Origin of the sequence: Lysinibacillus mangiferihumi, from assembly GCF_003049665.1 — a bacterium.
Taxonomy (GTDB): domain Bacteria; phylum Bacillota; class Bacilli; order Bacillales_A; family Planococcaceae; genus Lysinibacillus; species Lysinibacillus mangiferihumi.
Genome location: NZ_PYWM01000029.1, coordinates 1 through 57671 on the forward strand (window position 1 = coordinate 1; position 57671 = coordinate 57671).

Here is a 57671-nt window from a genome sequence, read left to right on the forward strand (position 1 = left end):
ATAACAACGGTTGTGGACATGTATAGTTAATTGTTTAAGGCAGGCTATTTTAGTCTGCTTTTTTATTTGATGAGATGTGCCAGCATCTTTCTAAAAAAGTTTGCTTTGCTCTTTCTACTATCTCTAATGCTTCCAAAGCATTTGCTTCACTTTCTACTAAAGCACCAACAATTTTTGATGTAGTAGCTATTTTTTTCTGTTCCTCCACACTACTCACTCCTTTAATCTCCATTAACGTTGCTACCGTCACATAAGCTATAAGTTCCGACTATACCGTCATTGGCTCGGTATCACAGCGCTTTACTTAATTGGAAAATTTTAAGCTAAAACTTTCGCTAATTAGGTTGACAATAATTAAAACTAGTTTTAATATTAAAGCATAACTAATAAGACTTTTAAAAAGCCTTTAAACCAACATTTAAACCGTTCCCCAACGAAAAATGTTTATAAATAGGTCGTATTTTTTATTGTCTTTTTTAGTTAAATAATTAGCTTACCTAGAGTATATTAAAACTAGTTTTAAAAGTCAAACACTATTTTTAAAGGTAGTTTTAAAAAAAGGTATGCAAACGAAGGGAAATGTTGATATGACAGCGTTTGACATATTAAAAAAACTTTGTGATGAACAAGGTATATCTGTAAATACACTAGAAGAAAGAATAGGATTAAGCAAAAACACACTATATTCTTGGAAGAAAAATACACCAAAAGGCAGTAACCTTGTTAAAGTTGCAGACTTCTTTGATGTTAGTACAGATTATTTACTTGGACGTTCTGATAAGAAACGTTACTACGATCTAACAGAAAAAGATGAAAAAACTATACAAGAAGAACTACAAAAAATGGTAGAAGGTCTATCTAAAAGTGGACACGCATCCTTTGATGGTAGAACTCTTGATGAGTTAAGCGAGGAAGAAATAGAAGATAGAGAATTATTATTATCAAGTTTAGAAAATTCATTAAGACTAGCTAAGAGAGTAGCAAAACAGAAATTCACCCCTAAAAAATTTAGAGATTAAAGGGAGTGTTGGATGCCATGTCAATAAAGTCAATTGTTAATCAGTTAATTAAAAAATATGGAACCAATGACCCTTTCAAGCTCGCTGAGTACATGGGTGTGCTTATTGTGTTCGAACCTTTAGGGAATGCACTTGGGTACTATAATAAGCATTTTAGAGTTCCTATAATTCATATTAATGAAAATGCTGATAGGAAATTACAGATTTTTATTTGCGGTCATGAATTAGGTCACTACATTCAACATGAAGATATCAACACTTCGTTTTTAAAAAAACACACTCTTTTTTCTACCGATAAAATAGAAATAGAAGCTAATACTTTTGCTGTAGAACTATTATTACCTGACGATTTATTTTTAGAACAAAACGATTCAAGTTTTACCATCTATGATGCAATTGAAGAAAATGGTGTTCCAAAAGAGCTACTTTCTTTAAAAACTATAGATGGTAAAAAAATTTTACCCTAAAAACAACAAACATTCCCATTAAAGGTGGTGATAGTAAAACTAGTACGATAAGAATTTAGGCATTGAAAGGAGAAATTATAATGGCGAACATCGAAAAACGTGGTGAAAATTCATATCGTTTTACTGTCTATTTACCGAAAGATGCTCAAGGTAAATATCCTAAGAGGCGTAAATCAATAACTATTGAAGAAAAAATGTCACCAAAGCAACTAAAGGAATTTTTAGATCGTGAATATCTAAAATTTAAGGATGAGGTCTTATCAGGTAACTATGTGCAAACTGAAAGAATACTTTTTAAAGATTTTGCAGAACAATGGGAAAAAGATTTCGCATCAACTCTTGCCCTAACGACATTTGGAAATCACCAACGAAAACTGGAATTGCATATTAACCCTGTAATTGGTCACATGCGTATGGATCAAATAAATCAATTCCATCTTATGACAGTCATACGTGATATGAAACGTTATGACGGTAAAGATGATCCAGTAACTTATCACAGCAAACAAGACGTATATAGGACACTTAAAAGTATATTTAAGTACGCTGTAAAATGGGGTGTATTATCTAATAATCCAATGGACGGAATTGAAAAGCCACGCCCTAGCGATACTGATGATGTCGGGAAAGAAATGCAAATTTATGAGGAAGATGAAATAGAACAATTAATGCAGATGTTACAATCCGAACCTGCTTTATGGAGAATGATGTTCACTCTTGCATTAGCTGCTGGTCTTCGAAAAGGAGAATTACTGGGATTAGAATGGAAAGATGTAGATTTCGATAAACAACAAATTTATATTCATCAATCTATTGTTTTAACAAAACAAGGTCCACACATAAAATCCACTAAAACTAAAAAATCTAAAAGATATGTAACTTTACCTGAATCAGTTATGGATGAATTGAAAACATATCGAAAATATTGGGCTAAAGAGAAATTACTAAAAGGCGATAAGTGGGTTGAACAAGATAGAGAATGGCTATTTAATTCATTTGACGGCACTCATCTATACCCAACAAGCCCATCAAAACGGTGGCATCAATTTATTAATGGTCATAAGTTCAAATATATCCGACTACATGATTTGCGCCACACATCTGCGTCATTATTAATAGCTCAAGGTGTTCACGCTAAACTTATCAGCGAGCGTTTAGGACACTCTGATATATCTGTTACAATGAACACTTATGGACATGCATTCAAGTCTGCTGACCGTGCTGCGGCTGATAAGCTGGATGGATTCTTTAGAGTGAAAAAACAATCTTAACCCCTGGGGTCATATTGGGGTTAAAGTGGGGTTAAAATTGTTTATAAATAATTGTAATCAATGATAAAGCGCGATAATAATTAATACAAAACCTTTGAATAACAGCATTTATTGTAATTATTTATAAATAAATTACCTCTCACAACTCATTTGAGGAGTGGTGGTTTAAAACTTTCTATAATAACTACGGCATACGCGGCTTTTAACTTTACCATTAGAGCCTCAGGGCTTCAAAGCGACTCACCCTTCTTTATTGGAGGGTGAGTTTTTTATGTTATTTTCTAACGTGTGCAAAAAATCTCCTGTACCATTATTAAGTGGGATTTAAGACAGAAAACTTAGCGAACCTAAAAGACAGCAAAAAGAATGCATCGAAAAATGCGTAGAACTTCACTCTATTCTTTTCAATCATACTCATTTTAATAACTTACTTAACAAATCCTCATGCCATTCATTATTTTCCTTAACAAATACATCTTCTTCAATGAATTTATCCGTAGACAACTCTTTTAGTGTTAACAGCGGTACTAGTGGATAATATAATTCCTCAACCTCGTAAAGGACCTCAAATGCTAAATACTCCACATTTTGAGTCTTAACTTTTTTAATAAAAACATCCCAATTTATATCCTGTGACTTAATTAACCGATAGATATCCGTATATTTAAAAAGAGATACATCCTTGTTATATTTTTTATCCTTATAAACATCTACACATAAAGAGAGTAACGTATCTTCCCATAACAAAACGTTAAATTGAACCCCATCTATTGTTAATATTTGTACATTTTTTAGCAATTCTTCCGTTACATCTTCTTGAAGTTTACGCTCACTGAATGAGTGTGGAAAAAATTGCAATCTAATTTTAAATATATCCAAAAATTTCATCTCGGTTGATTTAACTAAATCAATCGGATTTAGGTTTTCAAGTATCATATCCCCAGTTTTCAAATTCACATCAGCGTTATTTGGCATGTAACCAATAGACTGTAGACATTGTATGACCTTACCTTTATCTTTATAATTCACTAACACCTTACTATCGTAGTACGGACTGTGAAGACTGTCCTTATAGATCGTTTGGCAATTTGGCAGCCCGTCTAATAAAGCATACGAAATTTCTGCTGTATTCAATATTTCTATCAACTGTAACTGATGTTGTAACTGTTCGTTGGCGATCTCTTTGTGCAATTTATATTCTAAATTAGATATTGTTTTTAATTTTACATACCCACATTCAAAGTTAGTTTCATCCACTATGTACTTTCTTATAATTACAGATACATTTGGGAAAATATGATGCATCTTTAATAGCCCTATTACTCGTACCCAATCTAAAGGCATTTTAAGTAATTGTTTTAAAGTATCAACCTCTACATACGATAAACTTTCTTTCGAGAGTAATAATATAAGATTATTTTCCCAATCAGTATATAACAATTACTCTTTCCCCTTCCATCTCCCAATAAAATTGAATCAAACCCTATGACAATATAAAAGGAAAAGGCACCTATAAATGTGCCTTTCTCCATAAACATTTCATCTATTCAATTTATTTAACGACTAATAGAAATAATCAATTACTAACTAAACTTTTCTTGGATGGGCGTTTCTTTAGCATTCACTCGATACGATTCTACTACTGATATACATGCTAGTATTCCAGCAATAGACATTAGAAGCCAAGCTACATTGGAACCTAAAGTTGTAAACACAAAACCAAAAATTAATGGTCCGACAGCTGCCCCTAGAGAAACACCCATCTGACTAATAGCAGTTGCTTGCCCTTCTCTACCAGGATAAGCAGCTCCTGTTACATAGTGTAGTAATCCAGCCCAGCCCCAGCCACCACCATAGGCTAAAATAGCCCCTACTACTTGTAGAGTGTGTGAAGGCATGGTTAATGCTGCTGTACCTAATGATCCAACGATAAACATTGATAGTAACAGTAGTTTTTCAAGCCCTCTAAAACGGTCAATTGCTAATCCAGCAAAAACCCTTACTAAAATATTTGTAATCGATGCAACTGCGGCTACCATACTAGCTTTAACTAATGTAATTCCTCCATGCGTTAGAGATGTAATCAAAAATCCACCTAAGCTATTTCCAATTGCAGCGCCTAGGCCTCCTGCTATCGCTAACAACATTAAATGTCTATTTAAGCGTAGTTTTGATGCATTTTTCTTTTTAGCATTGCTATGTTCATCATCATTTGACTTCATCAGTATGATCATGCCATATAATAAAGTTAGTACGGCAACAAGTCCGAATAGATTTCTCCATCCTATAGGCACCGCTAAAAAAGGAACAGAAAGGCTACAAAACAAAGTTGCTGCAGGTATGGCTGCTTGTTTCAACCCAAACGCAAATCCTTGAATCTTCTCCGGGCACCGTCTGATAATTAGCATATTAGTAAATGGTTGACTGTAGCCATAGACAGCTCCCCCAAAAGCAGCACCTACCCATAATCCAATTTCCGGATATACGAACGTTAAGAAAAGGCTGAATGCCGTAACTAGAACTGCTATGCCTATTTTCTTATCTATGGAATGATGGCTATTTATTTGCCTACTAATATAGGCTCCCATAAGAGATCCTAACCAATATAATGTTATTGTTACGCCTATAGCTCCAACACTAAACCCTGTATCCTTCCTTATTAAATCATTTACTGCACCTGGTAAAAATACAGGAGTTGAAGTCAAAATCGTAACAAAAACTACGGTTAGCGCTGTGAAAACACTTCTTGATGTTTTTCTTTCTGATTTATTATGCTCTAACAAGAATTTTTCTCATCTCTTTCTCTTTGTTTTCGTGTTCTGCATGTAATAGACTAATAATTTCTCGTGCAATTGCATCGGATTCACATAATGTAACTGAATTAACCCCAGGTCTAATTCCCGCTGCAGTGACCCAGTGAACGCCTTCAGTTGGAACACCAAAAGCAAACCTTCTTGAATGCTCTTTGCCCTCACCGTCCAAAACTTTGTTAAGAGGTCTGCTCACAGCTAGCCCCCCTGTATCATAAATCAAACCATTGCAACTAGGTATTTTATAAGTTTGACATTGTTTTGTTTTTAACAAATAAGACATTAATGGATCAGCATTTCGCATTAAATTTGTCTCAGGAAGACGTGCTTCAATGAGGGCCTTAGCCTTTATGCCACTATTGTTAACGAATGGTGACACAGCATAAAATATCGATTCTTCTTCTACTAATTCTACTTGAAGTTTTGGTCCGATAATGTTAACAATTCCTGCTTCCATCAAAGCAATCATTTGTTCAATTCGAATTGCTGGTGGACCAATCGAAAAGAATGCATTTAACGGAGTGTACCAATTCTTTAATTCGATTTTATACGAATCTCCATTAATACCCGCGTAATCTACGATAAGACGAATTTCATTACGCAAATCTCGTAACGCATCTAATGCCGATTTTAAAGGACTGGTCACATTACCTCTTTTGGCCTCCTTTAAGTCTAAAGACAGATAATGAATTAACCAATCATTAAATTCTTCGGGATTATCATAAAATTGATTTTTGACAGGATTAGCAAGCGTTTCCCAATCCCACATTAAACCATCTGGAATGCCAAAGTCCTTTAAAATGCTTCTCTCATGTTCACTTCCATAGGAATAGAGACTATATTTATCCTGAAACTCCTGTCCAGCATTCAAACCTGATTTCTCTTCAATGATTGCCTTGTAATAAATCGTTTCTACTTCTTTCGCAATAAGTGGCCATACATCATTTTTAAAGTCTACTGCTTTTCCTTCTATAGTTTTTTTGTGGAAATTATTAATCACCTCTGGAGTGATGTATATTGGTGTGTGTCTGCCTGATGCACCCTTTTCATTTTCACCACGAGCGTGATATGGAATGCCTCTTCGAGAACCTGCATAGATGATAGGTTCTTCCCCTGAAGCTTGGTATACTAATTTGTTTCCTGTTCGTATGAACTGTCCGCCTCTTCCCAGTGTAAACAGTGACATATAATCGAAGAAATTCAAACCGAGTCCCTTTAAAATAACAGGCTCTCCTGCTTTTATGCACTCTAATGAAACATCGGCTGGATTACTCGGGGTAATATAGATCATTCCCTTTTCAGCTGCGATTTCTCTTAATTTCTCTTCTTCTGGAGATAAACTTACCGGTGTATGACCTTGCGCTAACACGACAGCGTTCACTCTTAAATGAACATTATCCTTTTCAAGCTGTACAATCTGGCTTCCATCATATGCATCATCAATCGCAATAGCTCGTGTTTGATGAGTATATACCATGACGTTACTTGGCATAGTTAAGACAACTTCTTTAAATACCCATTCCAAGTAGTGACCATAAAAGGCACGTGTAGGATAGGAATCTGGTTTTAATTCTTCTGCCTCTCTCATCACTAATTCGCTATATTCCAAATTAGCATTCGCTATCTTTGTTAAAGACTTAGCCCATTCATACAAACAAGGACCTTGCATAATAGGACCTTCACATTCAACGCTAAAATCTGTAAACAAAGTAATTTGAGAAGCTACTGTGTTCATCAATAACGTTTTTGACTGATTTGTTCTCCACACTTCGCCAGAACCTGGAAGGAAAGGGTCTATCATATAAATTTCAATTTTACCTGCATAAGAGTCTTCTTTAAAATTTGTACGAAGTCTTTCTAATACAGAAAGTCCTCTTGGTCCGCAACCTACTAAAGCAATTCTAAAAATATCTTTTGTCATTTTAAAACTCCTTCTAATAAATTTATAATGACCAACCCTGTATATTAGCAAAAATCATACATTATTTGTTTACTTGCAGCATCAATGTTTTTATTAAATCTGCCGCTGGAAGAGATTGAGCAAGTTTATAGCCCTGTCCTGCCCATAAAGACATGTACTTTGGATTATTTGACTGGACTGCCTCTTTTCTTAATTTTTGTGTCATATAATGAACTTGTGGATACGCAGCTGGTGCTTCCTTGTCATAAGTGGATAGAAAATAATTTACTAACCCTCTAGCACGCCTGCCAGTAAATGCACGCGTAATATGGGTTGTGGTAAAGTCCGAATCAGTTAAAGCCTTTCTATATACTGTATTCGTCCCACTTTCTGGACAAAGGAGAAAAGCAGTACCTAATTGAGCAGCACTAGCACCTGCCTCTAAAACAGCAGTAATCGTACAACCATCCATAATCCCCCCTGCCGCTATAATAGGAATATCGATTTCTTTTTTCACGATACTTATAAAAACGAGTAAGCCATACTCTTCGTGAGGTTCCATATTATTTGAAAAGGAAGCTCTATGTCCTCCCGCCTCTATGCCTTGCAAACATAATGCATCGGCACCCGATTCATTTGCTATTTTTGCTTCTTCTAAATTTGTAACGGTAACAATTACGAAACTTCCATTTTGCTTTAATTCTTTTATAGTTTCAGTAGACGGACATCCAAAAGTAAAACTTACAACAGGTATTTTTTCTTCTTTGATTAAGTCAATTTTGTTATGCCAGTCATCATCATCCACGATTGGATCTCCAACTGTAGTTCCTAATAGTAATGCTTCTTTTTCTAACTTCGCTCGATAGTCGTCCACATTACAATTATCATTGATTTCATTTAGGTTAGGGACAAATAAATTTACACCAAAAATATTAGAAGACAAATTACGAAATTCTTGAATATCTTTTCTTAAATCTTCAGTTGTTTTGTATCCAGCAGCTAGAAAACCTAATCCTCCTGCATTGGATACCGCTGCGGCAAGAGCTGGCGTCGATACCCCTCCCGCCATAGGAGCTTGTATAATTGGGTATTTTAATTTATCTAACATACCGTTCTCCTTTTCATCGATGATTTAATATTTCGAAAATTAAATTTGTTTTTTTAGAAACGCAGGACTCTTCTCAAATCGAATACCAGTTAGAAGTAAGCCTGCGCCAACTAAAACTACACTGGCCGCACCCAGTAACACAGCGTCATAATTCTGAGTGGCAGTTGAGATAATTCCAGCAATTGATGGCCCAATCATTTGTCCACCTGCATAGATAGATGTAAGAATGCCAATAATCCGACTACTATTAAATGGACTCATTTGGCGTGCTAATGTTGTAGCAAGGGTTGTGATTCCCATAAAAGTGGCCCCAAATAATAGAGCACTTAAAACTACACCTATTTGAGATACCCATAAAGCTGGTAGCGCTATACCAAAAGCTTGCAGTGTCATTGCTAACACCAATGATTTAACAAATCCAATTTTTTTAGCTAACTCTGACCAGATAATACAAGATGGAATTGCAGCCAATCCTACCACCATCCACACTACGGTAGCATCACCATTAAAGCTCGGTATTTCTTTCGCGATTGATACAATAAATGTACCTGTCACAATATACCCTAACCCTTCTAATCCATAAGCTACAATTAGCCAAGGAATCCATTTTAAAGGAGGTACACATAGAGCACTTTCTTGTTTACTAGTTTTCTCAAAAGACAGTGGTTCGTCTTTCATGCTAATCCAAACTATCAAAACTAGCAGCATACTAACACCGGACAAACCTAACCATACGCCTTCCCACCTGTATAAACGATTTAATATGGGTATCAGTAAACTTGATAAAAAAATGCCCAGCCCTACTCCACCATAGAAAATGCCAGACCAATTCAATTTATTTCTGATAGCTAGTTTATCTAGCACAATGCCAGAGGCCATCACAAAAACAATGGCGCTGGAAATACCCGATATAAAACGCAACCCATACCAAATAAAATAAGATTGAAATAAACCCATACTAGCTGTTGTTAGAATACTAATAACCAGACTCAACCTTAATATAAACGTTCTATGTTGCTTTACAGGAATAATCCCTACTAAAAATGCTCCAAGCAAATAGCCTGCATAATTACTTGTAGCAAGATAACCCCCTACTGCATTTGAAAACGAAAGATCACTTTGCATCAGTGGAAGAATTGGCGTATAAGCAAACCTGCCAATTCCCATAGCAACGACTAAAGATAAAATACCACCTAATAAAAAAATAGAAGAATGTTTAAATAAAATCACACCCCTTGTAAAATCATTATATAAATATCATAACTTTTTTTTGAAATATAGTATAATTCAGGTAAGTGATAGTTGCCATCTTTTATTTATATAGCTAAATGGAGGGTTTACTTATGGACTTACATGCTTTGAATATTTTTAAATCTGTTGCCGAAAAAGGGAGTATTTCGCAAGCCGCTCGTGATCTTAATTACGCACAATCCAATATCACTACTAAAATTCAACAATTAGAAAACGATCTTCAAACCACACTATTTTACCGAAATAACCGTGGCACTACCTTAACTTCCAAAGGAAAAGTCTTATTAACGTACGCTGAAAATATCTTTAATTTAATAGAAGAAACAGTTAAGGTGATGCAAGATAATCAAATTCCACAAGGTCCATTATCTATAGGCTCTATGGAAACAACTGCTGCTGTTCGTTTACCATCTCTACTATCAAAATATCACCACGAATATCCAAATGTAGACTTGAATTTAAAAACAGGACCAACTCAACAAAATATTCAAGGGGTTCTTCATCATGAACTAGATGGTGCATTCGTCGCTGGCCCTATCAACCACCCTGAACTAACTCAAAAGACCGTTATCGAAGAGGACTTGGTACTAATTACAGATACTGTTCATCCTCCTTTGTCATCTATTAAAGATATCCAAACAAGGACGCTACTAGTGTTTCGAAGTGGCTGCACTTATCGGGCAAAACTCGAACAATGGTTGCACGATGAAGGAATTACACCAAATAAAATAATGGAATTTGGTACACTTGAAGCAATTCTTGGCTGTGTCTCTGCAGGGTTAGGTATAAGCATGCTCCCCTACTCTGTTATAGAAATGCATTTACAAGCTGGAACAATTAGGCATCATTCAATCCCAAATCCTTATGGAAAAGTTGAAACAATATTCATCTATAGGAAGGACACATTTATACCTACATCTTTAATAAAATTTATGGATATGTTTTGTGAGGAGAGAAATGCTTTTAAACGTCCTATCCCTGTACAATAATCAGAATAGTCAGTTTTAAATAACTAGAAAAATAAGCGCGTTAATTTACAGTGCGGTGCCTTATGTATATGGGTATCTCCAATGAAGCTAAGCATAAAAATAGCAACAGCTTATTCGGCTTTTATTCCCTCTTACATTTATAAAGCATCTTAACCAATTTGGCTAAGATGCTTTTTTAGTACATGTGTACAAGAAGAAGGCACTACTTTACATTGATATAGTAGATTAGATGATCAGTCCATTCATCGTCCTCATAGATGAAGCCTTTTCTCGTGCATTCATAAACCATACCAACACTTTCTGCCAACTTTATTGATGCATTATTATCAAGGTTTATATGCGCTTCGACTATATTTTTTCTACACGCTTTCCATTAACAAAACACGATAATACTAATCCACTAAGAGCAATAGCTGCTATAAAGAAGAAAGCATATTTTGTTCCTTCTGCAATTAACTCTAATAACGAGGCATTTTGGAATTGTTCCATATGCTGTTTTGTCCACTAACCATTAATGTAATGGTAAAAGCAGTTCCTGTTCCCCCTGCAATTTGTTGTAATGTGCTCATGACAGCGGCACCATCAGCATATAATTCACGTGGCAACTGATTTAATCCGTTTGTTTGCCGGCATAATAATCATTGATATTCCTATAAAGAAGATTGTATTTGCCAAAATAATTTGCCAAACAGGTGTATGTGCGGAAATCGTAAAAATAAATAGTAAACTTGCACTGAACGTTAACAGAAAGCCCAATGGCAAAAATTTTAAATATTTACGATGTTAATAAGGTTGAAAAACTAAAAAAATTAGATAGAAATGTATTAGAACCTTTACTGCCAGACCTCCTCGAATATACGCAAGATATGAACTGGCCTGTTGCTTCTGGCGTGGTGGATATACTATTAACTTTCCCTAAGGAAATTGTTTCCCATGTGCAAGCGATATTATCTTCAAATGATGATAACTGGAAGTGGTTTATTTTTCATTTTTTGGTTATTAAATTACCTATAGAGTCGCAAGTTAAGTTTAAACAGTATTTAATAAGAGTTGCCCAAACCCCTACACAAAAAGGGAGGTAATCTTCACACCCTTCCAAATCCAGCGCCTCCTTGTTTTTCCTTGGTTAACACTCTATAAAAAAAACTACGCTACATTAGTAGGACCTTGCTTACTAAGTAATCTTATAAATAACTGACCTAGAATATAGATACTTGAGACAAATATCATAGCACCATTTTTGCCAAAAGGTTTAAACCAACTGCCATCATCCAATATAAAAAAATGACCCAATATTAATGAAATAACGATCATCATAATATTTAAACTAAAAAACAAAGGTAAATTCATTTTTCTCGTTAATAGACCTATAACGACTATGCACACTATAAATGTAGGAAATAAGAAATCCGCGTCCTCACTATTAAGATAAAAATGATATTCATAAAAATAAAAGAAAAATGGAACTGGAAATAAAGACATTATACAAATAATAAATTTTTTCATTAATATAAACCTCACTATATTGAACAAATAAGGAAATCAATATTTAGTGTAATTTTACACCAAAAATTGGTTTTTTCATATATTTAATAATTCTTATTTAAGACTCTATTATGTGTATTCTCTACCCTCTTTTCTATTTACTTTAGGCAAAAATAAAATGCTGACAATCCACCCTAAATACAAAGGGTATTTTAATATTTCATTTGTTGAATACCCTAATAAATAAGGTAAATGATTATACCGGTTATATACAATCCCAATCCTATTTTGTTCAACATATGTCACCCCTTCTTTTCAAGAACAAAATATTTTGTTAATTATAACACCGCCTTTATTATACCATTTATTTACATATATTAATTTATGCAATATTGCTCACATAGCATTTTATTTAGATAACCGTTCGTTCAATAATTGCTTACAGTTGTCCGTTTTTTACGTTTGTGTTATAAAAAACTAAAAATAGAGTAGGAGGAGATTATCATCAAATTAAGAGAAGAATACACTTGTCCGTTAGAATTAGTACAAGATATGATCAAAGGAAAATGGAAATGTATTATTATTTGGCGATTACGGCTTGGACCCACATCTCCATCTAAACTAAGACGGGATATTAAAGGAATCACTGAAAAAATGCTGTTAGAGCAATTAAAAGAACTAATGGATTTTCAATTAGTCGATAAAGAGGAATACCTTTCCACATATCCACTACGAGTGGAATATAGCTTAAGTACAAAAGGAAAAGAAGTATTAAAATCATTAGAAATTATGCAGCGATTAGGCATTCAATATCTCGAGGAGAAACAAATAATAGGTAGTCGTTAAATAGAGTACCCTTACAAAAAAGTGGGTAATTTACGATAGTTTTTTCTCCATGTTATCATGACCTCAACAACAACATATGGAGGTAATAACCATGAAGAAAAAATTTATATTATTCCTATCCATCCTTTCACTTTTAGCTATAGGTATACTAGCTGGATGCAGTAACCAAAATAAAAATACTACTGAATCCGCAAAAGAAAAAACATTTGTCGTAACAAGTACTGGTATAGTAGATGGCGTTATTCAAGATCAATATGGACAACTAGGAGATTCCTTTAACGAGCATGGCATGCCGACTTATTCATTACCATTAAAGTTTGAAAATGCACCAAAAGAAACTGTGTCATATGCGTTAGTTTTAGAAGATAAAGACGCTTTCCCTATTAGCCAAGGGTTCTCTTGGATTCATTGGACAGCAGCTAATATTCAAAAAGATGAACTGAAAGAAAACGAAAGTCAAACAGCGACTGATTTTGTCCAAGGCGTAAATAGTTGGATAAGTCCTCAAGGAGGTAGCCAAAGCGCAGAACTCTCTAGCTTTTACGGGGGGATGGCTCCGCCCGATAAACCTCATACTTACGAGATTCATATCTATGCATTAGATACGACCGTCGATTTAGAAAATGGATTTTTACTGAATGAACTCTATCATGCTATCGAAGGGCATGTGTTAGCTGACTACACTTTAAAGGGTACTTACCCAAATAAGTAATTACTTATTATCCTAATTTATCTCAACATTATATCAATTTAACTTCAAATAAGTCCGGGACTGTTCGATTTTTTGAGTCTCTGGACTTTTTTCTTTGCTCCTAGTAACATTGTTTTAAGAACAAATTGATTTGGTTTTCTACGTTAAATCACTGAAACTTTAGCCAGCTATAGCAACAATTTAGACAAAAAGAGCTTGGCTAATAATTTTTTTGTTTTCATTACTGAAACAATATAGGATATACTTTTATAGTCCTGTTATTGGCACGTAAAATAGAAAGTTAATTTCAAGAAAGTTTTATTGGAGGTTTATTATGAATTACAGAATTATTAACAAACAAGTATTTGAACAAGCACAGCTTCGTTCGGTTTCAGATGTACCATTCACCGAAGAAGAACTTCAACATGGGATGAAAATTGCCGTCTCTAAAGCAGATGATACTTTAGCTTTATATTTACTAGATATCGAAGGTCATAGAAAATTTGAAGTTCGTTGGGACGATTCATCAGAAATTTTCAACGGTTGGTATTCAGCATGGGATAATTTCTCTTGGTGCCTAGATGTAGTAAGCAAATAAATAGCCTTGTGGAATAATATCAACTAGAAACGAACATTCTTTTGTTTTCAGTTGATATTATTTTATTTAACTAGTATTTCTACTTTAGAATAAAGGGTTTTTCAATCGTGGTTTTGATTACAAAGGAACGGACAAAAAAGCTTTTTACAAATGTTTGTATTTTGGCATAGCGATGTGTTTATTATTTATAGTTTTATTTATTGTCCAATTTATAAGAAATGGATAACAAACGTTACGCATGCCTCTCACTTTTAGGTTGTCAGCAATGCAGGGAAGATGATTTTCTTTCATTCGCTAGAAAAAATACTTTAACTCCCTGTCCCCTTGTATAATTCATACGCAATTTGAACATATATGGAGTAACAAGGGAGGAATGAACATGAAAAAACTACTTTACATGTTAGTACTATTCACGCTATTGTTATCAGCCTGTGGAAAGAATGCCGAACCGAAGGAAGCAGCAGTGAATCCAGAGACATCTGTTAAAGATATTGTGGGCGCAACCGTTAAAAATAAATTTACTGTAGAAGAAACGAAAGGTATTGTTACTATTTCGATTCAGGATACAGATGTAAGAGAAGGTTCAAAAAACCAGATGCTAAAAGATTCAGGGAAAATATTTGCAGAGATGTCGAAACTAAAAAGCGTGAAAACACCTTCAATTATTTGGTATGCCCCATTAACAGGTGCTAATAGCAATGAAGAAATGACCGAAGTATTAAGCATTTATTTTAATGAAAAAGATTTTAGAACTGTCAATTGGGCCGACTATTCTCGATTAAATATAGAATCCATTGCTACTGAATATAGGGAGAACCAAGCATTAGGAGATTAAACATTCAGAAGCGAATGCAACATCGAAAGAGGATGGGACATAACTAAAAAAATTTAAGGAACAGAGGAAAGGTGTTCGTAAATTTGCTATATGGAGAACTTAGCTCATAACCCGTATTATAGCGTTTTTCGCTTTCTACAATGTAATCATCAATATGTAGCACATGAATCGTACATGCATTTTCTAGCATGCTCACTAGCTCTTTGACAAAGGTCGTTTTTCCTGCCCCACCTAATCCGTCAATGGCAACAATAAATGGCCTTTCTCCCCAATCCGAACCGCAATATCGTTTCATTATTTCGGTTGTAACCTGCTGTAGGCAAAGCAATTCTCCCACTCTCCTTAAAATACAAATAACCAGCTTACCTTCACAAGGTAAACTGGTCTCTTATTAATTAATGGGATAAAGCAACATTAAATGAAGCAGCGGTTTTCGCTTTTACCTCTTCCAATGTCACACCCTCTGCTAATTCGATGAGTTGCATGCCTGCATCTGTAAAATCGAATACAGCTAAGTCCGTTATTAATCTGTGTACGACACCTTTGCCTGTTAACGGTAGCTCACACTGCTTTTTAATTTTTGATTCTCCATTTTTATTGACATGCTCCATCACCACGATAACTCTTTTCGCGCCAACAACAAGATCCATAGCACCGCCCATGCCTTTGATCATTTTTCCTGGAATCATCCAATTCGCTAGATCCCCAGTTTCCGAAACTTCCATACCACCTAAAATGGCAAGATCAATATGCCCCCCACGTATCATGGCAAAGGAATCAGCGCTATCAAAAAAGGATGCGCCTGGCACGGCTGTCACCGTTTCCTTCCCTGCATTAATGAGGTCAGGGTCTACCATACTCTCCTCTGGATAAGGGCCAATACCGAGAAGGCCATTTTCAGATTGTAATAGCACCTCGTAGTCAGCAGGAATAGCATTGGCAATAAGTGTTGGGATACCAATACCTAAATTGACATTCATGCCATTTTCAATTTCTTGCACAGCTCTATTCACAATTTTATGTCTTGTATCCACCATCATGCTTCCTCCTTTTTCACTGTCAAACGCTCGATACGTTTTTCATATTTTTCACCGAGTAAGACACGTTGCACAAAGACACCTGGTGTGTGGATATGATCTGGATCTAGTTCGCCCACTTCCACAATTTCTTCTACTTCCGCAATTGTAATTTTGCCAGCCATTGCTGCTAAAGGATTAAAATTACGTGATGTTTTTCTATAAATTAAATTGCCTAGCTTGTCTGCTTTCCATGCTTTGACAAGCGCAAAATCTGCGACAATCCCTTGTTCTAAAATATATTCTTTGCCATCGAAAACCTTTACTTCCTTGCCCTCCGCAATAGGCGTGCCAACCCCTGTCGCTGTATAAAATCCTGGAATACCCGCTCCTCCAGCTCGTAGCCGCTCTGCTAGCGTTCCTTGTGGTGCGAGTTCTACTTCTAACTCACCGTTTAAAAATTGCTGTTCGAAAATTTTATTTTCGCCAACATAGGAAGCAATGATTTTTTTTATTTGTTTATTGGCTAGTAATAATCCTAATCCCCAATTATCCACTCCGCAATTATTGCTCACAACGGTTAAATCTTTTGTTCCCTTTTGTTGTAATGCTGCAATTGCCTTTTCTGGAATACCACATAAACCAAATCCCCCTACTGCTAACGTAGCACCTTCCTTAATATCTGCAACGGCTTCCTCAAACGAATTCCACACTTTCCCGTTTCCCATATCGAAACCCCCTAAAATTGCTCGTTTATTAAGAAAAATTCTACATCATTCTTGTTTTATAAGTAAAGGAATTAATTGGAATTCTATTTATTCTAAAATGGAATAACTGCATTGTTACTATGTTTCTTCCGATCGTATTGTCTTTAATAATTGCTTTAAAGCATAGGATTGATATGTATTTTTTTTCGTAATAACGCCAAGACGCCACGGCATATGATAGTTCTGTAACGGTATAATTTTTACATTTTGATTCGTCTGCTTTGCCGCAATAGAATAAGGCAACAGCGTTACACCCAAATTTGAAGACACTAACTCCACGATTAAATCCCATTGCGAGCTTTTGTATCCGATAATCGGTGTAAATCCAGCACTTCTACAGGATTTAATCACATAATCATGCAACGTAAATTCCTCTGTAAAAATAATAAATGATTCATTTTTCAAATCTTGTAATAAAATAGTATCCTGTTGCGCTAAAGAATGCTGTTCATTTATATAGACAAAAAACTGATCTTCCACAAAAGATTGCACAACAAATTTTCGCTCGTCGGTAGGTAAAACGACAATCCCCATATCCACTTCACCATTTTCCACTAAAGTGCCTATTAACTTCGCTCCTCGTTCCACTAGCTCTAAATGAACATTTGGATATTGCTGATGAAACTTACGAGCAATTTCTGGGAAAAACAACGTGCCTATCAGTGGTGGAATACCTAATTTTATAGTTCCTGTTTTAATATTTAACAAGTCATCTAGCAATATATGCAAATCATGGACTGAGCGCATAATTTTTTGTCCTTGCTTATACACAATATGTCCTGCATCCGTTAACTCTACATGTCGTGTGGACCGATTCAATAGCTCAACATGGAGATTATCCTCTAATTTTTTTATGCTCTTACTTAATGACGGCTGGGATACAAAGGACTCATTTGCCGCTTTTGTAAAACTCCCATATTCTACTACGTCCATAAATGCCTTTAAATCACGTAATTCCATTTAATGACCCCCTTATTTATTCTTATTTGTTATAAAAAAAATCCTAAAAGTGTTTATTAGTAATAAATTCTACTCCTTCTCTTTTAATCCTTCTTCCATAACGTAAGGGTAATAAATTCAAGAATAATAAGGTTTTCTTATATGTTCAATAATATTTGAATAACTAATTTCAGGAGAGCTGTCACAATTCTTTATTTCTATTTTACGTTTCTCTTACTGTTCTTTATACGATTTTTTTCTTTATTTACTGGTCACCCTATGTAATATTAGGAATAAGGGATGGTAGAAATAAAAGGGGGAGTATTAGATTGAAAACGTTAACAAAGCTATCGAATGCTATTATGGAAAAATATTTGCCTGACCCATACATATTTGTCACTATACTCACAGTACTAGTGTTATTATTAGGGGTCACATTAACAGATTCCTCTCCATTAGATATGGTTACTTACTGGGGAGACGGCTTTTGGGAGTTATTATCCTTTACAATGCAAATGGTCATTGTTTTAGCTGCTGGACATATTTTAGCGAATAGCCCTGTCTTTAAAAAAGGCTTATCAGCAGTCGCAAGTAAAATTAAAACGCCAAGCATGGCAATTATAATTGTGACTTTTATTTCATTAATTGCTTGCTGGATTAACTGGGGATTCGGACTAGTCATAGGGGCACTTTTTGCAAAAGAAATTGCACGTCATGTTAAAAAAGTGGACTATCGTTTATTAATTGCCAGTGCTTATTCAGGATTTGTTATTTGGCACGGAGGTTTAGCAGGTTCCGTTCCATTATCAATTGCAACGGAGGGGCATCCTTTTGCAAATATTATGGGTGTAATCCCAACAGACATTACACTTTTCTCTACATACAACTTATTTATTGTCATTGTCATTGTTCTGACATTGCCATTATTTAACCGTTGGATGATGCCAAAGGAAGAGGATGTCGTAGAAATTGAACCTTCTTTATTAATTGAGGAAAAAATAGCGCTGCCAAAAGCTGAAAATCATTTTGCAAGCCGTTCAGAGCGCAGCTACATTCTAACAATATTAATTGGTCTTATCGGTGTTATTTATTTAATTCAGCATTTTATTACAAAAGGCTTTGTTTTAAATTTAAATGTTGTAAATACGATTTTTATTGTACTGGGGATTATTTTTCATGGTACACCGCAGCGTTTTCTTGCCGCTGCCCAAGATGCAATTAAAACAACAACAGGAATAGTATTCCAATTCCCTTTTTACGCCGGTATTATGGGGATGATGACCGCTTCTGGCTTAGCGGCGGTATTTTCTGAATGGTTTGTCAACATTTCAAACGACCATACTTTCTATTTATTCACATTTTTCTCTGCGGGGCTTGTCAACTTTTTTGTACCTTCTGGCGGTGGTCAATGGACGGTTCAAGCACCCATTATGTTAGATGCTGCAACGACCCTAGGTGCGGATTATGCCAAAACGGCTATGGCGATCGCTTGGGGAGATGCTTGGACAAATATGATTCAGCCATTTTGGGCCCTCCCAGCACTCGCAATTGCAGGTTTAAAGGCAAAAGATATTATGGGATTCTGTTTATTTATCCTGATCTTTACAGGAATTATCATTAGTATCGGACTGTACTTCTTCTAGTTACTATTGAATTTTTTAGAACCTCACAAAGAGCGTTAATACCGTTCTTGTGGGGTTTTTTGGTTTAGTTTAAGACCTAAGTAACCATTTTATTTTTTATAATGTCGATATATTAGACTAGTTGAGAGTTTTTTGAGAGTTTCATTTCCTATAATCAAATAAGAAATTTGTCACAATTTATCAAAGATTGGAGATAGCACAGATGTTGAAGCAATTGCTTGAAAATCGTACCGTTAATTTGGATTATATGGGTTTCTCATTTCAGCACCACGTATATGAACTACAAAATTGTGTAGAAGTATTAGGAATTGAAGCGAAGTGGCTACAAGTTGAAAATAATCAAATTGCAGTGGCTTATATGGACGATAATAGTATTTTTATAAAAAGTATGCACTACGGGAAAACAATGATGAAGTTAACAGATGGTATTCATGAAGCAAATGTACATCTATCTGTTTTACCTTCAGGAGAGATAAATGTAGAAGTTAAGCCTTACATAGGAAATGCTAATATTGTATCTGTTTATTTCCGAGCAATTTTAGCAGATACTGCGATTGCCATTGATTTAAAAGGGGCACTCAAAAATTTCCTCATTGCTAATCGGTTTATGAACGATGGGGACAGTATTTTGGAAGTACACTATCAATCCATGCATCCCAATGTCTTAAAAGATTCTTATGCAGGTAATTTTGTATTAGGTTGTCATCCTATGGGAGGTGCCATTACAAATTGTAATGAATATGCTTTGGCTAATCGCATAGCCAATTTAAAATTTACAAAAATCGTTATTTTACAAGATGGCGTACACAAAATTATTGCCTTAAAAATGTTATTATCTTTCGTCATTAGCAATCGAATTTTCGTTAATAATGAGCTATCAATGGACTCTCATCTGCCGTTGTTTTAATTATGCTTTCGGATTAGCTAAATTGCTTCTGTTAGGATGTTCATTATTACTGTTAAAAAGACAATAGTCTTCAGCGACGTGTAGCTGTCAATTGCAGCATGTACAGAAAATGATTTGCGTGCAGCCCCTCTCTCTATACAGAGGGAACGTCATTATAGCTACACCTATGTTCTATCAAATTATATAAAAAGGAATTTTTTTGATGCTGATTTTTTTAATACTGTTTTGTGTCGTTATCATAGGAAGCTATTTGATACAGAAAACGCTGCATATTAGAAAGTGCCGAAAGGAAAAGAAAAAGGTTATGGAGGAACGGCTAAAGCACCTTATTTTTACGAACACTAAGCAGCCACAAAAATAATTTTAACGTACTTTGTTATAAGCAAATATTTTTAAATACGAGCTATACTTTTTATTTCATTTCTCATTAGTTTAGTGTTAAACTATCTATTGTTATTTAAATGAAGTTATATTGAATATGATTTATTTTTATCTGTCAATATTCTGTTTATCACTCATTCTAGGAGGAGTTATGTATGAAACGTGTGGAAAATAAAGTAGCGCTTGTTACTGGCGGCGCGTCAGGCATCGGTTTATCCGCAGCAACTTTGTTAGCGAAAGAAGGAGCAAAAGTTGTTATTGCTGATTTTAATATTGAAGGAGCAAAAGAAGTTGCAGCTACTTTAGTAAAAGAAGGTTATGAAGCATCCGCAGTGTTCTTAGATGCAGGCGATGCTCAATCTATTGAAGATGCAATAGAGTTTACGGTTGCACAATACGGTACTATTACCGTTCTATTTAATAATGTTGGTTTAACAAACTTACAAAAAGATTTAGATGTTGTAAATATCGATTTAGATGAGTGGGATCGTCTAGTAAATGTAAACTTAAAATCAGTTTTACTAGGTAGCCGCTTCGCTATTCCTCATATGCAAAAAGCTGGTGGTGGTTCTATCATTAACACAGCTTCTATGGGCGCATTTGCAAGTGACCAAATTCGTACAGCTTATGGTACGACAAAAGCTGGCGTCGTTCACTTAACTAAATACATTGCCACTCAATACGGTAAAGATAAAATCCGTTGTAATGCGATAGCACCAGGGTTAATTTTAACACCTGCAGCTAAAAACAACTTACCACAGGATTTACTAGATATTTTCACAAAATACAACGCCCTACCATACAATGGTGAAGCTGATGATATCGGCTACGCAGTAGTCTATTTAGCATCTGACGAATCGAAATTTATGACTGGTCAAACACTTCAAATCGAAGGTGGCCATTACATGGCAAATCCAACCATTGCAGATACAAATATTTGGGCTGCAAATCTACAAAAATAATTTACCTTTTAAACTGATTGAACTAGTTTGAACTTGCCATTCGTGTTCAAATTTATCGATATTTATATCCTTGTTATCTCAGGCTGTAGATCCATTCCGAAATCCGGAATTGTCTACAGCCTGTTTTAATTGTTTGAGTGCCTGGAATTGTTTGAGTGCCTGACACCTAACCCTTTTCTAATGCTAATTTAATGCCGAAGCCAATTAAAACGGTTCCTGTTAGGCCTTCTATTACTGCCTTTGTCATAGGCTTCTTCATAAAAGCACTAATTTTATCTAATAAATAGACATAGAAAACAAACCATAAAGCGGTTAAAGCAGTATAAATAAGCCCCATTAGTAGAAATGGAAAAAATGTACTGTTAGAACCGTCTACAAATTGTGGTAAGAACGTTAAAAAAAAGACTGCTACTTTTGGATTTGTAACATTGGTTAAGAAACCTTGTTTAAAGCAAGATTGATGCGCATATTTGTTGTCAATTTGCGTCTCCTCAATGACAACTGGAGGCTGCGCGCGCATCTTTTTTAACGTCCATAATGTCTTGACACCTAAGTAACATAAATACACCGCTCCGACGTATTTTAAAATCGCAAATAGATAAGCTGATTTTACAATTATCGCAGAGAGACCAATAACCGCAGCTAATGTATGAATAAATAATCCACAGCAGGAGCCTAGGATTGTTTGTAAGCCCCCTCTTTTATTGATTGTTAATGTATTTTTTGTCGCAATAGCTGTATCAGGTCCAGGCAAAATAATTAATAAAATACACATTAATAAAAACATCGGGATATTCTCCATGCTAATCGCCCCCTAATTCGTCTGAAAATTATAAAAATAATTCTACCATACGTAACCTGCTTGAAAAAGAGGCGAACTTCAAAATCTTTACTATTCTAATTAATTGACATATAACCATTAGGTGTTATATATTCATAACACCTAATGGTTATATTTTTTAAAATAGAGGAGACTATACGATGTCAGAGCAACTGCAAAATATTGTGAAAACCGTTACGTTCAACGCGCCTATCGAGAAGGTTTGGGACACTGTTACAGATGCTAAAAAACTAGGTTCTTGGTTTATGCCCAATGATTTTAAACCAATAGAAGGGCATGCATTTACACTGCAATCACCCTTTGGCCCATCGCCCTGTAAAGTTGAAAAAGTAGATGCACCACATTTTGTCCGTTTTGCATGGGATACTGATGGGTGGTTTGTTACATTTGAGTTAAAACAATCTGGAGAGCAAACAGTATTTACATTAACTCATGGCGGCTGGAAAGAAGCATCTCATATAATTCCAAAAGCAAACATGCCAGCGGATGCTGTTCGTCAAAATATGGACAATGGTTGGTCAATGCTTGTTGGCAAAAAATTAAAAGAGACTGTGGAAACAGCATGACACAGCTTGCAGAAAAGGTGGATGTTTTTCAAGCAATTGCTGACCCAACAAGACGTCATGTACTACAACTATTAGCATCCAGCGATAAACCGATTGCACTAATTGCTGACCACTTTACGATTAGTAGAACTGCTGTCGTCAAGCATCTACACGTTTTAGAACAAGCCGAGCTAGTATCCGCCCAAAAGAAAGGGCGCGAAAAAATTTATACTTTACACATTGATCGGTTAAAAGAGATTGAAGACTGGCTACAATATTTTGACTTGTTTTGGAATAATAAATTGGCGCAATTGCAGCACATTATTGATAACGACGAATAGCGCAAAACTTAAGCCGCAACAATTGCTAATGCAAAACTGTTGCGGCTTACATGTTTTTATCTCATATAAAATAATCCACCATTCACAATTTCAATTTTAATTTTTGCATGATATTGTTCTTCTAATGCTTTTTTCTCAACCTCATAACACTCCGGCTTTTCCTCTACATCTTCATAAAAGTAGTCTAAAACACGCTGGTCTCGTTGCCATCTCTTTTTTGCTTGTTCAGCCCATGTATGGTCATCCTGTTGAATAATTGCATCGATTGCTTTATCCAAGCGTTGAAGTGCACGTTCTGGCTTAATAATATGTTGTACATAAAATGCGTTTTCAGATTGTGTGCTGTCCCAATCGATGCTATTTATTGCTTCATGGAAATTATTATTTATCGTTCCTGTCAGTAAGTTAATACCAAAAGAGTACAGCATTTCTTTCGTTCGATCGCAACAATACGACACTTTATAATTTACCCCAAGCCATGGGGTAAGCAATACTTGCCCTATCTCTGCATCCACTTTTTGAAACATTTGAACAAAGGCTCCAAGCTCTCTTGTTGCTTGAAATATTTGATTGAGCCTGGGTGAGCCAAAATGGACAACTTCTCCGATTACCTTTCCTGACATTGCATTTTGATCTGTAATAAAGGTAACTTGTGCAGGGTTAGGTTCGCCATTGGTTGCTTCTACATATTGCCAGTAAAAAGGGCGGTTCATGATTCTTTTATCCATAGCAATCGTTAATTGTACTGTTAAATAATGCTCATCCTCAAAGACCAGATCACATTCATTTTCTAAGAAAAATTGTCGTAAATAATTATGAACTTGTTGCGGATACATGCCCTCTCCCCTTACAATAATTTCATTCACTTAGGCTTTTATTCCCGCCGAAAATGAAGTACATCTTGGACATTCAAACTTCATTAGCAGCAATGCACTTCTACCAAAGCAAATTTAGACGGTTTTTTTGAAATTCGTTAAAATGGCATCTAAGTCGCCAACTACCTTTTCAAACACATCAATTTTTGTATGCAGCAATGCTAAAATATCTATTTCAATCGTATCTTCTACTGCAAGATTATAAATATGAACGTCATGTTCTTGACCTAGACGATGCACACGACCTATGCGTTGTTCCAGCTTCATTGGATTCCAAGGCAAATCGTAATTAATAACGTGATGGCAAAATTGAAGGTTAATCCCCTCTCCCCCTGCCTCAGTTGCAATCAGCACTTGCGCCTTTTCCTTAAATATATGTTTCATGTAATCCCGCTTGTTTTTATTGAATTTACCATTAAATAAAACACTCGTTATACCGTGTGAGTGTAAATACCACTGCAAGTAAATTTGCGTTGCACGATACTCTGTAAAAATAATGACTTTATCTTTCGCTTGTTCAATAATCTCAAGCGTTTTTTGGGCCTTCGAGTTGACTTCTAACGCCATAACTTTTGCTAAAATTTCTTCTAACTCTTCACGTTCAGCACTGTTTTCAAGCATTTTAGATAATGTAAGTGCAGTCGCCTCTTTACTGCTGCACATTTCCTTTTGCAACGTAATTAATGAAAAAGATGCTGTAGATGTTAGCGTCCCAAGCAGCTGATAAACTTCCATTTCTTCAGGGCTAAAGTGAATTGGCACAATTTGAACACGTCTATTGGTCCACTCAATGCCTGTATCCTCTCTTCGATTTCTTACCATCACTTGATTGACTAATTCTTTTAAATAGTCATCATGCTGTAAATCGTGCTTGCTTGCAGAAAATGCAGACTGGAACGTTTCATAATTACCAAGATGACCTGGTTTTAATAGCGAAATAAGATAATAAAGTTCAAAAACATCATTTTGAATAGGAGTTGCCGTTAGTAATAAGCAAAACTTCTTCTTTAATCCTTGTACGAAATCGTATATTTGGGTTTTATGATTTTTTAATTTATGCGCCTCGTCAATAATAATCATGTCATAATCTTGCGCATAAATAAGTTCTTTATGTGGGCTTTTTTTGGCGGTATCCATGCTCATAATAACAATATCGTAACGCTCAATTGGGCAATTTTTTTTATACGCCATTGCGGGAATGTGGAATTTTTGATTCAATTCTTCTATCCATTGGTTAATCAGAGATGCCGGTGCTAAAATTAAAGCCTTTTTTACAAGCCCTCGTATCAAATATTCCTTTAAAATAAGACCTGCTTCAATTGTTTTACCAAGTCCCACCTCGTCTGCTAGTATCGCTTTCCCATTCATACGTTCAATAACGGTTTGCGCTGCTTCTAATTGATGGGCAAGTGGTGTTAGTTTGGGCAAAAATTTAGGCGCTTGTAAACCAGTAAATTCCGGAATTAAATTCATTTTCACAATTTCATAGTTCATTTTGTACAAAGTCCAACTATGCCATTTTTCAGCATTATTTAGCCTATTTAAAAAGCCTTCTTGCCAATCGGACGACCTCTCCACTATCATGATCATCACCTCATGCTATTATTTCTAAATTAGGTTGTCCAAAAAAGAAAAAGCTATGACCATTATTTTTATAGGAATATCTCAGTAAGTAAGACGAACATCTTTTAATCGAATAAAACCAACCCTATTTTTCTAGTTTTCGTAAAAAATACATATTTTCCCTTGATTTTTAGTTCTATTTTCAAATTTTTCAAAATAAATTTACATTTATAGGCTTATTTAATATTCTTTAGTAGAAATAAGCACACAACTTTTCACTAGATTTTAGTAATTGCTTTGTAAGACGGGAATTTTTGCTAGAATAACAAAAATACAAATGTTGAGGAGAGGGTTCCATGTCAACTAATAGTCTTTATCAAAAAAATTATTTTAATCGTTTAGGTGAATTCGCTAACCTTTCACCTGAATCGTTTCATGCCTTTGTCAAATTCGATACACTCGCTTTAAAGGAAGGGAAATTATCAGCTAAATTAAAAGAGTTAATCGCCATTGCTGTGGCTCATACGACAGGTTGTCCCTATTGCATTGAATTGCATATTACACAGGCTAAACAAAAAAATGCTTCAAAAGAAGAGGCTAGTGAGGCTATTATGATTGCTACTGCACTCAAGGCGGGTTCTGTTCTAGCCCACGGGGTCAATGCCTTAAACGCCTATGATGGCAATACGGATGAGGAATTATATAAAGAACAGTATTTTTTACGAATTAAAGAATTTTCTACTCTACATTCTAGCGCCTTTAATGCTTTTATTGACTTTGATACAAAAACAATGAAGGACGGGCTATTAACAGGCTATGAAAAAGAACTCATTGCTATTGCTGTTGCCCATACTACAGGCTGCCCTTATTGCATTTCTCTACATGTCCAAGCAGCAAAAAAATTAGGCGTTTCCAAAGAGGAAATTACTGAGTCTATTATGGTTGCTACTGCATTAAAGGCTGGTTCTGCTTTAGCCCATGGTGTCAATGCCTTAAACGCCTACGATCAAGTAGCCCTTCTTACGTAAAATATTTAGACTGTTTGTTAAAAGAGCAAGAGTGTTAGATTGACCGCAATCAATCTAACACTTTTTTTGCGGTAATCGTTATTATTCGCTAAGGTAACTAATTAAATGTACGCTTTAAATGCTTTTTGTTACACTATTGGAAAAAGAGGTTACTATGAAAAGAAAAAAAATCTTTATTCTACATGAAATTTACGGTGTAAATGATTTTATAAAAGATCAAGGACAAACATATAGTGATTCAAATACAAGCGTAGAATGTATTTCTCTGTATTCCAACGGCAAAGTATTTTCATATAGTCAGGAAAAGGAAGCTTATCAATATTTCACGCAAGAAATCGGCTTTGATCGCCCACTTGAACGACTAACACTTCTTCTATTAGAAGCAAAAGTACAATATGATGAAGTGGTTTTAATCGGATTTAGCGTCGGTGCAACATTGGCATGGAGACTCTCTAACTTACCAATTCATCGTATTATTTGTATTTACGGCTCAAGAATACGTCAATACTTAGACGTCCATCCTACATGTCCAACACTGGTCATTTTACCTAGTAATGAAAAAAGCTTTGATGTGAATGAATTGAAAAAGGCAATAGAGCGATTGCCGTTTGTACAAACTGCTCAATTAAGTGGGAAGCATGGCTTTATGGACTACAACAATTCGAACTATTGCGAAAATAATTATTTACAGGCGCAATCTGTCATTCATCATTTTTTACATAAGGAACAGCTATAAGGAGTGTATAGCACGAATCAAAATAAATATATTGAAATTGAACAATTTCACTTATTTAAAGTAATTGTTGTTCAAGTTGTTCGATTTCTTGTAATGTATCAGCATACCAAATACCAATAAATCGCGATGCTACTTTATTTTCAAAATAATCTCCATCATAAAAGGATAGTGGCAATAGAACACCTTGCTTAATAAATTGCTCGATCGTTTGAAAAAATGATGCATTCTCCTCTACACCTTTTGATGCGTAGGAAGCAAATTTATTAACCGGTTTGCCTAACGCTTCATGAAACATAAGCATAGATGTCGAGCCGTTTTGACGGAAGTTTAAATCAATCGCTTGCACATCTCCTGCTTCTGTTACGATTAAATCAAATCCCGCAACACCCACAAAGCCTTCTGCTACACCACGCTCCATTATATGGCGTCCTACTTCAATCACTTTTTCTGGTACTTTCTCTACAATAACATTTCCTTCATAAATGCCATTGTCATCTGTCATTTGTTTAGAAGCACCCAAATATTGTATACCAAGCGCTTCTGAATAGACGAACTGGCAACTATAATTATCCTTTGCTTGCAGTAACTCTTCAATAATAATACTTTCTGTCCCATTCATTCGAAATTGACGTAAACCTTCTGTGAGCTCATCCTGATTCTGGCAAATAATAACGCCGTACCCACCAGAAGTGGGCGAATCATCTCCAGGCTTGAGTACAACAGGTGGCTTCCAATTTTTCATTGCATCCGATAATTTATACAGCTCAATGTTTAATCGGCTTGGCACGTATTTACTGTCAATTAAATGATCAATGTAAGCTTTCGTATTAAGCTCATTAAATTTTGCTGCATCCATCCAATAACAATTTCGATTCAAATCCTCTGCATCATGTAAATACTGACAAACAATCGTTTTCCCTTCCTCACACCATGCATCTAATTGTGCTAAATATTCTTCTTGCGTTTCATACGTGTACGGTTGCTCTATCCAAGCTAAACCGGCTAATTCATGTAGCTTTTTAGCTTTTGCTGTTTGTGTTGCACGGTGCACTAAAACCGGAATATCTGCAATGGCTACTTCCCTTGAGGTTAATGCATCTAGTTTATGACAATCATCCATCATCCATGGATTATCGCTATATGGTGTACGAGGTGTATAAACAGCATTGTCACCATATATTTGTCGCAATGTTAATTTTGGCTTCAACATACTAGTCCCCCACTTTTCAAAAATAGATTTTAAATAATCTACCCTTGAATAACTAAAACCACACTTTTTTTGACAAAAAATAGATTATTAGACTACTAATCATCCATTTTTTTACTGATTTTTAATAAGTAAGAGGAAGAGCTAATATGTTTTGAAGTTACTCCATTTCTAACAACATTTCTAAGTGTGCCTTTACTTTTGGCCATTCTTGTAATGTAATACTATACATCACTGTGTGCCGCGTTGAGCCATCTTTACGAATCATATGATTGCGTAGAACCCCCTCTTTTGTAGCTCCTATACGTTCGATTGCCTTTTGTGAACGTATATTGTCATGATCTGTTTTAATTTGAACTCGTTGTAGACCAAGTACTTCAAAACAATAGGTAAGTAATAAATATTTACAATTCGTATTGACCGCAGTACGCCAAAATGAAGGAGTAAGCCAAGTAGTCCCTATTTCTAACCGTTGATGCTTGCTATCAATATCCATAAAACGAGTTGAGCCGATAATTTGTCCTGATAACTTATCCACAATGACAAATGGATACTCCTTCATGAGGCTTTTGTTAGACAATGCATTTTCCACAAAGTTATGCACATCACTTTCATCCTCAATCGTTGTGGACATATACGACCAAATCTCTGGATAACTGCCTGCAGCCAATAGCGCTGGACTATCCTCTCTCACTAAAGGTCTTAATAATACAACGTTATTTTCTACCATGTTAAATTTCATTGTCCTTCACTCCTTTTTTCATTATTAAACAGGATTTTTGATATGATGAATATAACCAATTTTCAAAATTCCAACCATACCAAGGAGCTGTGAAATGAAATGGAACTTGCTATATCCTTTATAGGGAATAAGCCTAAATATGCACAGATTTATGAAAACATTAAACATGCTATTCTTTCGAAAAATCTTCTAGCCCATGAACAATTGCCTTCCAAACGAATGCTGGCGACAACATTAAATGTTAGCGTTCATACAATAAAAGAAGCCTATGAGCAACTGCTTGCAGAAGGTTATATTTATAGTAAAGAGCGCTCAGGCTACTACATTGCGCAATTGGAGTTTGAATGGCTCCAACCATTACAAACAGAAATATCCGCTCCTTTGCCTACGACTGAACAATCAGTAACCTATGATTTTAGTAATGGTCATGTGGATAAAGATACGTTCCCCTTCTCCATTTTCCATAAGTTGATGAAACAGCATTTTACTATGAACAGTTTATCAACAAGCCCATGGCAGGGAGAAACAGTTTTACGACAGGAAATTGCTAAGTATGTTGGACGCTCCAGAGGTATTCATTGTGATCCATCACAAGTATTTGTCTATAGTGGTACACAAAGCCAACTGCAAGCATTATGTCATTACTTTGGTCCACAAACGCATGTTGGCTTAGAGGAACCTGGGTTTAAACGTGTGAGGGCTACGCTACAGCAATGTGGTTTACCCATCTATCCGATTACTGTGGATAACTTAGGCGTAACGGTACCCCAAAAGACTATTCACATGTTATACACAACGCCAGCTCATCAGTTTCCACTGGGGATGGTTATGTCGGCTGAACGACGCGTAGCACTATTACAATGGGCGAACTTAAACGAGGCATTTATTATAGAGGATGATTATGATGGAGAATTTCGTTATAAAGGGCTTCCGATTCCCTCCCTAGCAAATATGGATCAACTACAGCGGGTCATTTATTTTGGGACATTTTCAAAAACATTACTGCCGTCTCTCCGGATTAGTTATATGATTTTGCCTAAATCACTCATTGCATCATTTTCTAGTTTTTATCAGGAACAAAAGTCCGTTGTGTCAAAAGTAGACCAGCTTGTACTAGCTGATTTTCTTGGACAAGGGCTATTTGACAAACATTTAGCTAAAATGCGTACGATTTATCGAAAAAAACAGCAAACGCTACTAGCAGCTATTGCTAATCATTTCTCCGATGAATTTAAAGTTATAGGCGAACACGCTGGTCTACATATTATTGTGAAACTACCAAAAAGGTTATCGGAACAAGATGCTCTTCATCTTGCTCATACAGTAGGCGTTAATGTTTATCCTTGTTCGACTTCATTTCAATCCCCTCCTGAACATGCGATGATAATTATTGGCTATGGAGGATTGTCACTAGAACAAATTGAAGAAGGTATTTCCTTACTTGCTTCTGTATGGCATGCCTCTTAATCATTATTCATTAATGTTTATGCATGTACTTGAAACTTTTTAAACTAAATAACGTATTCTAACTAAATGCATTCACAAGGGGAGTAGATAAATGGAGAATCGAGAGCAATTAATCAACTATTTACAAGAAATTGAAGCGTGGGAGAAAGACCAAAAAGGATTATGGTTTTGGGAGAGATTAGGGCGCATTCCATTTAAAATTTTAGATAAGATGACCCCTGCCTTTATTCAACAAAAACTAGCTTTACTTGTCGATGAGCTAGGAAGTTATATTCAATCTGGTGGAAAATATTTAATTAATGAACAAATGATGATTCAAAAAATCCGTAATCAGTCTTCGAATCCTAATATATTTGCAATCTCTGATATCGGGAATATTCCTTTAGAGGAGATGATTGCTCTTAGTGACAAGCTTCAAAAAGAACGCGTGAAATTAGCAACAGTACAAGGTGCTTCGACTGGTTTTGGTGGTATTTTCACATTGGCGATTGATATTCCTTTTATATTAGGAATGGCTTTAAAAACATTGCAAGAAATAGCCATTATTCATGGCTACGATCCGAATGATAAAATGGAACGTATTTTCATTGTGAAATGTCTACAATTTACGTCAGCGGATATTGTGGGTAAAGAAGCTATTTTAGAAGAGCTGTCCTCCATGCACGACAACAAAAACGCATCAGAAACGATGATTTCACAGCTTCAAGGTTGGCAGGAAGTATTTTTCACGTACCGCGATCAAATGGGCTGGAAAAAGCTCTTCCAAATGGTACCGATTGCAGGCATGATTTTCGGAGCATACGCTAATAAAGGCATGATGCAGGATGTTGCGGAGACGGGCATCATGCTATATCGAAAAAGAAGAATATACGAAAAACTAAATTAGTGCCAGCTAAATTGGTGCCAGTCACCCAAACAATTCTTACACAATTTTAATTAGGATTTTTCCTTGATGTTGACGGCTCTCCATAAAGGCATGTGCCTTTTCCATATCCTCTAAAGCAAACTCTGCTGCTATGGGCACTTGGAAACTTTCATTCTGTAATAATAAAAATATTTCTGGAGCTACTTGTTGCAATAATTCCGGCTTTAAAGCACGCGTCGTTCCTAAGCTAAAGCCTTTTACATTGCGGCAACTACTATGTAAGTCAGATGTTTTTATTTGACCCGCCTGACCGCTACTGTTACCAAATTGCACAAGAGTACCATATGGAGCTAAGCAACGGAAACTTTCTTCGGTAATGGCTCCTGCAATCGAATCAAAGACAACATTGACACCAAGACCATCCGTATAGTCATTCACTTTGGCACTAAAGTTTTCATATGTCAGAACATGATGTGCACCTAGCTCATAGGCAATGGCAGCTTTTTCTTTAGTGCTAACAGTACCTATTATTTTCTTCACTCCACACCTTTTTGCCATTTGAATAAGCATCGTTCCGACTCCACCTGATGCAGCATGAATTAAAATACTATCGTCTGTACCTAGTTGTGTAATTTGATGTGTTAACATATAAGATAAAAATAAAACAGTCGGTATAGCAGCTATCTTTTTAAGAGGTACGTCATTTGGAATGCGGAACACTAGCTGTTCATTTGCGACGACATATTGTGCATATGTACCATTTTTAGGGAAAGCAATCACTTGGTCTCCCTTTTGAAAACCACTGCTATCATCAAAAACCTCTTCTATAACACCCGCAACATCTAATCCAAGGATCATTGGAAAATTCGCTTTCGCTTTATTGCCAGTTCTATTTTTGATATCCGCAAAATTAACACTTGTATAGGACGCCCGTATTAACACTTCCCCTTTAGAAATCGCTGGTTTTGGACAATCCACAAGAGTTAATACTGAGGGTGGTCCAAAAGCATTTATTGTAACAGCCTTCATCATTATCCCCCTTCCTGTTATAGTAAAATTATAACTTACTTTACATAAAAGAGTTACCATTTTTCAAACCAATAGGAGGAATGATGATGAAGGCTAGAAAAGATATTTATAACGGCTCTGCTTACAATTTTTTTAATATGAATAGTGACAAAATTTGTTTTATGTTCTCTGGACAGGCTACAACTATGACAAACCCCTACTACATTACGCTACTTCTTTGATGCTTGACTTCGGTTATGATATTGTCCAAGTATGTTATACATTTGAGCAACAGTTGTTCAACAAGCCGCCAAACGTTATTTCTGAAAAAGTTTTTAACACTGTGGATTCTATTGTGACCTATTATTTACAAACAAAAGCTTACAAAGAAGTTGTTTACATTGGAAAATCGCTAGGAACCATGCCAATTATTGATTTTTATATGCAACAGGAGACCGTTTTACCTTCTCGTTATATACTATTTACACCACTGCTAGCCTTGGAACATACTATGCAAAACTTAATCAATCGACATTCCTTTTTAGCTATAGGAACAGCTGACCCTCACTTCACAGCGGAAAGACTTAACCAACTAACTTCTCATCAGCTTACTATTGTAGAAGATGCAAACCATTCACTTGAAATAGCAAACAATACATTAGAGTCGATTAATACCTGTCACACTATACTAAACGAGCTCAACATTTTTCTTCAAAACGGTAGTTCTTTCTAAAGAACACCAGATGCGTAAAAAGCCTAAGAGGTCGTGAATAAATGCTGTTAAAGCATATTAAGACTGCAGTGTTAAAACACCGTCTTCCATGCGGTACACTCGGTCACAGTAAGTTAACATACGCTCATCATGCGTTACCATGATAGCCGCCTTTTTACGCTTTTTAACCTCATTAGAAATTAGCTGCACGACTTCGAAAGCACGCTTAGAATCTAAACTAGCTGTTGGTTCATCTGCTAAAATCACACTTGAATCATTCATAAAAGCTCGGGCTATTGCGACACGCTGACGCTCTCCCCCAGATAGCTCATTTGGGAATTTTTTAAGCTTTTTTTCTAGTCCTAAATCTGCCAACAATTGCTTTGCAAACTGCTGATCAGCACTTGATACTTTACCTGCCATTTTTTTTACTAGCAGTAGTTGATCTAGTACATTTAAATAAGGAATTAAGTTAGATGTTTGTAAAATAAACCCTATTTCATTTAGACGGAATTTAGCAAGTTCTTTCTCCTTTAGCGTCTCAATTTTTTTACCATTGACGATGACACTGCCTGAAGAGGGCTGTAACAAGGCTCCAACTGCCGATAATAATGTACTTTTGCCTGAACCCGATGGACCAATAATGGCTACTATTTCACCTGCATCTACTTCCATTGACACATTGTTAAGAGCTGTAATTGTTGAACTGCCTTCGTCATAGGTTTTTGTCATATTTCTCACTTCTAAACGTTTCATCTACTCCACTCTCCCTAATGCTGTTAATGGATCTACTTTAGATACTTGGCGAACACATACAAACGAACTTAACACACTGATTAATAAAAGTGCGAAACCGTAAAGTACAACAAGGGTAGGGTCTAAATTAAAAGGCATGTCTTCCGGGAAAACTAGTGCTGTTAAATATGTAAGCACTACACCTACTAAAATACCTACTAAAGAAATGACAAACACTTGGGAAACAATTGCCTTTGTGATAAAACTATTTTTTGCACCAATGGCTTTCATTACACCAAATTGTTGTGTCTTTTGAATCGTTAAAACATAAAAGAAGACCGCGATGACAAACGCAGAAATAGCAACGAGAAACACTAACATCATGACAATCGTCCCGTTTTCTTCCATATATCCTGGCATTCCATTAATTGCCTGACTTTTCGTTGCGGTTTCGATGCCCCCGATTTTTTCACTAAAATTCTCTGCATCTAAGTTAGGTGCCTGTATCGCTATCGCATTTACTACATCTTCAATGCCGTTATTGGCACCTGGTGCAGCAAATTGATAGGCCCTCCATTGTTCTACTGTGCTAAATAATACTGGTAAATGGTTATATGTTTCGTTTTCAACAAAGCCGACAATTTTTAATACAATTGTGGAACTGTCCACTTTGATTTCGTCACCAATTGCATAGCCTTTGTCTTGTAACGTTTTATTGGCTAAAACACCATTTTGAATGTTTTTATCTAACTTCTTACCTTCTATTACTTTGGGTTCGATAAACGACCCAGGTTCAATCCCTAGAAGTGCAATATCTGTTTTTTCATCGATACCCTTCTTAGAAACAGCCGCCATTGCAGAGCCAAATAGTGCACTATCTTCTACTTCACTTTGTGCATCAATCTTTTCTTTTAAAGATGCGGAAATTAAAGATTTACTAAATTTTGAACCTGAACCCTCCTCGTATACTAAATAATGCGCATCTAGATTTTTGATAGAAGCTGCACTTAATGTCGAAAGTCCATTTCCAAGCCCTGACAAAATAAACGTTAACCATGCTATTAATACAATAATCATTGTAATCATTGAGTAGCGTAACTTTGCATGTTTAATTTCTTTTAAAGCTAAAAACATCGATCGTTTCCTCCTATTATTTTTATAAGTTACATATGTGTCACTTTTAAATAAAAAAGTACACATACGCAACTAGTATTATACTCATTAGTTACACATGTGTCACTTATTTTTACCTCTCACACCGTTTAAAATTAATAGTTTCGTAAAGTTAAAAAACTGTACTTCATCCATTTGACTATGATTTGGAATATTAATACTCTGAAAAATAAATCCAAGGACAAGATCATTAGGAATATCAGCATCCACAAACCCTTCTTTTTTTCCTTGTTGGACGATACGCATTAAAGGTCCATACATATTAAAATGCATCGCTGACAGCTTTTCTTTTTTTTCTTGCATGTGAGGTTTATTGGTTGTTGGGATAATTTCAGCAATACCTAATAGTAAATGTAAATCCTTTGAACGAAAAATACTATGCAATAACTCGTCTAATTGGTCAAGATAAGATAACTCCGCAGGAATTGATAATAAATCTTTTACACTTTTATCCATCTCATGTAACATAAAATCCATCAGTAGTTCATCTTTATTTGTATAGTATTTATAAATGGCAGCTCTTGAAACTTCTAATGATTCAGCTAGTCGAGCAATCGTAAATCCTTCATAGCCAACAGCTAATACCAATTTTTTCGATTCCAAGAATAAATCGAGCGTACTAAACTTACGATCGCGGCCCATATATTCCTCACTCCCTACACGCATTGTTGGATACTTTTAGCATACGCTACAATTAAATAGTTCACAATAATTACGGTACTTTCTATTAGTGATACCAAACTTATATTTACACAAGACCCCTAAAATTTTATCTTCTAAACTTAAGCTTAGATTTTAAACATTTCGAGAACAAAATAAGTTAGACACTTTAATTTTACACAAAACTTTTTTACATATCAAAAGCTAATTGAAATCTATTGGAGCTAAGTTTGGAAACTATATGGCATCTACCAGTTAAATCCATATCAACAAATGACAACTTATTCCAACATAACATTTTCTAAAAATTTTAAACATTCTTCTAATAATTGCTATAAAGGCAGTAATAACAAGGATCAAAAAACCTGTTATTACTGCCTAATTCATTGTTATGCTATGTTATCTTATTGATGTGATGGCTATTACTTACGTTAACACAAGATGAATCATCTATATTTGAATATAAGTATGCATACCAATGTATATACTATTTTATTTATGTGTTAAATTTGCCTTATAATTTAAATAAAAAAAGGGAGTGACAAGATGAGCAAATTTGTAAAAATATTTGTTGTGGTATTTTTATATTTCTATATGGTGTTTTATTTAGGATATTATGAATTACAACCTATCTTCTTTCTTGCTAGTATTTTATTTTTTCTAGTTATCATTCTTAGTTTTCGATTTAAAGAACACTATATCGTTAATATTCTGTTAATCCTTGCCCTTATTAGTCTTGCCATGATATTTATGGTATCTCACTATTTCGAAAGAGGTATCTTCCTATTTTTTTCTTTAATTATATTATTGTATGTTTATTGTCATATTCTTCTTGTTAAACAAAAAAATTAAAATAGTTAATGCTTATAGCGTTGGGAGTGACAAGATGAGCAAATTTGTAAAAATATTTGTTGTGATATTTTTATATTTCTATATGGTGTTCTATTTAGGATATTATGAATTACAGCCTATCTTCTTCCTTGCTAGTATTTTATTTTTTCTAGTTATCATTCTTAGTTTTCGATTTAAACAACACTATATCGTTAATATTCTGTTAATCCTTGCCCTTATTAGTCTTGCCATGATATTTGCAATATCCTATCATTTTGAAATAGGTATTTTCTTATTTTTTTCATTAGTCATACTATTATATATTTATTGTCTTGTACTTATTTCAAATCAGAAAAATCAAAATAATCAATGAATAGAGGAGCATTTAAAAAAGAGTCTCATAGAGACTCTTTTTTATCTAGGAATATTATAGAAACCATTAACACAGTTATTGTAATAATAGTACCATTGACCAATAGCCCAAGCATTAGCTGCAAGTGCTACAGGTCCTGCAATATTCTTTAAGACAATTTGTACTGTTTTCCAAGAAAGTAATGTACCAATTGCTAAACCACCTCCACTGAAGGCACTTATTATCCATCCAACAAGAGTTCCACTTTCCGTAGATCTTAAACTGTCAACATTTCGCGTATAGTAATTATATGCATTTCGATCTTTTGGAGAGCCAGTTGTAAGATTAACTGTACGTGTTTTTAAATTAGCATAGTCCGCATAACCTATATTCCTTATATAATTAGTTGTATAACTAATACCTAAAACGGATACCAACGATCTATTAGAAGTTATATAAGCGCTAGAAGCAAATCGGGAATTCGTGAAATTCGTTGCTGCGAAGTTAGTCTGGCTGAACATTATTGAATCTTCTTGTTGTGATAAGTCTTTGAAATCAATTACATCTTGTTCAATTATTTTATCATCCTCTACTACAGTGACGAAATGTTGCAAAAGCTCATTTGTTTCCTTATTAAATACTTTGGTGTCAATTTCTTGGGTATCTTCATCAACTATTTTTACTGTCTCAATGTAATGGATTTCTTGACCATCTACTTTTAAAATATATTCAGATCGTTCTTCTGTATCAGTAATAATTCTAAAATTATCAGAATTATAAGTTAATTCCGAAGCTAAAGCTTTTTTACTTGGTTTCGCAAATGCTAAAGTACTTATTACTAGAGTAAAGCTTAATAAAGTAGAAACAATTTTTCCATCTTATGTAAACCTCCTGCTAAAATACTTTAATGAGTATATTTTAATGTAAATAATATAGATAAGTAAAGAAATATGATAGAAAAGAACTACAAAAACAGAATCCCAAAAAGTTTTAATTTTGGTAAAAAATACGAAATATTGTGCTAGCATAAGTGGAGGCAGGAAGTGTAAGAGGGTTTTAGCACTCTTACCGAACATATCAATAGTATCTATTCATAGCAAATAAATATTGTAAGAAAAAAACCCTTACAACTGTAAATAGTTGTAAGGGAAACGCTATGCTTAATATGCTAAGCCGAATAATGCTTTAATGTGTGTCAGATAGCGAATGTTAGACGCTTCTTTCATAAGTGTTGCAGGTAGACCTTTAAGTTGTGTGTTGCTAGCTCCAATTGTTGCAACTGCATCTTTACGTCCTAAGCTTGCAAGTGTACCAGAGTTAACTGCAGAGAATGTTTTCATCTCTTGGTTTTTGTATTGTGCAAATAAATTGTATCCTGCACATTCACCCATTTGCCAAGCAACTTGTGCAGTTGGCGCATAAAGTGGACGTCCGCCGTCAGCTGGTAATGCCACAGAAGCATCTCCGATTACAAATACATCTTCGTGTGATGTAGATTGTAGGAATTCGTTGATTGTTGCTTTGCCACGGTCAGCAGCAAGGCCTGATTCAGCAACGATTGGAAGTGCAGCTACACCACCAGTCCAGATGAATGTATTGGCAACGATTGGCTCACGGTCTTTAAGTGAAATAACGTTACCATCAACGCCTGTTACTGGCGTACCTGTGATAAATTCTACACCGCGTTTTGTTAAGCTTTCAGTTGCACGTTCAATTAGTACATCTGGAAGTACTGGTAAGATTTTAGGACCAGCTTCAACTAGCTTAATTTTAAGATCTGCAAAGTTTACACCGTGTTGTGCTGCGATTTTTGGGAAGTTGTCCACGATTTCACCAACAAGCTCAACACCTGTTAAACCGCCACCGCCGATAACGATTGTTGCATCTGCTTCGTCTTTCGATTGTGCATATGCTTTAATACGATCTTCAATGTGCCGGTTAATTTTGTTTGCATCGTTAACAGATTTAAGTACCATTGAATTTTCTTCTAATCCTGGGATACCGAAGAAACCAGTTTGGCTACCTAAAGAAACAACTAATGTGTCGTACGATAAAGTGTAACCAGTATCTAGGTCAACCTTTTTAGTATCTACATTAAATTTCGTTACTTTAGCGATTTGTAAATCAATATCTAAACCTTTAAAGATTTTTTTAAGCGGTAGCGCTACTGCACCTTCTGCAATAGTACCACCAGCTAAACGGTGAAGTTCAGTGATGATTTGGTGCGTTGGGAATTGGTTTACTACTGTAATTTTAGCTTCATCAGCTGATAAATACTTACGCGCTGTTAATGCAGTTAATACACCTGCGTAACCAGCACCTAAGATGACGATTTCTTTTGACATGATTAATTAATCCTCCGTCCTTACGAATTGAATATATCTCGAACTTTATTTTGATTTACGTTCAGCGTTAACTTGTAAAAATGCATTAACAAAACGGAAAACATTTTGAACTTGTGGGTCTTTTAACATTTTCACAAGACCAAATAAACCGATGACTTCTTGGCTTTCAGAAGCGCGATCTTTTGCTTCAATAGCTGTAGCTGCAAGTTGTTTAGCCGATCCTACTACTGGTCCAGCCATTTCTGTTACAGCACCAACAGTATCACTTTTTAACACTTCGTCGGTTGCAACTGCTTGCGCAAACTCATATGATTTAGTTAATAACGTCATCATTTCAGTTAGCTTTGGTAATTGTTCAACTAAAGTTGTTAGAGATTCTTGCACCTCAGGCTTTAATAGTTGGTCTAGTACATCTAATTGTTCTTGACTCACAGTTAATTGTTCAGACTGTGCTTGGTTATTCGTTTCTGACATTTTGAACTCTCCTTTGCCGTCACTAATACTATTTTTTATATTGCCTCCATGTAAAAAAGACCATTAAGCGATCTTCTTAACAGTCGTTACAGCGGATATCTTACATTCACCAGTCACAAGGGCTGGAAAGCGAATTTCATGATTTGTTACATATTTTCCATTTTGCACAAAGCGCATCACAATTCCATCCTTATCTTATCTTGGTGACATTACATCATCCATTATAAGACTGTTTGCGCATTATTTCAATCAACTATGGCACAATCTTTGAAAAATAGTTTAATATTAAACTATTTTTAGCAGTCTGTACTCTTTTTCTGTTCTTTTTGGAAGAAAAATCAATTTTAACAATGCGATAAAACAACTCAAACGCCATAAATTATGTTATTAGCTACAATTTTCCTCACTTTTCGATGGATAACCAAAAGAAAGCAATAATTTCTTTTGACGCCAAAGATACTGTGTCAAAAAGCCTTTTTCCTTCACCATCTTTAAAGTAACCCACTGACATTAGCGCCATAAACGTATGGGCAAAAAATTCTGCATTCCCTTTGCGAATTGTCCCTTTTTCCATTTCACTTTGCATCGCTCGCTCAATCGTTTTATACATCTCATTTTCAGAAGCATGTACTTCTTTCAATTGCGTTTGTGATAAATTGATGGTCGCCTCTCGCATAAAGTTCTTCATATCAATATCAACAGTTGCTGATAAATGGACTTCAATCAGTTGCTCTAATCGATCTTTAAAAGGAATCGGTTGCTCTAAAATTCGTTCAATATGATGTCTAATTCTATGCATCATTTCAACTAAGGCCGATGTATATAAATCCCCTTTAGTTGGGTAGTAGTAATAGATAGTGGCTTTTGTAACATTACAGGCTTTGGCAACATCATCCATGGACACGTTTTTGTAGCCATCCTTAATAAACAGCATTGTCGCTGTTTCTAAGACAATATCTTTTGTAGGTTTAGCCTTGTCATCATGGCGAGGTCTTCCTAGAACACGCGGTGATTGTTTCAACAAGATCGCCTCCTTATAATGTGTAGTACTAAACATATTATAACATATCAATACTTCTGTATTGATTAATTAACCTTCTAGTATATATAATTAGTGTACATTACATGAAACGGAGGTTTTCCAATGAAAAAACATCCACTTGAGCAATGGGGCTCAATGGTAGCCAGTAAAAAAGGGCGTTTTCTTGCACTTGGATGCTGGGTATTACTTGTTCTCGTCCTTTCGTTTGCTTGGCCGCAAATTAATAGCATCGAAAGTGAAACGGGTAAAAACTTGCCTGACACCGAGATGTCCGAGCAAGCAGCAGCCATTATTGCTGAAGAATTCCCAAATGATGCAGGTACACCTTTATTACTCGTTTGGCATAGAGAAAGCGGTCTAACACCAGCTGATTTTGGAGCTATCCAAAAGGTTTATGCAGAGCTAAATAGCAACCCTTTAGAGCATCAAACATTAGTTCCACCATACGATAAAATGCCACCACAGGCTTTATCAGCATCTGCATCTGACAACGGTTCTACAATTGTCACACCTGTTTTCTTTGAAAAAGATGTTGCCACTGATGTTTTACAAGAAAGTCTAGATACATTATCAAAAACAATGGATTCAAACAATGTTCAACTGGATCAAGATTTATCAAGCGACGCACTACATGTTCGCTATTCTGGACCAGTCGGTATTGCAACGGATGCTGTTAGCTTATTTTCACAAGCTGATGTAAAACTAATGATTGCAACCGTACTGCTTGTATTAGTGTTATTAATTTTAATTTATCGTTCGCCATTACTTGCCATTATTCCTTTAATTGTTGTAGGGCTTGCCTATGGTGTTATTAGTCCAACACTCGGTTTCTTTGCAGAGCAAGGATGGATTGACAAAGATTCACAAGCTGTATCCATCATGACGGTTTTATTATTTGGTGCTGGTACGGACTATTGCTTATTTTTAATTTCAAAATACCGTGAAATTTTACTTGATGTTGAAGATAAAGCGACAGCGATGAAGCTCGCTGTAAAAGAGTCGGGTGGCGCTATTATGATGAGTGCGCTTACCGTTGTTATTGGTTTAGCTACACTTAGTCTTGCCCATTATGGCTCATTCCAACGCTTCGCAGTGCCATTTAGCTTTGGCGTATTGATAATGGGCATTGCTGCGCTAGTTGTATTGCCAGCAATTCTTGTGATTGTAGGGCGAGTAGCCTTTTTCCCATTCACGCCACGTACAGAAGAAATGGCAAAAGCAAAGGGCAAAAAACAGCACAAACCTTCCCATAAAGTGAGTCATAAAATTGGACATTTTGTAACGCATAAGCCATGGATCGTTATTGCAGTCACTGTCTTGCTCCTTGGTGGCTTAGCGGCCTTTGTACCACGCATTCAATATACTTTCGACTTATTATCTTCTTTCCCAGAAGATATGCCATCACGTGAAGGCTTTACTTTAATAGAAGAGAATTTTTCACCTGGCGAGCTGGCACCTGTTCAGCTAGTAATTGATACACAAGGCTCGGATGTTAATTTACAACAACAGCTTACAAAAATTCCATATATCGATAACGTGTCTGATATACAAATTGGTACGAAAAATAATTCGATACAATTGTATGAATTATCATTGAATGCCAATCCATATGCACAAGAGTCTTTAGAGCATATTCCGGAATTGAAAGCTGAAGTTGTTAAACTTCTTAAAGATTCTGGTATAAAAGATGCTGACTCACACGTATGGCTTGGCGGGGAAACAGCAAGCCAATATGATACAAAGCAAATTACCGAGCGCGATGAATCTGTTATCATGCCGACAATGATTGCTTTAATCGCATTATTATTATTTGTTTATTTACGTTCAGTAACAGCAACTGTTTATCTGCTTGCTACAGTTATTATTTCTTACTTTGGTGCGCTTGGTGCGGGCTGGCTTATTTTGCACCACGTCATGGGTGCAGAGGCAATTTCAGGCTCTATTCCGCTATATGCCTTTGTATTTTTAGTTGCACTTGGTGAGGATTATAATATTTTCATGATTTCTGAGATTTGGAAGAAACGAAAAACGAAGGACCATTTAACAGCGGTAGAAGAAGGCGTTGTGCATACAGGTAGTGTTATAACATCCGCAGGACTCATTTTAGCAGGTACGTTCGCGGTGCTTGCTACATTACCAATTCAAGTCCTTGTACAGTTCGGTGTTGTAACGGCAATCGGTATATTACTGGATACGTTTATCGTACGACCTTTACTTGTACCTGCCATTACAACGGTGCTCGGCAAATATGCATTCTGGCCAGGAGCGCTCTTTAAAAAAGGTCATTAAATGGTGACAGGCACTCAAACAATTTAGCATTTAACAACAATAAAAATCCCACCGACAGTTTAGTTTGAGTCGGTGGGATTTCTTTGTCTATCTTAATTTGTTGGTTTTTTTAAATCCATTGTAGCTGCTGCACTTTCAACTTTTACACGTTTTAAGAAGAACGCTAGTATTAGTGCTAGAACCGTCACAAAAGCAGCGATTAAGAAAGAATGTGTAATGCCGTCTAGTAAAGCTGTTTGCATAATTTGCTCTTGCATTTGTTGCATTTGCTCCGCTGTTGGTGCAGCACCAGATTGAGCTGCATGTGCTTTAGCCTCTGCAATTAAATCTTCTGCTGTTGATTTTGTACGGTTATTCATAAATGTAACTAATACCGCACTACCAATAGCTCCAGCTACTTGTTGCAAAGTATTATTAATTGCTGTACCATGTGGATTCATCATCTGTGGTAATTGGTTTAAACCATTTGTCATAATTGGCATCATAACCATCGACATACCAAACATCCGAATTGTATACATCGATACGATAAATGTATAGCTAGAATCCATCGCTAATTTCGTTAAGCCAAAAGTAGCCATTGTTGTTATTGTTAGACCGATTATTGCTAATATACGTGGTCCAAATTTATCGAAAAGTTTACCAGTAATCGGAGACATAATCCCCATTGCAAGGGCACCAGGAAGCATCATTAAACCTGCTTCGAATGGTTCAATTCCACGAATTGATTGCACATACGCAGGTGTTAAAATCATCCCCGAGAACATGGCCATTGAAACGATTACGGAAATCGCAGAGCTTAATGCAAACATAGGATATTTGTAAATACGTAATTCTAATAAAGGCTGATCCATACGTAGTTGTTTAAAGATGAAGATAATTAAAGCAGCAAACCCCACTATAATCGTACCGTATACCCAAGGACTCGACCATCCTTTGTCACCTGCCGTACTGAAACCGTATAAAATTCCACCAAACGCTACTGTTGATAATAATACAGAAGGAACATCTAAGTGTACTTCACGTGTTTCCATTACATTGTCTAATTTCCAAATACCAAATAGTAGACTAATAATGGCAAATGGTATAATCATTTGGAACAACATTCGCCAATCATGATGTTCAACGATATAACCAGATAATGTCGGACCTATTGCTGGTGCAGCGATCATAACTAAACCGAAAATACCCATTGCCGCTCCTCGTTTTTCTTTTGGGAAGCTAGTTAGCATAACGTTCATTAATAATGGTGACATACTAGCAGCCCCTGCCGCTTGCACCATACGCCCTGCAAGTAACATGCCAAAGTTTGGAGCAAAGCCAGCCATAATTGTACCTATCGTAAAGATAGACATCGCCGTAATAAATAAATGTCTATTTTTAAAGCGCGTCACAAAGAATGCTGATGCAGGTACTAAAATACCGCTAACCAGCATATAGCCAGTTGCAAGCCATTGTACCTTTGCATACGTAATACCAAAATCTTTCATGATTGTTGGCAACGCAACATTTAACAATGTGTTGTTAAGAAAAGCAACAAAAGCACCCACGAACAAAATAGCAATCATGCCATAAGGGGGCTTTTTCATTGTTAAGTCATTATTCATTTATATCCCTCTATTCTCTCTTGTTGTTTACGATAAAACTTATTTTATACTCGCAGTCTACTTTTTTCAAGAATTAAGATTAATAAATTTCAAAACGTTGATATAACAGCGTTTACATTGTAGAATACTAGTATAATAAATTTAAAAAGGTGAGGTCATGAATAAAAGAAAAAGACAAATAATTACTGCAGCTCGGGAACTTTTTATAGAAAAAGGATTTTTAGATACGTCCATTAACGATATTATTAGTGCAGCCAAAGTTTCAAAGGGCACTTTTTATAATCATTTTGTTTCTAAAAATGAATGTTTAATTGCCATTTTAGATGAGGGGCGTGAGGAGGCTAGTAATCGTCGACACGAGCTTCTTTATGGAAAGGATCCCACTGATTTAGAAATATTAACACAGCAAGTGGCTGTGTTGATGCATGTCAATCGCGAGCATAACCTCGTACAAATTTTCGAATCGATTTTCCATTCACGGGATAGTGAACTAAAAAAAATCCTTTTGAATTATCACTTACAAGAATTAGAATGGCTTGCCAATCGACTTGTCCAGGTTTTTGGTGAAGAAATTAGACCGATGAGCTATGAATGTGCCGTACAAACATTGGGGATGGTGAACCTTTCCTTACGTGCAGTCCTAATAGCGGACTACAAATATATAAATCGCGAAGCCATTGTACGAGTAGCATTGCGCAATATAAGTGTCATTATACCTACTATGCTTGAATCCAACGAAGTCCTTATAAGTGCTGAAATGTTTAACGCAATACAAAACGTAATTAATTATCAACAAGTAAGTAAAGATGTCGTCATTGACCAATTAGCAGGCTTTACTAAGGGGCTGTCAGAGGATGACACGCTTGAAGGTTTTGAATATGCAACATTTCTTTTAGAGGAATTGCAGCAACAAAAACCAAAACTCTTTATTATTGAATCCTTGCTCACTCCTTTCAGAAAAGCATTCGTTGGCACGGAACATGCTGCTGAAGCACGTGATATTGCCAATAGTCTATGGCGCTATGTAAAAATGCAACAACCATCAGAGCAATGTAAAAGATAATCAAAACCCCCGATTAGCATGCTAATCGGGGGTTTTAGTGGTGCCAGTCACCCAAACAATTTTAACGATTTACTTTACGGTCTTTCGGGCCTACCCAGAAGCCAATTATAATACTTAAAGCAACCACTAGAAACGGTGCATAAAAAATAATAAATTGATTCACTGTAAAACCTCCTATACGTGGTGATTGCGTTTACCACAAGCATAATCACGATCAAATACAAACCATTTCATCACTAAATAAAGTGAAGGTATGAGTAAAACAAGACCACCAATAAAGGCAATGACCAATGCTATCGCCATCGATTCATTTGTAAAACTATCATGAACCGATAAATAAGGGTACAACAAGTAAGGATAATGAGAAATACCATAGCCGAAAAAGGCGAAGCCAAACTGCACGACCAATAATATAACGGCTAGCCCATATTTTTTCTTTACGCCTAAAAGGATTAGAGTCATGATAAAAAGAACACCTGACATGGCGAATAGCCACCATAAATTCAGCATATTTTCATAATGCGCAGGATTGTGCCCCTTTAATTCCACCATAATCCCGATAACACTTGCAACAAGTGGTATTGACCAGCCAAGTGCATATTTTCTCATTAAATCGGAAGCGTGTTCATCGTTCGCTCTTTTACCGTACCAAGTTAAAAATACTGCGGAAATATACAGAACCGCTACAACACTTAACAACACGATTGACCAAGTTAATGGACTAGTAAAAAGTTTCGCAATTTCCAAATGAGGCTGATCCTTTACTATTGTTACGAATCCACCCTCGGAAATCGTCAATACAATGGAAAGGGATGCTGGGATAAATAAACCAGTGACACCGTACATTAGCTTATAGCCAATGTGTCCACTTTTTGCACTATAAGATTCAAATGCATAATAACTGCCCCGAATTGCAATTAAAATTAGAGAAATACTTACGGGTACTAGCAAAATTGTGCCATAATAGTAAGCTGATTGCGGAAAGAAACCAACAATACCTACAAAGAAAAAAACTAAGAAAACATTCGTAATTTCCCACACTGGTGATAAATAGCGTTTTATCACTTGTGATAAAATATGATCTTTCCCAATCATTACACTATAGGCATTAAAAAAGCCTGCCCCAAAGTCAATAGATGCAACGATGACATAACCAAAGAGAAATAACCATAGTACAGAAATGCCCAAAACTTCTAAGCTCATGGTTCTTCACAACCTTCGACTAATTTATGTTCTGCAAGTTCACGTTCAATTGGATTGTCACGGAACATCCGAATAAGCGCTATAATACTACCAATTGCTAATACGATATATAAACCCGCAAATAGAATTAACATCGTATCTACTTGCCCACTCGTAGTCGCACCTTCCGATGTTTTCATGTACCCTCTTAAAATCCATGGTTGTCGCCCTACTTCTGCTAACCACCAACCCGCTTCTATTGCAATAAGTGCAAGTGGACCACCTGCAACAATTACCCTTTTAAATAGTTTAGACGAAACAAATTGCCAATTTCGCCATTTACCCAGAACATAAACAGCTGCCACTACAATTAATAACGTGCCGATCATCACCATTACGTCGAATAAATAGTGAATATAGAGTGGTGGTTGTTCATCTTTCGGAAATTGATCAAGCCCTGTCACTTCTGCAAACGGATTATTATGCGCTAATACACTTAAAGCATAAGGTATTTTAATAGCGTATTTTATGTCTTCTCCATCCAATACACCAAATAAAACAAGGGAAGCATCTTCTTCCGTTTCAAAATGCCATTCTGCTGCTGCTAATTTTTCAGGTTGATATTCCGCTAAATATTTGCCTGAAAAGTCTCCTACTACAAGTGCTGCCAGTGAAAAGACTAACCCTAATTTCATTAGTAAATACAGCGCTTTTTTATGATATACGTGCGCAGACCCTCGTAGCATGCGATAGGCAGCAATGGAAGCTAATAAAAAAGCTGCAGTCATATAAGATGTTACTAAAACGTGCGCTACCTTTGTCGGCATTGCCGGATTAAACATGGCTAGTACGGGCTGAATATTGATCAGCTCCCCATCCACAATATCAAATCCTTGTGGTGCATTCATAAAGGCATTCACGATTGTAATAAATACTGCTGACATAGAAGCACCAATGGCTACTGGTACTAATAATAGTAAATGTCTCTTCGGATTTTTGAAGCGATCCCATGTATACAAATACAACCCTAAAAAAATGGCTTCAACGAAAAACGCGAACGTTTCCATAAATAGTGGTAGAGCAATAATTTGACCAGCTAATTCCATAAAGTTTGGCCATAATAAAGAAAGTTGCAAGCCAATTGCAGTTCCTGTCACAACGCCAATTGCTACTGTAATAACAAATCCACGTGCCCAACGTCGAGCGAGTAATAAATAATGCTCATCATTATTTTTAATCCCAACCCATTGAGCGATCATAATCATCAGCGGTATACCAACACCAATTGTTGCATAAATAATATGGAAAGATAATGTTAATTCTGTTAAGGCACGGCTCCAAAATACAGCTGAATCATTCATATTTATACATCTCCTAGCTACTAAATATTCTCCCGACAAATGACATCAACATTATCCCAGCTATTACAAAACTAATAATGATTAACTTTTTTTCTTGGGATTTATATGCAATACGATTTTGTTGTTTATTTACCACACGAATCAACCCATTGATTCCTCATAAAATTGCATCTCCTTTTTCTTCTATGCCACCAGTATAAGCAACCCAACTTTTTAGAAATATAGGGGTTTTCCACTATAAAAAAACGACATTGACAACTTTGTGAATAGCATGACACTTTCTATTTACATTAAAAAAGATCACTCCAAAAACGAGTAATCTTCTTCATTCATATTTTCTTTGTGTCATCAATTAATGAACGGTCCCACCCCAAATAATAAAAAAACCGCTAAGAAGCATGAGCCTCTAGCGGTTTTTTAATGGTTAACTTGTATGATTAAACATTGTTAGCATAAGGGCAATTTTTCAAGAAATTTTAATTCAAAGATAGTACCATTATTATCTGAATGAACGCATATTGTTCCATTATGCAAATCAATCAGTTGTTTCGTAATGGCTAAGCCAAGACCTGTGCCCGTTGCATCATCTGTTGTATTTGTACCACGATAATAGCGTTCAAAAAGATTGTCTAATTCATCTTGTGGAATACCTGGACCTTGGTCTGTAATCGTTAGCTTAATGCCTTTGTCTATATTTTGAGCCTCTACAAGAACCTTCGTACCTTCTGGTGTGTATTTTTTAGCATTGGTAATTAAATTATCTAAGATGCGCTTTAATAAAAGCTCATCTGCTTCAAGCATTACGTCCCCATATACTTTGATTGATACTTGCTCATCTGCAAATTGGGGTAACCATGTGGCAAGTGCTAATGATACTTTCTCGAGCTGGATTGCTTTATTCTTTAATTGATAAGAATACGTTAAATCTTGTATAAGTAAATCCATATAGTTGGCTTTTTCACGCATTGTATTCGCAAATATTCGCATCTCTTCTTTTGTCCATTCATACTCTTCGGAAGCAAGCATTGTGGAATACCCATAAATCGAGCTCAATGGTGTCTTTAAATCATGTGATAAACCCGTTATCCATTCCTCACGTAGTTGCTCCGATTGCTGGATTTGTCTTTCGTTGGAAGCAAGACGTTCAGATAAATGATTAAGCGATTCATCAACAGGTTGGAATAACTTAAATTTCCTTTTCAATTTACCTGTCTTTTGATGATGGATTTTATTATCACTTACTTCCCTATAATCGAACTGCGTTAATCGTTCAATACGAGAGATTACATATACAAGGGGCCGTACAAATTGACGTGAAATGCTCATGGATAATAAAATAATTCCTAGCAACAAAATACTATGCCCGCCAAAAAATATGGACACAAATAAAATCATCGCTTTATTAAAAGGCTCTTCAAATGGCTTATAGGAGGGGTTTGGCATACGTACTATTAGCGTTGAACCATCTTCTAATGACGTACTTTGCCTAAGCTCGGCTTGCTCAAAAATATCATATTTTTCATCTAGCAACTGCGGCTTATGCAATTTCTTATAATGCTCCCCGATTACCTTTACACGATTCCAACGCTCATTATAAATTTCAATCGCAATCTGATTAGCTTGTAAGCGTTCGAGTAGCTCCGAAGGGAATTCTTTCTTTTCACGAATCACCTGCAAGACCTCATTGAACATAGGCTGCAAAGGCGATGTAGGTAAAAACAACAAATAGTATTTGGGTATTTCCCACGTATGCATGCCTGGACGTTTAAGCGCCATCATTTCACGGTCCGTCATGCTACACAGCTCACAACTATCCCCTGTATAATCGACAATTTCCATGGCATTGTTCAATAAATATAACTGCCCTACATTTTCCTCTGCGCGTTTTTCTAAGAAATCGGCTATTTTTACGGATTTACCATTTTTCACAATTGCATTATCTTCGATTTCAAAAGAACTCATCGTATGGATGTTATCACCGACTCGTTCATTTATAAAAAGTCCAAAAACCACTAAACTAATAATGAAGCCCAAAATGATAAGTAAATAAAATATGATAAAGTAGGATACAAAACGCAGTGATAATTTCCCTGCCGGCTTCATACTTGATCATCTCCAACTAATTTATAGCCAATCCCTCTGACCGTAATAATGCAAGTTGGTTTACCAGGATTCCTTTCTATTTTTTCACGTAACTTGCGAATATGAACCATTACCGTATTATCGTCAAATAAAAAATCGCCCCACACGCGTTCATAAATTTGTTCTTTCGATAATACTTGCCCCTCGTTTTCACATAAATACTTCAATAAGTAAAATAAACGACCGCTAATCAATTCCTTTTTTCTGTCTACAGTTATTTCTGCTGCATCTATATCAAAAGTAAAACGGCTACATGTGTAAACGTGACTTCCAGATACATTCTTTTGCTTCATATATCGAGTAAATTGGACTTTTACCCTTGCTACTAGCTCAAGCGGATTAAACGGTTTCGTAATATAATCGTCTGCGCCATTCATAAACCCTCGAAGTTTATCTGCATCACTGCTCTTGGCTGTTAAAAAAAATAGCGGTGCATCACTTTGCTTTCGAATGACTTCTGCCAAATCAAGCCCACTACCGTCTGGTAGCATAATATCTAATAAGTAAAAATCAAAAACATTATGCTCAATCGCTTTTTTCCCATCTTCTATCGTCGTGCATAACGTAATGTTTACAAAACCTTCTTTTCTTAAAATAATTTCAATCATTTCCGCAATCGCACGTTCATCCTCTAACACAAATATCGCCGCTTCTTGCACCTTGTCACCTACTTTTAAGATTACTTTAAGGTAGTCGTTAATTCACGATAAGCTTTCCCAACTACACTATATATAAGTTAACCAATAAAGGAGTTAAAAGGCAATGACAGCAAATCGTGTACGCTTCATCGATGCAATGCGTGGATTTAGTTTATTTGGTATTTTAATGGCCAACTTGCTCATTTTTCAGTATGGAATGTATGGTAAAGAAAAGTTAGATGATCTTTCCTTTCTTGATACAGGAGCTTTATATTTTGTAAAAATATTTATCGAAGGCTCATTTATGCCGATTTTCACATTATTGTTCGGCTATTCCCTTATTAAAATGATACAGTCCATTCGCAATAAAAAAGGAAAAAGTCGCTGGTCCATTTTACGTAGAGCAATAGGATTAATCGTTTTAGGCGGACTTCATGCAACATTTTTATGGGAAGGTGACATTTTACTGTTTTATGGATTTATTACATTATTTTTAATTCCATTTATAAATCGCAAACCAAAAACATTAGTTATTTGGGCTAGCGTATTATTTGTATTAACAACCGCTTTAACTTATGGTTCAGATGAAATATCAGCAAAAGATGACAAAGAAATGGCAGTATATATTGATAAAGCAAATTCTACCTATGCAAATGGCAGCTATCAAGAAATATATGACTTTCGGTCAAACGTCATGCCTCCTGACATAGATGACCCAGTTATGATTTATATAATGATTTTATTTGCACCACTATTTTTTGCACCCTTATTTCTTTTAGGTATGGGGCTTGCCAAAAATCATGCATTTGAAAATATGCAAGATGAAAAGAAATGGTACATCCTTGGCTCATTATTTGTTCCAATAGGCATCACTTGTAAAAGTATTAGTTTTATCGATAGCCCATTTTCTTCTATGTTGCTCTTAGGTGGCTCAATGGTGTTAGCAGTTGGTTATATTTGTTTGGCCGCTCTACTATTTCATTTCAGACCTATTCAACGTCTGTCTATCGCTTTTGAAAGTGTGGGGAAATTATCGCTTACCAATTATTTATTACAAACGGTGATTTGTACGACCGTGTTTTACGGTTATGGACTAGGTTTATTTGGTAAATTAGGCGTGTTTGGCGGCGTTATTTTGGGAATTGCAGTATATAGCTTGCAATGTATTTTAAGCATTGTTTATTTAAAGAAATTTAAACGAGGTCCATTTGAAGCGTTGCTACGTATATGGACAAATTGGTCTTGGACTGGACGCATTAAACAGAAAGGAAGTATGTCCAATGAATAGTGAAACTAAAGAGGATTTCTCAGACACTTGGTGGTTTCTTGGCATTTGTGCAACAGCAACTGTAGTCTTAACAATTTTTGCATTTTAAGTGTCATTATTTTCTTGGGAACTACCGTAAAATAAATAAATACATGGCATCACACCTACTAGATTTGTCATTCGTGTTCATACGTCCCCTGCTGTATACTTGATACATACAAACAGCTTAGGGGGCGTTTTAGTGCTTCAGCGAATGATTATAACAGGCTATAAACCACATGAACTTGGCATTTTCAATGATAAACATCCTGGTATCTCCATTATCAAAAAAGCTTTAGAAAATCGCTTGAGAAATCTTTTAGATGAAGGTTTAGAATGGGTCATTATCAGCGGACAACAAGGTGTTGAAACATGGAGTGTAGAGGTTGTCTTAACATTAAAAGAGGAATTTCCTGACTTAAAATATGCAGTTATCACACCATTTTTAGAGCAAGAAAAAAATTGGCAAGAAATGAAACAAGAAAAATATTTGTCACTAGTAGCACAGGCAGACTTTGTAACGAGTGTCACGAAAAAGCCGTATGAGGCTCCTTGGCAGTTTACAGAGAAGGACAAGTTTATTATTCAAAATTCGGACGGTTTGTTACTTGTTTATGATGAAGAAAACGAGGGCTCTCCGAAGTATATCAAGCACTTGGCAGAAAAATATATGGAAACCCACGACTATACGCTTCTAACCATTAATTCCTATGATCTTCAAGTAATCGCAGAGGAAATGCAACAGCAAGATTGGTAGATTACCCTATCCCTCCCCTACAAGTTACATTTCTTCATTCTTCACTATAGATAAATATTGATATAATTTTCTGACAATTTTATAATAGAGAGAATAGTTAGGAATCTTGAAAGGAGCTGTTGACATTTGAATAGAAAAATCGAAATGACCCTTGAGTCTTCACCAGTGAATGTCTCACACGATACGTATCGCCGAGAGTGCCAGTATACGCGAGGAATTCATATTGAGGAACAGGAGTTTAAAGCCATTTTAAACTCGATGTGCCACGATTCGCGCCTATATTTTGATTTTCACAATCCACGTAAAGAGGTGAAAAAGGGAACTTATTTAAATGGACACTCCGGTTTAGCACGAAATATTTATGATTACTATAAAACTCATTACAACATTGAAGTAACTGACATTATAAACGGCAAAGACTTTTATGTAAAAATTATTTAACTGGGTGCCAGTCACTCAAACAATTCTCAAACAATTATCCTGAAAAACAAAAACTACACCATTACTTGTCTAGCAAGTTAGGTGTAGTTTTTAGTTTGCCAATTAATATCTTATTTCCACAATCCGTTTTGCACCATTTTTTCTTTATTACGGAAAGCAACTAAGACAGAAACAATATTCATGATTAACATAATTACAATAATATATAAAACAGCTGTGTAGCTTCCTGTGAAATCAAAAATATAGCCATACGCTGGAAGTGCAATAATTCCCGCTACTGCCAAACCGATTGAAACTGTCGAATAGATTTGACTGTAATTTTTATTACCAAATAAAGCAGAAGTAATAGCAGGCGCTAATGTTCCTATACAAGCTGTGACAAATCCGAAAAGACCAACAGCTACAACGATTGCAATTGTACTTTCAACAAAGAAGAGCAATAGAATCATAGACACTAAACCAATAGACATGGCGATAACAGTCGTATTTTTAGCACCAATTTTATCAATTAAATAACCGAAAATAATTGACCCTAACAGTACACCAACCATTAAAGCAGCCATCACATTACCAGTAAACTTCACACTAAATCCTTGATTTACAAGATATGTTGGAATATGGATTGAAAAACTTGCTATTGATGTAATAATGAAGAAGAACAGAATTAACAATGAAAATGACAACGATTTTTTAGCATCCGCAAACGAGATTCCCGTATTGCTAGTATCCGTTTCTACTTTCTTCTCTACATTGTTATTATCCACTGCACCATAAGGTAATAGCCCTTTTTCTTGTGGTGATTTTCTTAAAAATAGCATAATTGTTGGAACGATAATAATAATCGCTGCAACACCTACAATAATATATGCACTTCTCCAACCTTGAGTGGCAATTAAGTTACCAATTAAAGGTTGTGTAAACGCCCCGATTAATCCACCAGAAGCAGTAATAATACCTAATGCTAGTCCACTGCGTTGTTTAAACCATTGATTGACTAAAACAGGTCCTGCCAATACTGTAATTAATACGCCACCAACAGCTAATGGCATTGCAAGGATATACCATCCCCATACAGAACTCATCATACCGAATAAAGCAAATGCACCCGCTTGTAAAATAATTGCAATGCTAAGTAACATACGTGTATCATACTTCGCCATTAACTTCCCGCCAATCGGTAAAAATACCATTGTAACGATAGATGAAATACTTAGATATAACGTTAAATTACCAAGACCTACACCAATGTCTTCAGATACAGGTGATAGGAATAGTCCTGCCGAACTGTTTAATCCTGACTTTGCTAAACCAACTGAAATACATAAACCTAGTAATACTAGCCATGCAAAGTGAAGCCTTTTCTTATTAGCACTCATTTCTCTATTTCTCCTTTTATATAAACGACTTTATTTTACACAAAACATCAAATTTCGCCATTTGGATACCAATTGGCACATATGCAATGATTGAAAAGATATTTTGTTATATATTTGCATTACTTAACTTGTCCATTAGCCTAAGCTATTGCACATGGTTCAAGTAAGAACTACTTCATAAAAAGAATGAACGGCTTCCTTGTTTAAAGAACAAATGCAGAGGAATCCTTGTACATAGATTGTCTCCAAAAAGCTACTACTTTCTTTTTATTAAGTCTGCGGTAGCTTACTTGTCACAATTCTGCAAGCGAATTCGCAGTTGACCATTTATCCTCTAAAACCGCGCTGTATTAGACTTTATCCTGCTTTCTTGCCACATAATCACCTCCAATAAATGTGAAAATTTTGTGACCTGCAATTTATTTTAACATTAAACTGTTTAATATTAAATTAATTAATTTCACAGAAAATTTATTTATTGAACGAGAAATACTTGCCATAACATTTTCCCTGCAATTTCAAAATTGATTACAGAGGTAGTTCTAACTAACATCGGTAAAATTTGAAAATAATTCTTTACTACTTCCAGTTAAAATAACTATAATCAATCTTAATAACTAGTTTAAAGGTAAACAATCCCCTTAAATAGTGTTTAATTACTATTTTAAAATAATAAATTAAACAGGAGGTTCTCAGTGCAATATGATTGAGCAATTAAAATTAATGGACTTGAAAAATAAAAACAAGCTGATGCTTTTCACTTATTTAGCTTCGACAATTTTAGGTTTACTCGGTACATTATCTTTAAAACCGGATTTTTGGATTATCTTTTTCTATAGTGTTCAAATAATTTTTTATCCTTTGTTATACATAGTCAGTAATCGATATAAAAAAGAGTATATCTTCCCCTATTTGATAGTAATCATTATGAATATCTTTAATATTAGTTTAGTCATGATTTATGGTGGGGAATTATCCACTGCTCTTTCTATTTTTTTCTTTGCTATCTTTTCTGCTGTTCAATTTAATACCAAAATATTTAGCATCGGCTATAGTTTAGGATTTATAACGCTTGGTTTAATTTATCTCTTCCCTAAACCTGAATTTGCTAGTGAAAAAATGGCTTCTTTTGTTATCATTTATTTGTTTATTGGATTTCTGTTAACGATCTTAATACGTATGAATCAAAATCAATTTAAAAAGTTACAAGCATATAGTGAAATCGCAGAAGCCGATGCAAAAACAAAAGAAGAACATAAACTTCATTTAGAACGGGAAATCGCTATTATTGCTGAAAGCATTAGTAAAATTAACGAAAAAGTTCAATTTGGTTTAAGATCGCAAGAGGAAATTCAACTAGCCATGAATGAAGTTTCATCAGGGAGTATGTTACAAAGTGAGCAAATATCTAAAATAGCGGACAGTGCACAAAGTAACTTAGCAGCAATCCATTCTATGAATGACATAACAGTTCGTTTAATAGATGACGCTATGCAATCTAGCAACTTAGCGGTTGAAGGCCAAAATAAAATAAATCACCTTACAACAGAGATGAATAGTCTGCAAAATGTCATAACCAACTTAAGTGAAAACTTTAAAACTTTAACGGAAAAAATTGAAGAAACAAATCAGTTTGCCAATGATATTCAACAAATAACGGAACAGACAAATTTATTGGCATTAAATGCTTCTATTGAGGCGGCTCGTGCTGGGGATGCTGGAAAAGGATTCTCTGTTGTGGCGCAAGAAATACGAAATTTAGCGGATTTAACGAATAATCTTACCGTCAAAATCAGTGAAAATTTAACGGATGTCAATACAACGAATAAATTAGCACAGGTGAACATGACAAAAAGTAGCGACACATTGCATCAAAGTGTCGAATCTACAAAGTTAGTTAATTCAAACTTTATTCAATTAAGCGCTATTTTACATTCATTAAAAATAAAATTTAATGAATTTGAGCATTTATCAAATGAAGTAGCTGTAAACAGCAAAAATGTTGACTCGTCGACAAATGATTTTGCTGCCATTATTGAGGAAGCCACTGCCACCTTACAACAAATGAATGCATCAATTGAA

Annotated in this window: 56 protein-coding genes and 2 pseudogenes (1 of these 58 running past the window's edge); 26 read left to right on the forward strand and 32 right to left on the reverse strand. The window is 35.5% G+C overall.

From position 1 onward, the window contains the following. Window positions 1-49 precede the first annotated feature (49 nt). Entirely contained in the window at window positions 50-208 is a 159-nt protein-coding gene (locus tag C9J37_RS21400) for a hypothetical protein (RefSeq protein WP_201262178.1), read from the reverse strand. Between the two features lie 379 nt (window positions 209-587). On the opposite strand from C9J37_RS21400, the gene C9J37_RS21405 reads away from it, so the two are divergent. The 3 genes from C9J37_RS21405 to C9J37_RS21415 all read left to right on the forward strand — a co-directional run bounded on the left by C9J37_RS21405 (window position 588) and on the right by C9J37_RS21415 (window position 2757). Next, on the forward strand, window positions 588-1019 hold the full coding sequence (locus C9J37_RS21405; protein WP_107897036.1) for a helix-turn-helix domain-containing protein: 432 nt from the start codon (window positions 588-590) through the stop codon (window positions 1017-1019). A gap of 17 nt (window positions 1020-1036) precedes the next feature. Further along, window positions 1037-1486, forward strand: coding sequence for an ImmA/IrrE family metallo-endopeptidase (locus tag C9J37_RS21410; RefSeq protein ID WP_107896990.1), 450 nt, complete (start codon window positions 1037-1039; stop codon window positions 1484-1486). An 80-nt stretch (window positions 1487-1566) separates the two neighbouring features. Next, window positions 1567-2757, forward strand: coding sequence for a tyrosine-type recombinase/integrase (locus C9J37_RS21415; protein WP_107896991.1), 1191 nt, complete (start codon window positions 1567-1569; stop codon window positions 2755-2757). A 414-nt stretch (window positions 2758-3171) separates the two neighbouring features. On the opposite strand, the gene C9J37_RS21420 is transcribed toward C9J37_RS21415, so the two are convergent. The 5 genes from C9J37_RS21420 to C9J37_RS21440 form a co-directional block, all read right to left on the reverse strand. Further along, window positions 3172-4197 (reverse strand): nucleotidyltransferase family protein, encoded by a 1026-nt coding sequence (locus tag C9J37_RS21420; protein WP_107896992.1) that lies wholly within the window; start codon window positions 4195-4197, stop codon window positions 3172-3174. Window positions 4198-4340: 143 nt separating this feature from the next. Beyond that, window positions 4341-5540, reverse strand: a complete 1200-nt coding sequence (locus tag C9J37_RS21425) for an MFS transporter (RefSeq protein WP_107896993.1) — start codon at window positions 5538-5540, stop codon at window positions 4341-4343. Further along, window positions 5527-7488, reverse strand: coding sequence for an FAD/NAD(P)-binding protein (locus C9J37_RS21430; protein ID WP_107896994.1), 1962 nt, complete (start codon window positions 7486-7488; stop codon window positions 5527-5529). Before C9J37_RS21430 ends, C9J37_RS21425 begins: the two co-directional genes overlap by 14 nt. Before the next feature lie 61 nt (window positions 7489-7549). Next, a complete protein-coding gene (locus tag C9J37_RS21435; RefSeq protein WP_107896995.1) occupies window positions 7550-8575 on the reverse strand; it encodes an NAD(P)H-dependent flavin oxidoreductase in 1026 nt (341 codons plus the stop codon). A 39-nt stretch (window positions 8576-8614) separates the two neighbouring features. Then, on the reverse strand, window positions 8615-9805 hold the full coding sequence (locus tag C9J37_RS21440; protein ID WP_235617197.1) for a YbfB/YjiJ family MFS transporter: 1191 nt from the start codon (window positions 9803-9805) through the stop codon (window positions 8615-8617). Window positions 9806-9918: 113 nt separating this feature from the next. On the opposite strand from C9J37_RS21440, the gene C9J37_RS21445 reads away from it, so the two are divergent. Continuing rightward, window positions 9919-10815 carry a LysR family transcriptional regulator gene (locus C9J37_RS21445; protein WP_107896996.1) on the forward strand — a complete coding sequence of 299 codons (897 nt, stop codon included), beginning with the start codon at window positions 9919-9921 and terminating at the stop codon, window positions 10813-10815. Between the two features lie 202 nt (window positions 10816-11017). Here the strand turns inward: C9J37_RS21445 and C9J37_RS29115 are convergent. Together C9J37_RS29115 and C9J37_RS29740 are read right to left on the reverse strand one after the other, a co-directional pair. Then, window positions 11018-11164 (reverse strand): annotated as a pseudogene (locus C9J37_RS29115) (GNAT family N-acetyltransferase); the annotation flags it as partial. A gap of 174 nt (window positions 11165-11338) precedes the next feature. Further along, window positions 11339-11475 (reverse strand): annotated as a pseudogene (locus C9J37_RS29740) (hypothetical protein); the annotation flags it as partial. Between the two features lie 95 nt (window positions 11476-11570). Between C9J37_RS29740 and C9J37_RS21455 the strand changes: the two are divergent. From C9J37_RS21455 to C9J37_RS21480, 5 genes are all read left to right on the forward strand, one after another. Beyond that, complete coding sequence (locus C9J37_RS21455) at window positions 11571-11897, forward strand: DUF5071 domain-containing protein (protein WP_107896997.1); 327 nt, start codon at window positions 11571-11573, stop codon at window positions 11895-11897. 955 nt (window positions 11898-12852) lie between these two features. After that, window positions 12853-13146 carry a winged helix-turn-helix transcriptional regulator gene (locus C9J37_RS21465; protein ID WP_227665397.1) on the forward strand — a complete coding sequence of 98 codons (294 nt, stop codon included), beginning with the start codon at window positions 12853-12855 and terminating at the stop codon, window positions 13144-13146. Between the two features lie 91 nt (window positions 13147-13237). Then, window positions 13238-13858, forward strand: a complete 621-nt coding sequence (locus tag C9J37_RS21470) for a YbhB/YbcL family Raf kinase inhibitor-like protein (protein ID WP_107896999.1) — start codon at window positions 13238-13240, stop codon at window positions 13856-13858. 313 nt (window positions 13859-14171) lie between these two features. After that, on the forward strand, window positions 14172-14435 hold the full coding sequence (locus tag C9J37_RS21475; RefSeq protein ID WP_024360891.1) for a hypothetical protein: 264 nt from the start codon (window positions 14172-14174) through the stop codon (window positions 14433-14435). Between the two features lie 379 nt (window positions 14436-14814). Further along, window positions 14815-15270: a hypothetical protein gene (locus C9J37_RS21480; protein WP_107897000.1), complete on the forward strand. Its 456-nt coding sequence runs from the start codon at window positions 14815-14817 to the stop codon at window positions 15268-15270. A gap of 43 nt (window positions 15271-15313) precedes the next feature. On the opposite strand, the gene C9J37_RS21485 is transcribed toward C9J37_RS21480, so the two are convergent. The 4 genes from C9J37_RS21485 to C9J37_RS21500 all read right to left on the reverse strand — a co-directional run bounded on the left by C9J37_RS21485 (window position 15314) and on the right by C9J37_RS21500 (window position 18013). After that, window positions 15314-15598, reverse strand: a complete 285-nt coding sequence (locus C9J37_RS21485) for a nucleoside/nucleotide kinase family protein (protein ID WP_201262200.1) — start codon at window positions 15596-15598, stop codon at window positions 15314-15316. A 67-nt stretch (window positions 15599-15665) separates the two neighbouring features. Next, entirely contained in the window at window positions 15666-16307 is a 642-nt protein-coding gene (locus C9J37_RS21490; protein ID WP_282957608.1) for a 3-oxoacid CoA-transferase subunit B, read from the reverse strand. Next, window positions 16307-17014 (reverse strand): CoA transferase subunit A, encoded by a 708-nt coding sequence (locus C9J37_RS21495; RefSeq protein WP_107897001.1) that lies wholly within the window; start codon window positions 17012-17014, stop codon window positions 16307-16309. Before C9J37_RS21495 ends, C9J37_RS21490 begins: the two co-directional genes overlap by 1 nt. A 117-nt stretch (window positions 17015-17131) precedes the next feature. Continuing rightward, window positions 17132-18013, reverse strand: a complete 882-nt coding sequence (locus tag C9J37_RS21500) for a LysR family transcriptional regulator (protein ID WP_107897002.1) — start codon at window positions 18011-18013, stop codon at window positions 17132-17134. Between the two features lie 308 nt (window positions 18014-18321). Here C9J37_RS21500 and C9J37_RS21505 point away from each other — a divergent pair, with 308 nt between their 5' ends. The 3 genes from C9J37_RS21505 to C9J37_RS21515 all read left to right on the forward strand — a co-directional run bounded on the left by C9J37_RS21505 (window position 18322) and on the right by C9J37_RS21515 (window position 21885). Then, window positions 18322-19635, forward strand: coding sequence for a short-chain fatty acid transporter (locus tag C9J37_RS21505; protein WP_107897003.1), 1314 nt, complete (start codon window positions 18322-18324; stop codon window positions 19633-19635). Between the two features lie 202 nt (window positions 19636-19837). Beyond that, entirely contained in the window at window positions 19838-20542 is a 705-nt protein-coding gene (locus C9J37_RS21510; protein ID WP_107897004.1) for a hypothetical protein, read from the forward strand. Between the two features lie 536 nt (window positions 20543-21078). After that, window positions 21079-21885 carry an SDR family NAD(P)-dependent oxidoreductase gene (locus tag C9J37_RS21515; RefSeq protein WP_107897005.1) on the forward strand — a complete coding sequence of 269 codons (807 nt, stop codon included), beginning with the start codon at window positions 21079-21081 and terminating at the stop codon, window positions 21883-21885. 166 nt (window positions 21886-22051) lie between these two features. On the opposite strand, the gene C9J37_RS21520 is transcribed toward C9J37_RS21515, so the two are convergent. Then, window positions 22052-22687 (reverse strand): LysE family translocator, encoded by a 636-nt coding sequence (locus C9J37_RS21520; protein WP_107897006.1) that lies wholly within the window; start codon window positions 22685-22687, stop codon window positions 22052-22054. A 179-nt stretch (window positions 22688-22866) separates the two neighbouring features. Here C9J37_RS21520 and C9J37_RS21525 point away from each other — a divergent pair, with 179 nt between their 5' ends. Both C9J37_RS21525 and C9J37_RS21530 read left to right on the forward strand, forming a co-directional pair. Further along, window positions 22867-23292 carry an SRPBCC family protein gene (locus C9J37_RS21525; protein ID WP_107897007.1) on the forward strand — a complete coding sequence of 142 codons (426 nt, stop codon included), beginning with the start codon at window positions 22867-22869 and terminating at the stop codon, window positions 23290-23292. After that, window positions 23289-23612 carry an ArsR/SmtB family transcription factor gene (locus tag C9J37_RS21530; RefSeq protein WP_107897008.1) on the forward strand — a complete coding sequence of 108 codons (324 nt, stop codon included), beginning with the start codon at window positions 23289-23291 and terminating at the stop codon, window positions 23610-23612. The genes C9J37_RS21525 and C9J37_RS21530 overlap by 4 nt, the downstream gene beginning before the upstream one ends. Before the next feature lie 56 nt (window positions 23613-23668). Here the strand turns inward: C9J37_RS21530 and C9J37_RS21535 are convergent, their stop codons facing one another. Further along, window positions 23669-24448 carry a YqhG family protein gene (locus C9J37_RS21535; protein ID WP_107897009.1) on the reverse strand — a complete coding sequence of 260 codons (780 nt, stop codon included), beginning with the start codon at window positions 24446-24448 and terminating at the stop codon, window positions 23669-23671. A 114-nt stretch (window positions 24449-24562) separates the two neighbouring features. Continuing rightward, the gene (locus tag C9J37_RS21540) at window positions 24563-26077 is read right to left on the reverse strand and encodes a DEAD/DEAH box helicase (RefSeq protein ID WP_107897010.1); all 1515 of its coding nucleotides are present in this window, start codon (window positions 26075-26077) and stop codon (window positions 24563-24565) included. A 329-nt stretch (window positions 26078-26406) separates the two neighbouring features. Here C9J37_RS21540 and C9J37_RS21545 point away from each other — a divergent pair, with 329 nt between their 5' ends. Together C9J37_RS21545 and C9J37_RS21550 are read left to right on the forward strand one after the other, a co-directional pair. Continuing rightward, the gene (locus C9J37_RS21545; protein WP_107897011.1) at window positions 26407-27078 is read left to right on the forward strand and encodes a carboxymuconolactone decarboxylase family protein; all 672 of its coding nucleotides are present in this window, start codon (window positions 26407-26409) and stop codon (window positions 27076-27078) included. Window positions 27079-27232: 154 nt separating this feature from the next. Continuing rightward, complete coding sequence (locus tag C9J37_RS21550; RefSeq protein WP_107897012.1) at window positions 27233-27814, forward strand: dienelactone hydrolase family protein; 582 nt, start codon at window positions 27233-27235, stop codon at window positions 27812-27814. A gap of 55 nt (window positions 27815-27869) precedes the next feature. Here the strand turns inward: C9J37_RS21550 and ldmS are convergent, their stop codons facing one another. Both ldmS and C9J37_RS21560 read right to left on the reverse strand, forming a co-directional pair. After that, window positions 27870-29024, reverse strand: coding sequence for an L-aspartate--L-methionine ligase LdmS (ldmS, locus tag C9J37_RS21555; protein ID WP_235617198.1), 1155 nt, complete (start codon window positions 29022-29024; stop codon window positions 27870-27872). Between the two features lie 157 nt (window positions 29025-29181). Next, window positions 29182-29763, reverse strand: a complete 582-nt coding sequence (locus tag C9J37_RS21560; protein ID WP_107897013.1) for a GNAT family N-acetyltransferase — start codon at window positions 29761-29763, stop codon at window positions 29182-29184. A 99-nt stretch (window positions 29764-29862) separates the two neighbouring features. Here C9J37_RS21560 and pdxR point away from each other — a divergent pair, with 99 nt between their 5' ends. Both pdxR and C9J37_RS21570 read left to right on the forward strand, forming a co-directional pair. After that, complete coding sequence (pdxR, locus tag C9J37_RS21565) at window positions 29863-31230, forward strand: MocR-like pyridoxine biosynthesis transcription factor PdxR (RefSeq protein WP_107897014.1); 1368 nt, start codon at window positions 29863-29865, stop codon at window positions 31228-31230. A 91-nt stretch (window positions 31231-31321) separates the two neighbouring features. Beyond that, complete coding sequence (locus C9J37_RS21570; RefSeq protein ID WP_029747048.1) at window positions 31322-32116, forward strand: EcsC family protein; 795 nt, start codon at window positions 31322-31324, stop codon at window positions 32114-32116. A 36-nt stretch (window positions 32117-32152) separates the two neighbouring features. Here C9J37_RS21570 and C9J37_RS21575 read toward each other — a convergent pair whose 3' ends face one another. Beyond that, window positions 32153-33124, reverse strand: coding sequence for a quinone oxidoreductase family protein (locus C9J37_RS21575; protein ID WP_107897015.1), 972 nt, complete (start codon window positions 33122-33124; stop codon window positions 32153-32155). A 154-nt stretch (window positions 33125-33278) separates the two neighbouring features. Here C9J37_RS21575 and C9J37_RS21580 point away from each other — a divergent pair, with 154 nt between their 5' ends. After that, window positions 33279-33836: a hypothetical protein gene (locus C9J37_RS21580; RefSeq protein ID WP_235617200.1), complete on the forward strand. Its 558-nt coding sequence runs from the start codon at window positions 33279-33281 to the stop codon at window positions 33834-33836. A 57-nt stretch (window positions 33837-33893) separates the two neighbouring features. On the opposite strand, the gene C9J37_RS21585 is transcribed toward C9J37_RS21580, so the two are convergent. The 3 genes from C9J37_RS21585 to C9J37_RS21595 form a co-directional block, all read right to left on the reverse strand. Continuing rightward, window positions 33894-34571, reverse strand: coding sequence for an ABC transporter ATP-binding protein (locus C9J37_RS21585; RefSeq protein WP_069513007.1), 678 nt, complete (start codon window positions 34569-34571; stop codon window positions 33894-33896). After that, the gene (locus C9J37_RS21590) at window positions 34572-35684 is read right to left on the reverse strand and encodes an ABC transporter permease (RefSeq protein WP_107897016.1); all 1113 of its coding nucleotides are present in this window, start codon (window positions 35682-35684) and stop codon (window positions 34572-34574) included. A 102-nt stretch (window positions 35685-35786) separates the two neighbouring features. After that, window positions 35787-36365 (reverse strand): TetR/AcrR family transcriptional regulator, encoded by a 579-nt coding sequence (locus C9J37_RS21595; RefSeq protein WP_025218406.1) that lies wholly within the window; start codon window positions 36363-36365, stop codon window positions 35787-35789. 904 nt (window positions 36366-37269) lie between these two features. Here C9J37_RS21595 and C9J37_RS21605 point away from each other — a divergent pair. Then, window positions 37270-37587 (forward strand): hypothetical protein, encoded by a 318-nt coding sequence (locus C9J37_RS21605; protein ID WP_107897019.1) that lies wholly within the window; start codon window positions 37270-37272, stop codon window positions 37585-37587. Window positions 37588-37628: 41 nt separating this feature from the next. On the opposite strand, the gene C9J37_RS21610 is transcribed toward C9J37_RS21605, so the two are convergent. The 4 genes from C9J37_RS21610 to C9J37_RS21625 form a co-directional block, all read right to left on the reverse strand. After that, window positions 37629-38180 carry a hypothetical protein gene (locus tag C9J37_RS21610; protein WP_107897020.1) on the reverse strand — a complete coding sequence of 184 codons (552 nt, stop codon included), beginning with the start codon at window positions 38178-38180 and terminating at the stop codon, window positions 37629-37631. A 546-nt stretch (window positions 38181-38726) separates the two neighbouring features. Next, window positions 38727-39911, reverse strand: a complete 1185-nt coding sequence (locus tag C9J37_RS21615) for an NAD(P)/FAD-dependent oxidoreductase (RefSeq protein ID WP_107897021.1) — start codon at window positions 39909-39911, stop codon at window positions 38727-38729. 45 nt (window positions 39912-39956) lie between these two features. Beyond that, window positions 39957-40385, reverse strand: coding sequence for a helical membrane plugin domain-containing protein (locus C9J37_RS21620; RefSeq protein WP_024360861.1), 429 nt, complete (start codon window positions 40383-40385; stop codon window positions 39957-39959). 403 nt (window positions 40386-40788) lie between these two features. After that, window positions 40789-41406, reverse strand: a complete 618-nt coding sequence (locus C9J37_RS21625; protein ID WP_107897022.1) for a TetR/AcrR family transcriptional regulator — start codon at window positions 41404-41406, stop codon at window positions 40789-40791. Window positions 41407-41529: 123 nt separating this feature from the next. On the opposite strand from C9J37_RS21625, the gene C9J37_RS21630 reads away from it, so the two are divergent. Then, entirely contained in the window at window positions 41530-43716 is a 2187-nt protein-coding gene (locus C9J37_RS21630) for an MMPL family transporter (protein WP_107897023.1), read from the forward strand. Between the two features lie 92 nt (window positions 43717-43808). Here C9J37_RS21630 and C9J37_RS21635 read toward each other — a convergent pair whose 3' ends face one another. Continuing rightward, a complete protein-coding gene (locus C9J37_RS21635; protein ID WP_107897024.1) occupies window positions 43809-45323 on the reverse strand; it encodes a DHA2 family efflux MFS transporter permease subunit in 1515 nt (504 codons plus the stop codon). A gap of 157 nt (window positions 45324-45480) precedes the next feature. Here C9J37_RS21635 and C9J37_RS21640 point away from each other — a divergent pair, with 157 nt between their 5' ends. Continuing rightward, window positions 45481-46386, forward strand: a complete 906-nt coding sequence (locus C9J37_RS21640; protein WP_107897025.1) for a TetR/AcrR family transcriptional regulator — start codon at window positions 45481-45483, stop codon at window positions 46384-46386. A 61-nt stretch (window positions 46387-46447) separates the two neighbouring features. Here C9J37_RS21640 and cydS read toward each other — a convergent pair whose 3' ends face one another. The 5 genes from cydS to C9J37_RS21660 form a co-directional block, all read right to left on the reverse strand. Next, on the reverse strand, window positions 46448-46549 hold the full coding sequence (gene cydS / locus C9J37_RS29745) for a cytochrome bd oxidase small subunit CydS family protein (protein ID WP_371830855.1): 102 nt from the start codon (window positions 46547-46549) through the stop codon (window positions 46448-46450). 11 nt (window positions 46550-46560) lie between these two features. Then, on the reverse strand, window positions 46561-47589 hold the full coding sequence (locus C9J37_RS21645) for a cytochrome d ubiquinol oxidase subunit II (protein ID WP_107897026.1): 1029 nt from the start codon (window positions 47587-47589) through the stop codon (window positions 46561-46563). Next, window positions 47586-48929 (reverse strand): cytochrome ubiquinol oxidase subunit I, encoded by a 1344-nt coding sequence (locus tag C9J37_RS21650; protein WP_024360855.1) that lies wholly within the window; start codon window positions 48927-48929, stop codon window positions 47586-47588. Before C9J37_RS21650 ends, C9J37_RS21645 begins: the two co-directional genes overlap by 4 nt. A 447-nt stretch (window positions 48930-49376) precedes the next feature. Continuing rightward, complete coding sequence (locus C9J37_RS21655) at window positions 49377-51032, reverse strand: sensor histidine kinase (RefSeq protein ID WP_107897027.1); 1656 nt, start codon at window positions 51030-51032, stop codon at window positions 49377-49379. Then, window positions 51029-51730, reverse strand: coding sequence for a response regulator transcription factor (locus tag C9J37_RS21660; RefSeq protein ID WP_107897028.1), 702 nt, complete (start codon window positions 51728-51730; stop codon window positions 51029-51031). Before C9J37_RS21660 ends, C9J37_RS21655 begins: the two co-directional genes overlap by 4 nt. 103 nt (window positions 51731-51833) lie before the next feature. Here C9J37_RS21660 and C9J37_RS21665 point away from each other — a divergent pair, with 103 nt between their 5' ends. The 3 genes from C9J37_RS21665 to C9J37_RS21675 all read left to right on the forward strand — a co-directional run bounded on the left by C9J37_RS21665 (window position 51834) and on the right by C9J37_RS21675 (window position 54213). Further along, window positions 51834-52997 carry a DUF418 domain-containing protein gene (locus C9J37_RS21665; RefSeq protein ID WP_107897029.1) on the forward strand — a complete coding sequence of 388 codons (1164 nt, stop codon included), beginning with the start codon at window positions 51834-51836 and terminating at the stop codon, window positions 52995-52997. A gap of 220 nt (window positions 52998-53217) precedes the next feature. Continuing rightward, window positions 53218-53772 carry an SLOG family protein gene (locus tag C9J37_RS21670; RefSeq protein WP_107897030.1) on the forward strand — a complete coding sequence of 185 codons (555 nt, stop codon included), beginning with the start codon at window positions 53218-53220 and terminating at the stop codon, window positions 53770-53772. Between the two features lie 126 nt (window positions 53773-53898). Continuing rightward, entirely contained in the window at window positions 53899-54213 is a 315-nt protein-coding gene (locus C9J37_RS21675) for a hypothetical protein (protein WP_107897031.1), read from the forward strand. Between the two features lie 110 nt (window positions 54214-54323). Here the strand turns inward: C9J37_RS21675 and C9J37_RS21680 are convergent, their stop codons facing one another. Continuing rightward, window positions 54324-55589 carry an MFS transporter gene (locus tag C9J37_RS21680; RefSeq protein WP_024360849.1) on the reverse strand — a complete coding sequence of 422 codons (1266 nt, stop codon included), beginning with the start codon at window positions 55587-55589 and terminating at the stop codon, window positions 54324-54326. Window positions 55590-56291: 702 nt separating this feature from the next. Here C9J37_RS21680 and C9J37_RS21685 point away from each other — a divergent pair. Further along, window positions 56292-57671, forward strand: the 5' portion of a protein-coding gene (locus C9J37_RS21685; RefSeq protein WP_107897032.1) for a methyl-accepting chemotaxis protein. The gene runs 84 nt beyond the window's last position; 1380 of the gene's 1464 nt are visible here — the first part of the coding sequence; the start codon lies at window positions 56292-56294; its stop codon lies beyond the right edge, outside the window.

Coding starts and splice junctions, on each gene's coding strand:
- C9J37_RS21435 (WP_107896995.1), bottom strand. CDS start 8,575: ATGTTAGATAAATTAAAATACCCAATTATACAAGCTCCTATGGCGGGA.
- C9J37_RS21455 (WP_107896997.1), top strand. CDS start 11,571: ATGGCAAAAATTTTAAATATTTACGATGTTAATAAGGTTGAAAAACTA.
- C9J37_RS21615 (WP_107897021.1), bottom strand. CDS start 39,911: ATGTCAAAAGAAATCGTCATCTTAGGTGCTGGTTACGCAGGTGTATTA.
- C9J37_RS21655 (WP_107897027.1), bottom strand. CDS start 51,032: ATGAAGCCGGCAGGGAAATTATCACTGCGTTTTGTATCCTACTTTATC.
- C9J37_RS21530 (WP_107897008.1), top strand. CDS start 23,289: ATGACACAGCTTGCAGAAAAGGTGGATGTTTTTCAAGCAATTGCTGAC.
- C9J37_RS21620 (WP_024360861.1), bottom strand. CDS start 40,385: ATGTCAGAAACGAATAACCAAGCACAGTCTGAACAATTAACTGTGAGT.
- C9J37_RS21510 (WP_107897004.1), top strand. CDS start 19,838: ATGTTGAAGCAATTGCTTGAAAATCGTACCGTTAATTTGGATTATATG.
- C9J37_RS21650 (WP_024360855.1), bottom strand. CDS start 48,929: ATGAATGATTCAGCTGTATTTTGGAGCCGTGCCTTAACAGAATTAACA.
- C9J37_RS21430 (WP_107896994.1), bottom strand. CDS start 7,488: ATGACAAAAGATATTTTTAGAATTGCTTTAGTAGGTTGCGGACCAAGA.
- C9J37_RS21405 (WP_107897036.1), top strand. CDS start 588: ATGACAGCGTTTGACATATTAAAAAAACTTTGTGATGAACAAGGTATA.
- C9J37_RS21445 (WP_107896996.1), top strand. CDS start 9,919: ATGGACTTACATGCTTTGAATATTTTTAAATCTGTTGCCGAAAAAGGG.
- C9J37_RS21470 (WP_107896999.1), top strand. CDS start 13,238: ATGAAGAAAAAATTTATATTATTCCTATCCATCCTTTCACTTTTAGCT.
- C9J37_RS21465 (WP_227665397.1), top strand. CDS start 12,853: ATGATCAAAGGAAAATGGAAATGTATTATTATTTGGCGATTACGGCTT.
- C9J37_RS21415 (WP_107896991.1), top strand. CDS start 1,567: ATGGCGAACATCGAAAAACGTGGTGAAAATTCATATCGTTTTACTGTC.
- pdxR (WP_107897014.1), top strand. CDS start 29,863: ATGGAACTTGCTATATCCTTTATAGGGAATAAGCCTAAATATGCACAG.
- C9J37_RS21585 (WP_069513007.1), bottom strand. CDS start 34,571: ATGAAACGTTTAGAAGTGAGAAATATGACAAAAACCTATGACGAAGGC.
- C9J37_RS21515 (WP_107897005.1), top strand. CDS start 21,079: ATGAAACGTGTGGAAAATAAAGTAGCGCTTGTTACTGGCGGCGCGTCA.
- C9J37_RS21410 (WP_107896990.1), top strand. CDS start 1,037: ATGTCAATAAAGTCAATTGTTAATCAGTTAATTAAAAAATATGGAACC.
- C9J37_RS21630 (WP_107897023.1), top strand. CDS start 41,530: ATGAAAAAACATCCACTTGAGCAATGGGGCTCAATGGTAGCCAGTAAA.
- C9J37_RS21495 (WP_107897001.1), bottom strand. CDS start 17,014: ATGGGAAACGGGAAAGTGTGGAATTCGTTTGAGGAAGCCGTTGCAGAT.
- C9J37_RS21545 (WP_107897011.1), top strand. CDS start 26,407: ATGTCAACTAATAGTCTTTATCAAAAAAATTATTTTAATCGTTTAGGT.
- C9J37_RS21645 (WP_107897026.1), bottom strand. CDS start 47,589: ATGAGCTTAGAAGTTTTGGGCATTTCTGTACTATGGTTATTTCTCTTT.
- C9J37_RS21535 (WP_107897009.1), bottom strand. CDS start 24,448: ATGTATCCGCAACAAGTTCATAATTATTTACGACAATTTTTCTTAGAA.
- C9J37_RS21570 (WP_029747048.1), top strand. CDS start 31,322: ATGGAGAATCGAGAGCAATTAATCAACTATTTACAAGAAATTGAAGCG.
- C9J37_RS21665 (WP_107897029.1), top strand. CDS start 51,834: ATGACAGCAAATCGTGTACGCTTCATCGATGCAATGCGTGGATTTAGT.
- C9J37_RS21550 (WP_107897012.1), top strand. CDS start 27,233: ATGAAAAGAAAAAAAATCTTTATTCTACATGAAATTTACGGTGTAAAT.
- C9J37_RS21560 (WP_107897013.1), bottom strand. CDS start 29,763: ATGAAATTTAACATGGTAGAAAATAACGTTGTATTATTAAGACCTTTA.
- C9J37_RS21680 (WP_024360849.1), bottom strand. CDS start 55,589: ATGAGTGCTAATAAGAAAAGGCTTCACTTTGCATGGCTAGTATTACTA.
- C9J37_RS21520 (WP_107897006.1), bottom strand. CDS start 22,687: ATGGAGAATATCCCGATGTTTTTATTAATGTGTATTTTATTAATTATT.
- C9J37_RS21590 (WP_107897016.1), bottom strand. CDS start 35,684: ATGTTTTTAGCTTTAAAAGAAATTAAACATGCAAAGTTACGCTACTCA.
- C9J37_RS21540 (WP_107897010.1), bottom strand. CDS start 26,077: ATGATCATGATAGTGGAGAGGTCGTCCGATTGGCAAGAAGGCTTTTTA.
- C9J37_RS21605 (WP_107897019.1), top strand. CDS start 37,270: ATGAGCAAATTTGTAAAAATATTTGTTGTGATATTTTTATATTTCTAT.
- C9J37_RS21475 (WP_024360891.1), top strand. CDS start 14,172: ATGAATTACAGAATTATTAACAAACAAGTATTTGAACAAGCACAGCTT.
- C9J37_RS21490 (WP_282957608.1), bottom strand. CDS start 16,307: ATGGTGGATACAAGACATAAAATTGTGAATAGAGCTGTGCAAGAAATT.
- C9J37_RS21500 (WP_107897002.1), bottom strand. CDS start 18,013: ATGGAATTACGTGATTTAAAGGCATTTATGGACGTAGTAGAATATGGG.
- C9J37_RS21525 (WP_107897007.1), top strand. CDS start 22,867: ATGTCAGAGCAACTGCAAAATATTGTGAAAACCGTTACGTTCAACGCG.
- ldmS (WP_235617198.1), bottom strand. CDS start 29,024: ATGTTGAAGCCAAAATTAACATTGCGACAAATATATGGTGACAATGCT.
- C9J37_RS21640 (WP_107897025.1), top strand. CDS start 45,481: ATGAATAAAAGAAAAAGACAAATAATTACTGCAGCTCGGGAACTTTTT.
- C9J37_RS21595 (WP_025218406.1), bottom strand. CDS start 36,365: ATGGGCCGCGATCGTAAGTTTAGTACGCTCGATTTATTCTTGGAATCG.
- C9J37_RS21480 (WP_107897000.1), top strand. CDS start 14,815: ATGAAAAAACTACTTTACATGTTAGTACTATTCACGCTATTGTTATCA.
- C9J37_RS21575 (WP_107897015.1), bottom strand. CDS start 33,124: ATGAAGGCTGTTACAATAAATGCTTTTGGACCACCCTCAGTATTAACT.
- C9J37_RS21635 (WP_107897024.1), bottom strand. CDS start 45,323: ATGAATAATGACTTAACAATGAAAAAGCCCCCTTATGGCATGATTGCT.